At 65.9% G+C, this 55,959-nt stretch carries 53 protein-coding genes (1 of these 53 only partly in view); 25 read left to right on the top strand and 28 right to left on the bottom strand.

The window, feature by feature from the left end; translation table 11 throughout:
* Positions 1 to 221 carry the beginning of an AraC family transcriptional regulator gene (locus tag VHB27_RS08455; protein ID WP_325599208.1) on the bottom strand. 679 nt of this gene lie to the left of the window's left edge, so the window shows 221 of its 900 coding nt (coding positions 1-221); it begins with the start codon at positions 219 to 221; its stop codon lies off the left edge, out of view.
* Positions 222 to 1,086: 865 nt separating this feature from the next.
* Complete coding sequence (locus VHB27_RS24780; protein ID WP_408903984.1) at positions 1,087 to 1,218, bottom strand: hypothetical protein; 132 nt, start codon at positions 1,216 to 1,218, stop codon at positions 1,087 to 1,089.
* A gap of 280 nt (positions 1,219 to 1,498) precedes the next feature.
* Here VHB27_RS24780 and VHB27_RS08450 point away from each other — a divergent pair, with 280 nt between their 5' ends.
* Positions 1,499 to 1,945 (top strand): hypothetical protein, encoded by a 447-nt coding sequence (locus VHB27_RS08450; RefSeq protein WP_325599206.1) that lies wholly within the window; start codon positions 1,499 to 1,501, stop codon positions 1,943 to 1,945.
* 12 nt (positions 1,946 to 1,957) lie between these two features.
* Positions 1,958 to 2,149 (top strand): helix-turn-helix transcriptional regulator, encoded by a 192-nt coding sequence (locus tag VHB27_RS08445; protein WP_325599204.1) that lies wholly within the window; start codon positions 1,958 to 1,960, stop codon positions 2,147 to 2,149.
* 343 nt (positions 2,150 to 2,492) lie between these two features.
* Here VHB27_RS08445 and VHB27_RS08440 read toward each other — a convergent pair whose 3' ends face one another.
* Positions 2,493 to 3,362, bottom strand: coding sequence for a LysR family transcriptional regulator (locus VHB27_RS08440; protein WP_325599201.1), 870 nt, complete (start codon positions 3,360 to 3,362; stop codon positions 2,493 to 2,495).
* A gap of 102 nt (positions 3,363 to 3,464) precedes the next feature.
* Between VHB27_RS08440 and VHB27_RS08435 the strand changes: the two genes are divergently transcribed.
* Positions 3,465 to 4,583, top strand: coding sequence for a Gfo/Idh/MocA family protein (locus VHB27_RS08435; RefSeq protein ID WP_325599199.1), 1,119 nt, complete (start codon positions 3,465 to 3,467; stop codon positions 4,581 to 4,583).
* Positions 4,584 to 4,739: 156 nt separating this feature from the next.
* Here the strand turns inward: VHB27_RS08435 and VHB27_RS08430 are convergent, their stop codons facing one another.
* Together VHB27_RS08430 and VHB27_RS08425 are read right to left on the bottom strand one after the other, a co-directional pair.
* On the bottom strand, positions 4,740 to 5,258 hold the full coding sequence (locus tag VHB27_RS08430; RefSeq protein WP_325599197.1) for an SRPBCC family protein: 519 nt from the start codon (positions 5,256 to 5,258) through the stop codon (positions 4,740 to 4,742).
* Between the two features lie 18 nt (positions 5,259 to 5,276).
* Entirely contained in the window at positions 5,277 to 5,762 is a 486-nt protein-coding gene (locus VHB27_RS08425) for a hypothetical protein (protein ID WP_325599195.1), read from the bottom strand.
* A 298-nt stretch (positions 5,763 to 6,060) separates the two neighbouring features.
* On the opposite strand from VHB27_RS08425, the gene VHB27_RS08420 reads away from it, so the two are divergent.
* Positions 6,061 to 6,708, top strand: coding sequence for a lysophospholipid acyltransferase family protein (locus tag VHB27_RS08420; protein WP_325599193.1), 648 nt, complete (start codon positions 6,061 to 6,063; stop codon positions 6,706 to 6,708).
* A 121-nt stretch (positions 6,709 to 6,829) separates the two neighbouring features.
* Positions 6,830 to 7,993 carry a 3-deoxy-D-manno-octulosonic acid transferase gene (locus tag VHB27_RS08415; RefSeq protein WP_325599191.1) on the top strand — a complete coding sequence of 388 codons (1,164 nt, stop codon included), beginning with the start codon at positions 6,830 to 6,832 and terminating at the stop codon, positions 7,991 to 7,993.
* Here VHB27_RS08415 and VHB27_RS08410 read toward each other — a convergent pair.
* Together VHB27_RS08410 and VHB27_RS08405 are read right to left on the bottom strand one after the other, a co-directional pair.
* Positions 7,990 to 8,634 (bottom strand): FMN-dependent NADH-azoreductase, encoded by a 645-nt coding sequence (locus VHB27_RS08410; protein WP_325599188.1) that lies wholly within the window; start codon positions 8,632 to 8,634, stop codon positions 7,990 to 7,992. The genes VHB27_RS08415 and VHB27_RS08410 overlap by 4 nt on opposite strands.
* Positions 8,631 to 9,086, bottom strand: a complete 456-nt coding sequence (locus tag VHB27_RS08405; RefSeq protein WP_325599186.1) for a GNAT family N-acetyltransferase — start codon at positions 9,084 to 9,086, stop codon at positions 8,631 to 8,633. Before VHB27_RS08405 ends, VHB27_RS08410 begins: the two co-directional genes overlap by 4 nt.
* Positions 9,087 to 9,181: 95 nt before the next feature.
* Here VHB27_RS08405 and VHB27_RS08400 point away from each other — a divergent pair, with 95 nt between their 5' ends.
* The 4 genes from VHB27_RS08400 to scpB all read left to right on the top strand — a co-directional run bounded on the left by VHB27_RS08400 (position 9,182) and on the right by scpB (position 12,614).
* A complete protein-coding gene (locus VHB27_RS08400; RefSeq protein WP_325599184.1) occupies positions 9,182 to 10,600 on the top strand; it encodes a PLP-dependent aminotransferase family protein in 1,419 nt (472 codons plus the stop codon).
* An 87-nt stretch (positions 10,601 to 10,687) separates the two neighbouring features.
* A complete protein-coding gene (locus VHB27_RS08395; protein ID WP_325599182.1) occupies positions 10,688 to 11,134 on the top strand; it encodes a carboxymuconolactone decarboxylase family protein in 447 nt (148 codons plus the stop codon).
* A gap of 170 nt (positions 11,135 to 11,304) precedes the next feature.
* On the top strand, positions 11,305 to 12,084 hold the full coding sequence (locus VHB27_RS08390) for a segregation and condensation protein A (protein WP_325599181.1): 780 nt from the start codon (positions 11,305 to 11,307) through the stop codon (positions 12,082 to 12,084).
* Complete coding sequence (gene scpB, locus VHB27_RS08385; RefSeq protein ID WP_325599179.1) at positions 12,081 to 12,614, top strand: SMC-Scp complex subunit ScpB; 534 nt, start codon at positions 12,081 to 12,083, stop codon at positions 12,612 to 12,614. The genes VHB27_RS08390 and scpB overlap by 4 nt, the downstream gene beginning before the upstream one ends.
* Here scpB and VHB27_RS08380 read toward each other — a convergent pair.
* Together VHB27_RS08380 and VHB27_RS08375 are read right to left on the bottom strand one after the other, a co-directional pair.
* A complete protein-coding gene (locus VHB27_RS08380) occupies positions 12,559 to 13,995 on the bottom strand; it encodes a cytochrome-c peroxidase (RefSeq protein ID WP_325599176.1) in 1,437 nt (478 codons plus the stop codon). The two genes, scpB and VHB27_RS08380, sit on opposite strands and share 56 nt — an antisense overlap.
* Positions 13,996 to 14,002: 7 nt before the next feature.
* The gene (locus VHB27_RS08375) at positions 14,003 to 15,670 is read right to left on the bottom strand and encodes a phospholipase C (RefSeq protein ID WP_408903983.1); all 1,668 of its coding nucleotides are present in this window, start codon (positions 15,668 to 15,670) and stop codon (positions 14,003 to 14,005) included.
* A gap of 201 nt (positions 15,671 to 15,871) precedes the next feature.
* Here VHB27_RS08375 and panB point away from each other — a divergent pair, with 201 nt between their 5' ends.
* The 4 genes from panB (at position 15,872) to VHB27_RS08355 (ending at position 20,677) form a co-directional block, all read left to right on the top strand.
* Positions 15,872 to 16,684 (top strand): 3-methyl-2-oxobutanoate hydroxymethyltransferase, encoded by an 813-nt coding sequence (gene panB, locus VHB27_RS08370; RefSeq protein ID WP_325599174.1) that lies wholly within the window; start codon positions 15,872 to 15,874, stop codon positions 16,682 to 16,684.
* Positions 16,685 to 16,874: 190 nt separating this feature from the next.
* A complete protein-coding gene (locus tag VHB27_RS08365; protein ID WP_325599172.1) occupies positions 16,875 to 18,848 on the top strand; it encodes a protein kinase domain-containing protein in 1,974 nt (657 codons plus the stop codon).
* The gene (locus VHB27_RS08360; protein ID WP_325599170.1) at positions 18,848 to 19,294 is read left to right on the top strand and encodes a hypothetical protein; all 447 of its coding nucleotides are present in this window, start codon (positions 18,848 to 18,850) and stop codon (positions 19,292 to 19,294) included. Before VHB27_RS08365 ends, VHB27_RS08360 begins: the two co-directional genes overlap by 1 nt.
* 141 nt (positions 19,295 to 19,435) lie before the next feature.
* The gene (locus VHB27_RS08355; RefSeq protein WP_325599168.1) at positions 19,436 to 20,677 is read left to right on the top strand and encodes an ABC transporter substrate-binding protein; all 1,242 of its coding nucleotides are present in this window, start codon (positions 19,436 to 19,438) and stop codon (positions 20,675 to 20,677) included.
* A gap of 14 nt (positions 20,678 to 20,691) precedes the next feature.
* Here the strand turns inward: VHB27_RS08355 and VHB27_RS08350 are convergent, their stop codons facing one another.
* A complete protein-coding gene (locus tag VHB27_RS08350; RefSeq protein WP_325599166.1) occupies positions 20,692 to 21,171 on the bottom strand; it encodes a MaoC family dehydratase in 480 nt (159 codons plus the stop codon).
* 74 nt (positions 21,172 to 21,245) lie between these two features.
* Positions 21,246 to 22,109: a glycosyltransferase family 9 protein gene (locus VHB27_RS08345; RefSeq protein ID WP_325599164.1), complete on the bottom strand. Its 864-nt coding sequence runs from the start codon at positions 22,107 to 22,109 to the stop codon at positions 21,246 to 21,248.
* An 84-nt stretch (positions 22,110 to 22,193) separates the two neighbouring features.
* Here VHB27_RS08345 and VHB27_RS08340 point away from each other — a divergent pair, with 84 nt between their 5' ends.
* From VHB27_RS08340 to VHB27_RS08330, 3 genes are all read left to right on the top strand, one after another.
* Positions 22,194 to 23,372: an acyl-CoA dehydrogenase family protein gene (locus VHB27_RS08340; protein ID WP_325599162.1), complete on the top strand. Its 1,179-nt coding sequence runs from the start codon at positions 22,194 to 22,196 to the stop codon at positions 23,370 to 23,372.
* 196 nt (positions 23,373 to 23,568) lie between these two features.
* A complete protein-coding gene (locus tag VHB27_RS08335; RefSeq protein ID WP_325599160.1) occupies positions 23,569 to 24,855 on the top strand; it encodes an MFS transporter in 1,287 nt (428 codons plus the stop codon).
* Positions 24,856 to 25,003: 148 nt separating this feature from the next.
* Positions 25,004 to 25,387 (top strand): hypothetical protein, encoded by a 384-nt coding sequence (locus VHB27_RS08330; protein WP_325599159.1) that lies wholly within the window; start codon positions 25,004 to 25,006, stop codon positions 25,385 to 25,387.
* A 26-nt stretch (positions 25,388 to 25,413) separates the two neighbouring features.
* On the opposite strand, the gene VHB27_RS08325 is transcribed toward VHB27_RS08330, so the two are convergent.
* Both VHB27_RS08325 and VHB27_RS08320 read right to left on the bottom strand, forming a co-directional pair.
* Positions 25,414 to 25,947 carry a UGSC family (seleno)protein gene (locus tag VHB27_RS08325; RefSeq protein ID WP_325599157.1) on the bottom strand — a complete coding sequence of 178 codons (534 nt, stop codon included), beginning with the start codon at positions 25,945 to 25,947 and terminating at the stop codon, positions 25,414 to 25,416.
* Positions 25,948 to 25,957: 10 nt separating this feature from the next.
* A complete protein-coding gene (locus tag VHB27_RS08320; protein ID WP_325599155.1) occupies positions 25,958 to 27,028 on the bottom strand; it encodes a hypothetical protein in 1,071 nt (356 codons plus the stop codon).
* 159 nt (positions 27,029 to 27,187) lie between these two features.
* Between VHB27_RS08320 and VHB27_RS08315 the strand changes: the two genes are divergently transcribed.
* The 4 genes from VHB27_RS08315 (at position 27,188) to pgmG (ending at position 32,423) form a co-directional block, all read left to right on the top strand.
* Positions 27,188 to 29,458, top strand: a complete 2,271-nt coding sequence (locus VHB27_RS08315; protein ID WP_325599153.1) for an NADP-dependent malic enzyme — start codon at positions 27,188 to 27,190, stop codon at positions 29,456 to 29,458.
* 60 nt (positions 29,459 to 29,518) lie between these two features.
* Positions 29,519 to 29,971: a DnaJ domain-containing protein gene (locus tag VHB27_RS08310; protein WP_325599151.1), complete on the top strand. Its 453-nt coding sequence runs from the start codon at positions 29,519 to 29,521 to the stop codon at positions 29,969 to 29,971.
* A gap of 154 nt (positions 29,972 to 30,125) precedes the next feature.
* Positions 30,126 to 30,995, top strand: a complete 870-nt coding sequence (gene galU, locus VHB27_RS08305) for a UTP--glucose-1-phosphate uridylyltransferase GalU (protein WP_325599149.1) — start codon at positions 30,126 to 30,128, stop codon at positions 30,993 to 30,995.
* Positions 30,996 to 31,013: 18 nt separating this feature from the next.
* Positions 31,014 to 32,423 (top strand): phosphoglucomutase/phosphomannomutase PgmG, encoded by a 1,410-nt coding sequence (gene pgmG, locus VHB27_RS08300; RefSeq protein ID WP_325599147.1) that lies wholly within the window; start codon positions 31,014 to 31,016, stop codon positions 32,421 to 32,423.
* Between the two features lie 10 nt (positions 32,424 to 32,433).
* On the opposite strand, the gene VHB27_RS08295 is transcribed toward pgmG, so the two are convergent.
* Both VHB27_RS08295 and VHB27_RS08290 read right to left on the bottom strand, forming a co-directional pair.
* Entirely contained in the window at positions 32,434 to 33,564 is a 1,131-nt protein-coding gene (locus VHB27_RS08295) for a CaiB/BaiF CoA transferase family protein (protein ID WP_325599145.1), read from the bottom strand.
* The gene (locus VHB27_RS08290; RefSeq protein ID WP_325599143.1) at positions 33,561 to 34,313 is read right to left on the bottom strand and encodes an SDR family NAD(P)-dependent oxidoreductase; all 753 of its coding nucleotides are present in this window, start codon (positions 34,311 to 34,313) and stop codon (positions 33,561 to 33,563) included. The genes VHB27_RS08295 and VHB27_RS08290 overlap by 4 nt, the downstream gene beginning before the upstream one ends.
* 85 nt (positions 34,314 to 34,398) lie before the next feature.
* Between VHB27_RS08290 and VHB27_RS08285 the strand changes: the two genes are divergently transcribed.
* Complete coding sequence (locus tag VHB27_RS08285; RefSeq protein ID WP_325599141.1) at positions 34,399 to 35,439, top strand: TIGR03617 family F420-dependent LLM class oxidoreductase; 1,041 nt, start codon at positions 34,399 to 34,401, stop codon at positions 35,437 to 35,439.
* Positions 35,440 to 35,586: 147 nt separating this feature from the next.
* Positions 35,587 to 37,533 carry an elongation factor G gene (locus VHB27_RS08280; RefSeq protein WP_325599139.1) on the top strand — a complete coding sequence of 649 codons (1,947 nt, stop codon included), beginning with the start codon at positions 35,587 to 35,589 and terminating at the stop codon, positions 37,531 to 37,533.
* A 216-nt stretch (positions 37,534 to 37,749) separates the two neighbouring features.
* On the opposite strand, the gene alaS is transcribed toward VHB27_RS08280, so the two are convergent.
* From alaS to VHB27_RS08250, 6 genes are all read right to left on the bottom strand, one after another.
* A complete protein-coding gene (alaS, locus tag VHB27_RS08275) occupies positions 37,750 to 40,386 on the bottom strand; it encodes an alanine--tRNA ligase (protein ID WP_325599137.1) in 2,637 nt (878 codons plus the stop codon).
* A gap of 99 nt (positions 40,387 to 40,485) precedes the next feature.
* Positions 40,486 to 41,646: an amidase gene (locus tag VHB27_RS08270; RefSeq protein ID WP_325599135.1), complete on the bottom strand. Its 1,161-nt coding sequence runs from the start codon at positions 41,644 to 41,646 to the stop codon at positions 40,486 to 40,488.
* Entirely contained in the window at positions 41,643 to 43,259 is a 1,617-nt protein-coding gene (locus VHB27_RS08265) for an ABC transporter ATP-binding protein (RefSeq protein ID WP_325599133.1), read from the bottom strand. Before VHB27_RS08265 ends, VHB27_RS08270 begins: the two co-directional genes overlap by 4 nt.
* Positions 43,256 to 44,083 (bottom strand): ABC transporter permease, encoded by an 828-nt coding sequence (locus VHB27_RS08260; RefSeq protein ID WP_325599131.1) that lies wholly within the window; start codon positions 44,081 to 44,083, stop codon positions 43,256 to 43,258. The genes VHB27_RS08265 and VHB27_RS08260 overlap by 4 nt, the downstream gene beginning before the upstream one ends.
* A 1-nt stretch (position 44,084) precedes the next feature.
* A complete protein-coding gene (locus tag VHB27_RS08255) occupies positions 44,085 to 45,056 on the bottom strand; it encodes an ABC transporter permease (RefSeq protein WP_325599125.1) in 972 nt (323 codons plus the stop codon).
* Entirely contained in the window at positions 45,053 to 46,660 is a 1,608-nt protein-coding gene (locus VHB27_RS08250) for an ABC transporter substrate-binding protein (RefSeq protein ID WP_325599123.1), read from the bottom strand. The genes VHB27_RS08255 and VHB27_RS08250 overlap by 4 nt, the downstream gene beginning before the upstream one ends.
* A 337-nt stretch (positions 46,661 to 46,997) precedes the next feature.
* On the opposite strand from VHB27_RS08250, the gene VHB27_RS08245 reads away from it, so the two are divergent.
* Complete coding sequence (locus VHB27_RS08245) at positions 46,998 to 47,258, top strand: hypothetical protein (protein ID WP_325599121.1); 261 nt, start codon at positions 46,998 to 47,000, stop codon at positions 47,256 to 47,258.
* Positions 47,259 to 47,267: 9 nt separating this feature from the next.
* On the opposite strand, the gene VHB27_RS08240 is transcribed toward VHB27_RS08245, so the two are convergent.
* The 4 genes from VHB27_RS08240 to VHB27_RS08225 form a co-directional block, all read right to left on the bottom strand.
* Entirely contained in the window at positions 47,268 to 48,152 is an 885-nt protein-coding gene (locus tag VHB27_RS08240; protein ID WP_325599119.1) for an SDR family NAD(P)-dependent oxidoreductase, read from the bottom strand.
* Between the two features lie 115 nt (positions 48,153 to 48,267).
* On the bottom strand, positions 48,268 to 49,155 hold the full coding sequence (dapA, locus tag VHB27_RS08235; protein ID WP_325599117.1) for a 4-hydroxy-tetrahydrodipicolinate synthase: 888 nt from the start codon (positions 49,153 to 49,155) through the stop codon (positions 48,268 to 48,270).
* Between the two features lie 22 nt (positions 49,156 to 49,177).
* The gene (locus VHB27_RS08230) at positions 49,178 to 49,882 is read right to left on the bottom strand and encodes an amino acid ABC transporter permease (protein WP_325599115.1); all 705 of its coding nucleotides are present in this window, start codon (positions 49,880 to 49,882) and stop codon (positions 49,178 to 49,180) included.
* A 90-nt stretch (positions 49,883 to 49,972) separates the two neighbouring features.
* Entirely contained in the window at positions 49,973 to 50,815 is an 843-nt protein-coding gene (locus VHB27_RS08225; protein WP_325599113.1) for an ABC transporter substrate-binding protein, read from the bottom strand.
* Between the two features lie 154 nt (positions 50,816 to 50,969).
* Here VHB27_RS08225 and VHB27_RS08220 point away from each other — a divergent pair, with 154 nt between their 5' ends.
* Both VHB27_RS08220 and VHB27_RS08215 read left to right on the top strand, forming a co-directional pair.
* Positions 50,970 to 52,616 carry a flavin-containing monooxygenase gene (locus tag VHB27_RS08220; protein ID WP_325599111.1) on the top strand — a complete coding sequence of 549 codons (1,647 nt, stop codon included), beginning with the start codon at positions 50,970 to 50,972 and terminating at the stop codon, positions 52,614 to 52,616.
* Positions 52,617 to 52,629: 13 nt separating this feature from the next.
* Positions 52,630 to 52,878 carry a DUF1272 domain-containing protein gene (locus VHB27_RS08215; protein WP_325599108.1) on the top strand — a complete coding sequence of 83 codons (249 nt, stop codon included), beginning with the start codon at positions 52,630 to 52,632 and terminating at the stop codon, positions 52,876 to 52,878.
* Between the two features lie 171 nt (positions 52,879 to 53,049).
* Here VHB27_RS08215 and VHB27_RS08210 read toward each other — a convergent pair whose 3' ends face one another.
* The 3 genes from VHB27_RS08210 to VHB27_RS08200 form a co-directional block, all read right to left on the bottom strand.
* Positions 53,050 to 53,466 carry a (R)-mandelonitrile lyase gene (locus VHB27_RS08210; RefSeq protein WP_325599106.1) on the bottom strand — a complete coding sequence of 139 codons (417 nt, stop codon included), beginning with the start codon at positions 53,464 to 53,466 and terminating at the stop codon, positions 53,050 to 53,052.
* A 27-nt stretch (positions 53,467 to 53,493) separates the two neighbouring features.
* Entirely contained in the window at positions 53,494 to 54,480 is a 987-nt protein-coding gene (gene gshB / locus VHB27_RS08205; RefSeq protein ID WP_325599104.1) for a glutathione synthase, read from the bottom strand.
* 79 nt (positions 54,481 to 54,559) lie between these two features.
* The gene (locus tag VHB27_RS08200; RefSeq protein WP_325599102.1) at positions 54,560 to 55,774 is read right to left on the bottom strand and encodes a glycosyltransferase family 4 protein; all 1,215 of its coding nucleotides are present in this window, start codon (positions 55,772 to 55,774) and stop codon (positions 54,560 to 54,562) included.
* Between the last annotated feature and the right edge of the window lie 185 nt (positions 55,775 to 55,959).

Below are 55,959 nucleotides of genomic sequence, written 5' to 3'. Positions count from 1 at the left end.
AGCGCGTCGCCACCCAACGTCAGCCCCAGCCGACCGCCCCCACCTTCGAGGAGGGTGAGCGCGAACGCCGGGGCGCTGTCATGCGCGTAGAAGCCGGCGGCCTGCTGCGGCGACCGGATCAGGCTGACGCCGTTGCCGCCGGCCGGCCGGACCTCCCAGGGGCCCGTGGCGTGGGCTCGGTCGCGCTCGAACCAGTCGCGGTGTGATCTTGGTCGACTCATGACCGCCGCTCCTATGGATAGTGGCCGGGGTTGGAACTCAGCGCCTGTCGGTACGCATCTGACCCGATGCGGACCGCGACCGCGATAACGGGCGCCGCCTCCGAGTTGGCGCCACGACGAGGGCATCACGCTCGCTACGGCGAACGCGGCAAGAGCCTACGGTTCTCTCCTCTCCGAGCCGGCCTGCGGGCACGGGACCCCGGACGTTTCACGCGCATGCTCCACGCCCTGGACATGGGACGATCGAGGGCCGTCGTCAATCGGCATGGTAAGGCCCGCCGGTTCGGCGCAATCCGGGCTGGTTCGCGCGAATCAGGCCGCGAGGCAACCGCGCCACTCCAGCAACCTCAACATCGCCGGGTTTCTCAACTCTGCCAAGCATGTCCCGCTCCGCCATCGCTGACGGTCTTTTTCGGGCCAAGCTGATGGCGCCGTCTTCGCGGAAAATCCCGAGAATCGACCAATCGACACCGATAGTCGCTGAAACCGAACAAATTCCGAATCGTCGAAATTCCCCTTTGAATTCAAGAGCGCGATTTTCTGACGGATCGGGGATACGGTTCTTTGGAATGCGCGGAAAAAGGAATGCGCGGAAAAAATTTGCGCCGAAAAATCAGCGTGTTATCATCGCTTAAAACCATCGAGTGGGAGTGAGGGGGAGTATCGACTAGCCGCGTGGCATGCGGGCGCGCCTGATCCCATCCGGTGGATCATCATAAGCAGTCATGGAATCCCGGATTGGGCCCGCGAGGTTCGCACCACGGGGGTTCCGTTCAGGACCACGGACGGCGAGGCGCAGATCGTTGCCGTACGGCAAGGGCTCGGGATGACGACGTTGCAGTGCTTTGTCGGAGATGCCGATCCCCTACTGGTGAGAGTGTCGGGTACCAACCTGCACATGTACGGAACGGTTTGGCTGCAACGATGTGGGCGCAAAGCAGCGGACGACATCAGGGGTGCGGTTGATATCGTCCACGTCGGCCGGCGCCACCAGCATCGCGCCCTTCACGGCTGAGTGCCGATGACTCCGTGCGACCCGGGCCCAGCGCGTGCTATCGCGCAGAACTGTCCATATCCGGTCATATCGCCATTGTAGCCCAAGTCGCCTGGGTGGTCCGGTATGGAAACTGGACCGCTTTGCGCTCGTGTGCTGCTCACTGCGCTCGCAATTGGCTCCGACCCCCAAAGCGAAACGACTAGCGCCGATTTATGACAAGCAAACTTGACACTCATCTGCGGCTGTGTCAAGCTTGCTTGACACATGGGAGTGCCCAACCATGCTTTCCCGCCGACACGTCGCGTTCATCGGATCCGTCGCGGTCGCCGTCGTCGGCGCGGTCCTCATCTGGTTCGGCGCGGCCGCCATCATACTGGCCGTGTTCGGCCACGACATGCAGGCCGCGGCGCCTTGGCTAGCGGTGGCCAAGTTCGCCAGCCTGGCGTGGGCGGCGGCGGTGGGATGGTTGGTCACCTGGCCCCGGCTCGACGAGATGGAGAAGGAAGCGCGCAAGCTCTGTTGGTTCATTGGGTCCACGGCAGCCATCTTGCTGACCGCGCCGATCATGCTGCTGTGGCTGGAGAACGGCGGCGCGTTCCTCGCCCGTTATACGGGTCGCCGCGGCACGCCCGGTGTCTATTTTGCTCTGGGGTGGGTCGGTCTGGTTCTTGCTCAGTTGCTGGCATCCCTGGTCGCCCGGGCCGGGTGGTGGGTGGCGAAGCGCTAAAGGCGTTGGGCCATGAAGAACCGACTCAAGACGCTGCGCGCCGAACGCGGATGGAGCCAGGCGGAACTGGCCGAGCGTCTCGACGTCTCGCGTCAGAGCGTCAATGCCATCGAGACCGACAAATACGACCCCAGCCTGCCGCTTGCCTTCAAGATCGCGCGCCTCTTCGGCCAGCCGATCGAGGCGATCTTCGACGACCGATGATGCCGGTAACGGCGGATCCGTTCTGAAGGAGAAACCTGTATGAAGGATACGGTGGGTGTTGACGGGATTTGCCGGTCGCTGTTTGTCATCGATGTGGAAAATCGACCAATCGATGCCGATGGTCGCTGAAACCGAACAAATCGCGGACCGTCGAAACTCCTCTTCAAAATCAAGAGCGCAAATTCATGACGGATCGGCCGCGTGGTACTTCATGGCCTGCGGAAAAATTGCATCGAAAGATCAAGCGAGTGAGTGGGGGGGCGTAACGCCGGGATGCTCGAGGAGAGCTTGGCATATGGTCGGCGAGCTACACATGCCGATATTTTCTATGTTTTATATTTGTCTATCGCATACTCAAATCTGGATTTTCAGAAATCACGGCTGCAACGAAATCCATCACGGCGTGTACTGCAGGGGTCTTCCTCAGGTCGCGGTGAACAACGAGCCAGATGTCGCGCGAAAAAGGAGGCACGTCTTCATGGAGGCGGACAAGATCACTGTCTCTGTCCCCGAGGAAGCAGGGCAGGCCGGCTACGCCCACCCCGGCCCGCGCGGCGATCAGGTGCTCGCTGATGTGGTTCAGTTCGCAAGCCACCGGCCGGTCGCCGGCAATGCCGACCAGCCACCGTTGCTGCGGCATGTCGGCGAAGCTCTGATCGAAGGCAATGAACTGCCACCGCTGCGGCGCAGCCAGGTGAGCATATGATCGGTGGGCATAGAGACCGAAGGCCATCACTCCCACCTTCCGCGTCATGCTTCGTGCTTCCTGCGGCCGGACGAGCCGCACGGCAACGTCAGCCTCGCGGCGGCTCAGAGAAACTTGCCGGCCTTGTGCCGGAAGTGAAAGCCGGATGTTCGGATAGTCCGCCCGGAAGCGTGCCAGGTGTTCGGCAAGAAGATGGGTGACCAGAACTGGCGGAGCGCTCAGCGTCACCCGGCCGACGAGCGGGGCATGCGCGGCCTTTGCCAAGCGACCGATGCCGTCGGCCCCGGCCTCCATCTGGACTGCCTCATCGAACACCTGCTTTCCGATCGTGGTGAGGCGGCATGATCGCGGCAGGCGATCGACCAGCCGAACGTCAAGCGCCGCCTCAAGCGCGACAAGCCGCCGGCTGACCGTCGCGTGGTCCACTTTCAGGTTGCGGGCCGCGCCGGAGAGCGTGCCGCTCTGCGCTACGGCCAGAAAATGCCGGATATCTTCCCAATCGATCATTGGTGCGAAATCTCAAGGATCACTCGTATATATACCGAATTTTCGCGCAGAGCACGCGGCATATATTTCAGGTCAAGATGGAGCAAAGGGGAACACAGCGCCATGCCAGGACAGCGCTTCGGGGTTGGTATCGTCGGCGTGGAGCCGGGCAGGAGTTGGGCCGCGCAAGGCCACATTCCTGCGCTGCGTGCGTTATCCGAAACCTTCGAAATCGTCGGCGTCGCCAACACGAGCAAAGCCAGCGCCGAGGCTGCGGCCGCCGCGACCGGGCTTCCGCGCGCCTTCGCCAATGTCGCTGAGTTGGTTGCGGCACCAGAAGTCCATATCGTCACGGTCGCGGTGAAGGTGCCTCCTCATCTGGAAATCGTGAAGGCGGCGATCGGCGCGGGCAAGCATGTCTATTGCGAATGGCCGCTGGGTAATGGCCTGGCCGAAGCCGAGGAAATGGCCGCGCTCGCCCAGGCAAAGGGAGTGCTGGGTGTGGTCGGAACCCAAGCGCGCGTCGCGCCGGAGATCGAATATTTGAGGCACCTGATCGCGGACGGCTTCGTCGGCGATGTGCTGTCGACCACGCTGGTCGCACGGGGCGGTGCCTTGCAGGGCGGCGGCAGCATCCCTGACAAGAAAACCTGGGCCTATTTGCTGGACCGCGCCAATGGCGCCACGCTCCTGACGATCCCGGTCGGCCACACGATGGCGGCTCTACGGGACGTGTTCGGCGAAGTCGCGGAAGTCTCTTCGGTGTTGGCCGTCCGGCGACCGACGGCGCTCGCGATCGATACGGGCGAGATACTGCCCGTAACGGCCCCGGACCAAGTGCTGGTCAGCGGTGTATTCGCCTCCGGCGCACCTGTCTCCATCCACTATCGCGGTGGCCCGGCGAGGGACGGCGATGGCCTATTTTGGGACATCCATGGGACGGACGGCGACATCCGGGTGTTGGGGCCATCCGGGCACACACAGATGGTTCAACTCTCCCTCAAGGGCGCGCGCAGCGACGAGAAAACGTTCAGGCCGCTCGAGGTCCCGTCGTCATATCGCGCGGGCTGGCCGGAGGATGCAGGACCGGGGAATGTCGCCCGCCTCTATGCGAGGATGGCTCGGGACTTGCAGAACGGCACCCGTACCGCGCCGAGCTTTGAAGACGGAGTCGTGGTGCATCGGATTATCGCCGCGATCGAAAAAGCTGCAGAGAGCGGAAACCGCGTCGTGCTGACCTGACTTAGGCAGGATCGACCGTCTGACGCTCTCCATTTCCAATCCCCAAGCCCGGATCCGAGCCACTTTCGAAATGATGTAAGATCGCTTCAACGAGCCGGAGCGCTCTGGCGTGGCATGCAGAGAAGAGCCAGGCGGCCGACCGCGAGATCACAGACTTCATGACCATCCGACGCGCGCGCCCAGGGTGACGAGAAGGTCGTCCAGTTGCTCGAACTGCTCGGGCATCCCATCCTCCATCCCGGCAATGGCAAAGTCGAGAGCTTCCTTCGAAGGATAGAGTTCGTGCAGGACCAGCAGCGTCTTGTCACCGTTTTCCTCGAAGGTCACAGTGGTCACGGCACCGTCATCACTTTCGTCATTAGTCCAGACGAGGCGCGAGTGCGGCATCACCTCGATGTACCTGCCGAAGAACGCCATGCGCTTCGAGGCATCGTGGCCAAACTCGAAACGGTATCTGCCCCCGACGCGAACATCCGCCTCGCAGGACAGCAAGGGTACGCCTGTCGATTTCGGTGCCCACCATCGCTTGAGCAGATCGGGCTTGGTCCAAGCCTCGAACACGATGCGCGCCGGGCCGTTGAAGGTTCGCGTAATGACCAGCTCCCGGTCGGACTTCCGTTCCACCGTCGTGCGGTTCTTCTTGGAGGTGGGCTCATTCTTTCCTGTTGTGTCCACCGACCTTCTCCTTTCGTTTCAGTTCCTCGACGACTTTGTCCAGCTCATCGAAGCGTACGTCCCAGAGCTGGTGGTACCTCTCGATCCACGCCGCCTCTTGCTCCAATCGGCGTAGGCCGAGATGGCCGCCCCGGTTTCCCACTGCCATCGGAACTCGCCCCAATTCCTCGGCAAGGTCGCGCTGGCCCATGTGCTCAGGGCGGCATTGACCGGGGAATTGAAAACGAAGAACACCGCGATCATGGCCACATACAAGCATGCAGCTACGCCCCACATCCTGCGGGCCGCCATGTCGTGAGACCGATTTAGGCATAGGAAGGCGTTCACGGCGACGCCGGCGATCTCGGTGGGTGCGCCTATGAAGGGGCCCCATCCCCGATAAAGCTGCTGTTGCACTTGGAGCCAGAGCGCGCCCTCCATCCGGAGCTTGTTGGCCATCTCCAGCACGTGAGCGGCCGGGGCCAGAAGGGCTGCGATCGCGATGGCTATGCTGATGATCCGCATTGTGCACGTCCGTTTTCGGTCGGTCTGGTAGCCCCTGACAAAGGCTCGAGACGTCCGGTTCCCCGGTCGAACGGCATCCATGCCGCATTTCTGATCTAAGAGTGGTCATGCCGCATGTGGCAATGCTATCCGCGGACAGGCCGCCAGGGTGGCTGGATGTCGAACGCTTTATCGGCGGGTTGTTTCCAAATGGCTTGCCGTAGCCGAAAAATAACGTACCCCATATCCAAATACCGGGTGGAAGGGCGCTCTCTTTCTCCCGGTATCCAACGCAAACCGATTGACATGAGGGCTGGCCATGAGCGGTGGTTCCATCAGGCAGCATGCCGAGAGTTTCGCCGTCAGCCTGGTGCATGCCTTTCTTGGGCGCGCTGTTTCGACCTCGACCTGGCTGTCCGTCGGGTTTGAGCATCTGGATGCATACCTCGAAGACGGGCGGCTGATCATCGTCATCTGGCACGAATTCCTGGCCCTGGCGCCGGCCCTTCTCGGAAGGGTCGGTCGCGCCGGGAAACGGCGGACACCGGCCATCTGCGCCCTGGCAAGTACCCACCGGGACGGTGCCTTGGCCGGCAACATCGCGGAGAGGTTCGGCGTCACCCCCATCCAAGGCTCCAGCACGCGCGGCGGCGGAAGCGCGCTGCGGAGCTTCCGGAAGTTCTTCGAACGCCGGTTCCTGATGATCATCGCTCCCGACGGCCCCCGAGGACCCCGTCGCAGCTCGGCGCGCGGGCTGAACTTCGCCGGACTGGACGATGTCGCGATCCTACCGGTCGGCCTGGCCATGAACGATCCCATCCGGCTGTCGTCATGGGATCGAATGATCCTGCCTTGTCCGCAGGGCGTGGGCACGATGCGGTGCGGGCCCGTGACCGTCCTGGACCCGTCGGCTGGTGCGTTGTCGAAATACGCCGTAGTATGGGCACTGAACAAAGTGTCCCATTGATCGGCAGGAGGGTATGTCGTTAGGCCTGAGGATAGTCTCTACCGTCGTACTGCTGCTAAGGCCTGCGATTTATTTTTTCCTGCGCTTCAAGTTTCACGGACGATGGGATGCGCGGGAACGGTTGCGCCAACGCCTGGGCGTGTTCGCCACGGCGCGCGAGGCAGGGTCGCTCGTTTGGGTGCATGGCGCCAGTATCGGCGAAGCCAAGGCCGGCCTGCCACTGGTGCAGCGTCTGGCATCCGCCACGAATATTCTGTTCACAACTGCAACACTTTCATCCCAGGACATCCTGCGAAGCTCGGTTCGCACCAACAGGCGCCTTGAACATACGTCCCTGACGCTGTTTGGGCTCGATCTTCCCAACAGCGTCATGCGGTGCCTGGATTGGTGGTCACCAGATGCCGTCGTGATGCTGGAAAGCGAGATCTGGCCGCATTTCCTGATGCAGTGCCGCCGTCGGAACATTCCGATCGCTTTGCTGAACGCACGGATTTCCGATCGCAGCTTCCGTCGCTGGCGCCGTTTTTCATCCGCGTTCAAGACGCTGATGGGCACGTTCAACAGCATCCATGCCAGGACCTTGCTGGATTGCGCCAGGCTGCAGCTTCTCAGCGCACCCAAGGCGCTGACGGTGTTGGGCGACCTGAAATTCCTGGCGGAGCCACTGCCCTACAATGCCGCCGAAATGGTGCATCTCGCCCCATATTTCATCGGCCGTCCGGTCTGGCTGGCGGCCAGCACCCATCCCGGCGAGGAAGAGATCGTCTTACAAACGCATCATAAGCTGGCGGCGAAGTTCCCGGACCTGCTGACCGTCGTCGTTCCGCGCCATCCTGAACGGGGCCCGCGTCTTGAAAAGGAATTGAACGCGGACCGCAGAGCGGCCGGCAAGATGCCGCCGGTCCGGGGACTATGGATCGCCGACACGTACGGTGAGCTTGGCCTTTGGTTCCGATTGATACCAATCGTCTTCGTCGGAAAAAGCCTCGTCCCGCACGGCGGCGGCCAAAACGCCCTGGAACCGGCCCGCCTGGCCTGTGCGGTCGCGGTGGGTCCCGAAACCGCGAATTTCCTGGAGCATGTCAGCTTCCTGAAAAAGGCCGGTGCGCTCACCGAGGTCGCCGACGGGGACCAGTTGGCGGACTTCGTCGAACGGATGCTTTCCACCCCGCATCATCGCCGCCGGGTGGGCGAGTTGGCGGCTGATGCCGTATGCAGCCTTGACGCGAAGGTCTCGGATTACTGGCACGATGCGATCGAGCCGCTGTTGCCGGCGAACCGCTAATCGGAACCAACGGCGGCGACGCGATCCATGCCGGCCGACATCGCCGCCAATTTTCGCCGGACATTGTGTTCCGCATGGTCCCACGCCGCCGCCACCATATCGGCGCCGCGCGTCACGCCCTGCAATGGAAAGAACGTGACGTCGTGCAAGCCGATCGTTCCCAGGATCGCAACCAGGTAAGGCGTCAGGAAATCCGGCTGGCGTGCCGTGTCTCCGGCATAGAACCCGCCGGCGGCGACCGCGATCAGCACCGGACGATCCGGCAGCAGGCCGACCTTTCCCTCCGGTAACGACCGGAAGGTGCGCCGGATACGGACGACATGGTCGATCCACGCTTTCAAGGGCGACGGCACGGTGAAATTATGCATCGGGGTCCCGATGACGAGGCAATCGGCTTGCTCAAGCTCCGCGATCAGCGTCTCCGACAGTGCCATCGATGCCGCATCCGCGTCGGCCGGCTGCCCGATCAAGGCTTGGGCATAGGCCATGTCGACATGGGGCGGAGGGGCCAGGCCGAGATCGCGGCGCATGACAACCGAATCCGGCGCTTTGTCCACGAGGCCACGGACGATCAGTTCCGACAGCCTCGTGCTGGCCGAGGCGGCGCCGCGCGGGCTGCAGGTCAAATGCAGGACGTTCATGCCGCGACCCTCTCCAACGATTTGCCGAAGCGGATCGCTCCTGTCAGCAGTCCCTGGCGGCAGTAGAAACGATGCGCCAGCGAATTGGCCAGGCCGGTGTCGAGGACCAGGCGGGTGCACGCGTTCTGGCAGGCGATATCAGTCAACGTTTCCAGCAGCCGCGCGCCCCAGCGCCGGCCACGGGCGCGCTCGGTCGTGACCAGGTCGTCGACATAGAGAAACCGGCCGTAGATCAGGTTCTCCTGCAACCGGTATCCCGCCAAGGCGACGGCTTCGTTGCCCTGCCACACGCCCAGAAGCCGGTACTGTTCTGTTCGTAACCGAGCGAACCGGCGGATGAAATCGTCCTCGTTCACCAGATGGGGGCGGAGTTCCCGCATCACCCCGAAACAGGCCCGCAATTCCTGCTCGGTTTCCACTGGCCGGATCATGGCCTCGATCGTGTCGGTCATCGTTCGCTGAATTCCACATTGATCCCGATAGCCCAGGGGAATAATCGGTTGATGCCCCAGGTATAAGTGCCAAGATCGACAAATCGAGGTGGGCCATGCGACCAGGTGATGCACCAGGCTTCCTGACGCTGAGCCCGGCGGCGGGATCACCGCTCTATCGGCAGATCTATGCGCGGTTTCGCGCGGCGATCGCGGACGGCGTGCTCGCACCCGGCGAACGCGTCCCCGCGGCGCGTGGCCTCGCGGCGGAACTCGGCCTTGCGCGTGGGACGGTCGAAGCCGCCTATGCGCTGTTGAATGCCGAGGGGTATTTCTCCACCAGGGGGCAGGCCGGCACTTTCGTGACGACACGCCTCGATCCACGGGTCCTCTCCGCCGGGACGGCGCAAGGCGGTCCGCCGCGCGCGGGAAAGCCAGGCGAGGGAAGGGCCGAGATCCGTCCGTTTCAGATGGGACTGCCGGCCCTTGACGCTTTCCCGCGGAAAATCTGGGCGCGTCTCGCGGCCCGCTGCGTGCGGGGGATGCAAGCCGATGAAATGCTGCAGCGGACGGAGCCATCCGATGCGTTGCGAAGGGCGATCGCCGGGTATCTGGGCATCTCGCGTGGGATCGAATGCTCCGCGGAGCAGATTTTCGTCACCGCCGGCTATCGCGATATGCTGGCGTTGGTCATCAGGACCTTGATCCAACCAGGCGAAACGATCTGGGTCGAGGATCCGGGCTACCCGCCCACGCGCGAACTGCTGGTCCATGCCGGGATCGAAAGCGTGCCGGTTCCCGTCGATCCGGAAGGACTGGTGGTCGCGGACGGCATCCGTCAGGCAGCGTCGTCCCGCGCCGCAATCGTCACGCCTGCGCATCAAAGCCCGACCTGCGTGACGATGTCATTGCCCCGACGCATCGAGCTGCTGCACTGGGCGGAACAGGCCGACGCCTGGATTGTCGAGGACGATTACGACGGCGAATACCGCTATGTCAGCCAACCCCTCCCGGCGCTCAAAAGCCTGGATCGCGCCGGGCGGGTGCTCTACGCCGGCAGTTTCAGCAAGGTGCTGTTCCCAGGGCTTCGCCTCGGCTACCTGGTGGTGCCCGAGGGGCTGATCGACCAGTTCCGGCAGGTCAGCAGCATTTTCGGCAACGGCGGCGCGAACCTGGTCCAGGACATCGTCGCCCGCTTCATGACCGAGGGTCACTTCGCCCGACACATCCAACGGATGCGGCGGCTCTATGCAGAGCGACGGCGGGCAGTCGTGGCCGGGCTGAGCGCGGCGTTCGACGGCCGCCTGCGGATCGAGCCACAACCAGGCGGGATGCATCTGGTGATCCGCACCGGCGGGGCAGTATCGGACCAAGCCCTGGCGCGGCGGATGCGCGACGACGGCTTGTACGCCCATGCGCTGACCGACTGGGTGGTCCAGGCAAAGGTGGCGCCGGCCGTGCTGATCAGCTTCACCAATGTGGAGAGCGAGCAGGCGGCCCGACGGCTGGGGGAGCGGATCATGGCGCTCCTCTGATCATGGCATAGGACAAATGACCCTTCATGGTCCTGGTCCGTGGTCCATGAGCCGCCTACCTCCCGGCCAACGCAACAGGAGGTCACCATGCATATCGAACGCGTTTCTCCTCAGCAGGTCGCCCCGGACGCCTACAAGGCGGTGCTGGGCGTCGAGGCCCAGATACAGCGGTCGGGCCTGCCCAAGTCCCTGATCGAACTCGTCAAGATGCGGGCATCGCAGATCAACGGCTGCGCCTTCTGCCTGGACATGCACAGCAAGGACGCCCTGGCAGCCGGCGAGACGGCGCAACGCCTGTTCCTGCTGAACGCCTGGGCCGAGGCGCCTGTGTTCACGCCGGCCGAGCGGGCGGCCCTTGCCTGGACCGATGCGTTGACGAAGGTCAGCGAGACCCATGCGCCCGACGCGGCCTATGAGGCCTTGAAGCCGCATTTCAGCGACAAGGCGATCGTCGACCTGACGATGCTGATCGGGATGATCAATCTGTGGAACCGGCTCGCCATCGGCATGCGTTACGTCCCGGATGCGGCCTGACATCGGACCGTTCCGTCATGGTGGGGCAGGCCCGCCATGACGGGACGGATCCACACCGCCGGGTGCCAAGCTTCCAGCCGAAGTGCATCCGGCTAGATACCCGGACGCCTTTCCGGTAGGGTCCATGTCTTCCGTTGACCCAAGGACCCTGGCCGCGCCCCGTTTGACGCATGGAACCCGCCCTCGACACCGCGCATAGCGCCGCGGACACGCTGATCCTGCACCTCGACGGGTTCGAGGGCCCGATGGACCTGCTGCTCAATCTCGCGCGGGCGCAGAAGGTCGATCTGGCGAAGATCTCGATCCTGTCGCTGGTGGACCAATACCTGGCGGTGATTGCGGATGCGCGGAAATACAGCCTGGAACTGACCGCCGATTGGCTGCTGATGGCGGCCTGGCTGACCTGGCTGAAATCACGCCTGCTGCTGCCCGCCCCGTCCGATGAGCTAGAGGACGCCGAGGCGGTCGCCGCCGCGTTGACAGAGCGGCTGGCCGAACTCAGCGCGATGCGCAAACTGTCGGCATGGCTGGGGCGCCGGCCGATCCTGGGCGACGATGTTTTCGCCCGCGGCATGCCCGAAAGCCACGAGGAAATCGACAGTTCGGGCGTGGTCATCGAGCCCGGGGTGTTCATCCGGGCTTATCTGCGCGCGATGCGGCGGGGGGCGAAGTCGACCGGCTATACGCCCAAGCCGCTGAATTTCTGGACCTTGCAGGCTGCGCTGCACAGCATGTCGCAGCGGGCGGAGCGGCAATTCTCCTGGACGGACCTGCAGGATTTCCTCCCCGAGTCGCCATTCAACGAAACCGAGCGGCGGGCGGCGGTGGCGAGCACGTTCCTGGCAGGCCTTGAACTGGCAAAAAGCGGCGCCGTCCAGGTGCGGCAGCAAGAGGCCTTCGGCCCCATCCTATTGCGCACGACGCCGGACGGCTCCGACCCCGCGCCGTGACCGACGTAACGATCCTGCCGACCGACGATACGCTGCGCCTGATCGAGGCGCTGGTGTTCGCCAGTGCGGAGGTCGTGCCCATGAAGGACATCTCCGCCCTGCTGCCGGAAGGCATCCATGCGGACGTCGTCGTCAAGGTGCTGAAGGCCCGCTACGCCGGGCGTGGGGTGGAGGTGGTGGAGGTCGCAGGCGGCGTCGCGTTCCGCACCGCGCTGGACCTTGCGCCGCGGCTGCGGAAACTGATCGCCAAGCCCCGGCGGCTGACGCCGGTGGCGATGGAGACGCTGTCGATCATCGCTTACCACCAGCCGGTGACACGGGCGGAGATCGAGCATATCCGCGGGGCCTCCCTGTCGCAGCAGACGCTGGACCAGTTGCTGGAGCTGGAACTGATCACGCCGAAAGGCCGGCGCGACACGCCGGGGCGGCCGACGATCTGGGGCACCACCGCGGGGTTCCTGTCCTATTTCGGGATCAAGGCGCTGGATGAACTGCCGCGGCGGGACGATCTCCTGATCGATCGCGGCTAGGGGTAACGGACGGCCGATCCGGTCTGTAGCCATCGGTCAGCGTTCCCAGAAAGGCGATGATGTCCTGCTCCTCCTGCGGCGTCATCGCGGGCTGCTCGCCCGGATGGCGGTCGAAGGGCGGGTCGGTTACATCGACATTGGCACGATAGGCGGCAGGGATGTCGTTGTATTTTTCAACCTTGCCATCCGGGCCGCGCGGATAGATGCGGCCTGGGTCGACGTCGCGGTAGTCGTAGAAGTCCAGCACCTGCTGCAGCGTCGTATAGCGACCGTTGTGGAAGAACACGTGGCGCCGCGCGACGTTGCGCAGCGTCGGCGTGATGAACATGCCGCAGTAGGCGGTCTGGTTCCGCATGTCAGTCCGCCAGGGGCCGCACAGGCCGAGATCGTGATAGGCCGGATCGGCATTGGCCTTCAGTGCCGGGTTGCGGGGCACGCCCAGGGCCTCGAACTGATGGTCGGTGAACAGCGGCGGCTCACCGTTCGGTCCGACCGTGTCGACATGGCAACCGCCGCAGTTGGCTTTGTCGGGGTCGTTGTACAGGACGTAGCCGCGCATCTCCGCCGGCGTCATCCGGGCGCGGCCCTCCAGCCAGTCATCGAATTTGCTGGTGAAGGGATGGAAGTCCACGTTCTCGATCTGGTAGCGCGCCAGCGCGAACGTGGCCTCATCCACCAGCAGGCTGTCGTTTCGCAGGATGGTCGAACCGAACAACTGTACGAACCGCTTGGCGTATGATGCGTGGCGCAGCTTCTCGGCGACGGCGTGGATCGACGTGTTGGCCATCTCCAGCGGGTTCAGCAGCGGACCCGTTGCCTGCTGTTCCAGCGAATCGGCCCTGCCGTCCCAGAACAAGCCGCCCTGGGGCACCAGCGCGGCGGCGCTCTGGGCCGTGCTGTCGGCGGTCTTGGTGGGGCGGGCGATGTCCTGGCTTTGGGCGACCATCTGCGCCAGGGTGACGTTCTCGTTTTCCTCGTCGTCCGGACCGACGCTGAAGGCCGGTTCCTCCTCCAGGTATTCCAGGCTGGGCGGCGGTCGTACGCCTTGCAGGGTCATGTGCGGCCCGCCCAGGACGGCGGGCGCGTCGCCGCCGGGACCATAGGCATGATCCGGCATATGACAGGTCGCGCAGGACTGACGGCCGGAAACCGAGAGGCTGGTGTCCATGAACTCCAGCTTCCCCAATTCCGCCATGGCGGACAGCGAGGCCTGGACCGGTCGGCGCAGCTTGACCGGCCAGGGGTTCTCGCCCCGCGCCAAGGCGGCTTGCGCCCGATCGTCATGCGGCGGCGACGGAACGCCGGCCGCCAGGCAGGTCAGCGCCAGGCCGATCCCGCCCGTGACCGCCGCAACGGCCAGACCGAGGCGCACGGGGCGCATCGGGTCGTCAGTTCGTCGTGGGCGCGGATTTCAGGACCTCGCCCGTCGCGGGATCCAGATAGAACGGCGTCAGATGCGGCTTGGCCTTGAAGTCGAACATCCCCATTACGCTGCCGGACGTGGCGTCGAAGGATCCGCCGCCCAGCCGCCGACCGTGCAGCCAGTTGTCCTCGATGAAGCGGACCACCGAGGCCTGGCTGATCAATCGGTGGTCCACGCTGTTGGTCCGAGCCCAGGGCGAGACGATCAGGAACGGGATGCGCGTGCCCGGCCCGCAGCGGCCATTCACCGGCTTGCCGTCCACACCATCCTTCGCCGGGCCGGTCCCGCACTTGGCGGGTCCATTGAGCTGGTCCACCTGATCGGAGGAACTGCTGGTGGTCTTGGTGAAGACGTGATCATACCAGCCGTCGGAGTCGTCCCAGGTGATGATGACCGCGGTGTTCTTCCAGTCGGGCAATTGCTGCAGGAAGTTGATGAGCTGCACCGATCCGGCCTGCTCATCCAGCGGGTCGGAATAGCCGGCATGGCCGTCCTGGTAAGCGGGCAGCTTGATGAAGGACACCGAGGGGAAATCGCCTGCCTTCACGGCGGCGTAGAAGTCCGCCAGGTCGTATTCGTGGTTCGCCGGATCGCGGGTCTTGCCGTCCGCCTCCAGGCTATGGCCCACGGCCGCGAGCGTGCTGGGTCGTGCATGGGTCGGGTTGGCGGTGGAGCTGTAATACTGGAACCAGTTGTGGTGCGGGATGTAGTCGACCACGTTCTGGCCCACGACCTCGGAATGCGTGCTGCGCTGGCAGGCGGTGGTGCCGTTCGCGTTCTTGATGCCCAGGTCGAAGCCGCCCATGAAGCCGCCCCACGTGACGCTGCCGTCGTTCAGCAGGTCGCCGATGTTCTTCCCGGTCATCATCACCTGGTCCTTGGGCGCGGAACAGGCGTCATAGGCAGGGTCGACGTCGTTGATCATCGTCAGGCCGCCCTGGCCATCGTTGATGTAGTAGCTGACGGCGGCCATCGTGGAGGGCTGTTTGGTGGTGGCGACGATCTTCATCCCGTTCGTCTGGCCCGCGACCACTTCCAGCGCCCCCGGCGTGCTGGGGCCATAGGTGTCTGTGAAGGCGTTGTCGTCCATCGCGAAGCGCTGGGCGTAGTGCCACATGGCGGTGACGGTGTTGCCGTCGAAATAACCCATCACCTGGCCCTTGGTGCCGAACGTGCCGGCCCCGCCTGCCGTGCCCTTGCCGGTGTATTTGGGGAACAGGTCCGCTTTGCCGCCATTATAGGCCTGCTGTTCGGCCGTATAGGCATGGTTCTGGTCGGCCGTATTGGCCTGGGTGCGGTCCAGGCGGAAAGGCGCGGCGGCATCAGGGCCGTTGGCCGGGTTCAGGTTCGGGTTCTTGATCAGCAGCCCGGCGTTTTCCACGCTCGCCACCCGCGGTGTGTGCGGCGTGGCGGCAAAAGCAGGTTCGCCCGGCGGATTGGCCGCCTTCGGGTAGGTAGCGAAGTAATGGTCGAACGACACGTTCTCATTGAACAGCACCACAAGGTGCTTGATCGGCGTCGCGGTGCGCGCGGCATCCTCGGGGCTGACCGCGGCGCCGGCCGGCCCTGACGTCAGCATTGTGGTCGTGAGAAGGCCGGTGACGGCGGAAGCCAACAATTTGCGTCGGATCATGAGGCGAATCCTGCGAGAACGTGATCAACGTTGGTTCTCTACGGTGCGCTCCGCTATCCGACATGTGAAGAACTGATGACACGGGATGTCCCCGCTTCCCGCGACCGGCGGGCGGGACGGATCGGCGCCGGCGGTTGACATCCACTCCCGCCGGCGATGTCCTGCGCGGCCCTCGGCTGGCTCAGCAAGGTCAAGAACACCATGACAGGAAACGTCCCCGCGGCACGTGTCGCGTTCGACCAGTTAAAGAAGGGCGGCGCGCCAATCGCCTGCCTGACCGCCTATACCGCGCCGATCGCCCGCCTGGTCGATCCGCATGTCGACCTGATCCTTGTCGGCGATTCCCTGGGCATGGTCGTCTATGGCTTCGCCAATACACTGTCGGTGACGCTGGACATGATGATCGCGCACGGCGCCGCTGTCGTGCGGAACACCGTGCATGCGCTGGTCGTCGTCGATCTCCCGTTCGGCACCTATGAGGACTCGCCGCGTCGGGCCCTGGAAAGTGCCTTGCGGGTGATGCGCGAAACCGGCTGCCAGGCGGTGAAGCTGGAGGGCGGGCAGGAGATGGCGGAGACCGTCGCCCACCTGGTGCGCCACGGGATCCCCGTCCAGGGACATATCGGCCTGATGCCCCAATCCGTCGAGAAGATGGGCGGCTTCAAGATCCAGGGCCGGGGCCCTGATTCAAGCGCCAAGGTCAGGGCAGATGCCGAGGCCATCGCGGCCGCCGGCGCGTTCTCCATCGTCATCGAGGGCACCGTGGAGCCGGTGGCGCGCGCGATCACCGACAGCGTCGCGGTCCCCACCATCGGCATCGGCGCCTCGCCCGCCTGCGACGGGCAGATCCTGGTGGTCGACGACATACTCGGCCTGGTCCCGAAGCCGCCGCGCTTCGCCAAGCGTTATGCCGACGTGCCGGCCCTGGTGACCCACGCCGTCACGGCGTATGCGGACGACGTTCGGGCAAGGCGCTTTCCCGGTCCGGAGCATTGTTTCGGCGACAAGGCCTGACGGTCAGCCGCCGCCATCCGTCCACGGGTTGCGGAAAAAGCGCAGCCTGCCGAACTGGGCTGTGCCCTATGGGTGAGAAACGGAAATCAGGGGACCCTTGCCCGTGCTCGCGTCTATCCCCGCCCGTTAACCGATCGTAAACTTCTCCCCCGCTAGGCTGCGGCGGCTCGACCAAAATGGCCCGCACCGCATGCCGCCTCCTGCTTCCTCATCCCTGCCGCTGATCGCCGGCCGCTTTACCGTTCATCCCGACAAGCCGATGCCGGAGGCTGGAGGCGGGCTGCCTGCCTTCCTCGCCACCAGCCAGGACGCCGCCGATGGCGCGCATATCGGTATCATGGTGGCCCGCGACGCCTCGCCGCGGGTCGAGGCGTTGCGCATGATCACCGATCATATCGACTGCCTGATGACCCCTGGCGGCCACGGCGTCGGCCCCGCACCGAACGGCGGCGAAACCTGTTACATTATTTATTCCGCCCCGCCGGGACCGCCCCTGTCCGCCGGCACGACGCGGTGGACCGATCGCGCGCTGATCGACCAGGTGCTGAAGCCGACGGCGCGCATCCTGCTGACGCTGCAGGGGATGGGGCTGACGCACCGCGCCATCCGGCCGGACAACGTCTTCCTGGAGGGGCCTGGCCAACTCGTCACCTTGGGCGCAGCCTGGGCCACCCCGCCGGCCATGCACCAGCCGACGCTGTTCGAGACGCCCTATACAGCCATGTGCGAACCCGTTGCGCGCGGTCCGGGGACGATCGCCGACGACGTCTATGCCCTTGGCGTCCTGATGATGTGCCTCGCGGCCGGCAAGACGCCCTGCGAGGGCATGACCGACGAGGAGATCATCCGCGCCAAGCTCGGCCTGGGCAGCTTCGCCGCCCTGTCGCGCGACCTGCGGCTGTCGGGCTTCATGACCGACCTGCTGTCCGGCCTGCTGGCCGAGGACCCGGACCATCGCCCCTCGCCGAAGCTGCTGCTCGATCCCAACGCCGCTCGCGCCCGCCGCGTCGCGTCCAGTCCCGCCCGGCGCAGCCACGATCCGCTGCAACTGGGCGACCTTGTGCTGCACGACGCCCGCACCGTCGCCTATGCGATGTTCAAGGATGAGCGGCGGGCCATTCAGGCACTCCGCAATCCGACGATCTCGACGTGGCTGCGCCGGAGCCTGGGCGATGCCGGGGTCGCCCAGAAGATCGAAGACCTCGTGCGCAAGCGGATGGCCGAGACGCGGCCCGACCCGCGCAGCGACGCCAGGCTGCTGATGCGGGCGATCGCGGTACTCGATCCGCGGATGCCGGTGTGCTGGCGCGGCGTGGCGATGCGGCCCGACGGGGCGGCCGGCCTGCTGTCGGCCGCGATCGGCGACGATCCGAAGATGCTGTCGATCATCCAGGAGATCTTCATACACGACATCATCGAGATCTGGGCCACCAGCCATCGGTTCGACAAGCCGTATCGTTCGAAACGATCTGCCCGCGTCGTCGCCGCCTGCCAGCGCCTGGCCGCGGACGGCGTGCCGGATGCGCTGTTGCGCATGTTCTATCGGGTCAATCCGATGCTGCCATGTGCCGCGCCGGCGATGGCCAGGGACTGGATCGTTGACGTTCCAAGCCTGCTGACCGCCCTCGACAAGGCGGCGCCAGCGGCAAAGGGGTCACTGCTCGACCCGCCTCTGATCGCCTTCATCAGCGCGCGCGCGGAAGAGGATGTCGAACCGCAGCTTCGTGCGCTCGCAACGGCGCAGACCGAGGATGATCGGCGCCGGACCGAGATCAGCCTGCTGCGTGCCCTGCAAGCCGGTCACGGCGCAGGTCCGTTGCAGGCGCTCACGGCCTGGGCGGCGAAGCGGCTGACGCCCGCGGTTGAGAGCTGGCGCAACCGCCCACACCGCCAGCAGATCGCCGCGCGCCTTGGGGAACTGGCGAAGGCCGGCGACCTGGCGCCCATCCTCGACCTGCTGTTCAACCGGATCCGCCGTGAGCAGGATGCGGCCGGGGAACGGCTGGCAATCGAGCGGCTTGCGTCCATCGATGCGGAAATCCGCGCGATCGATGAGGACGACACTGCCAGGGCCCTGGTCGCACGCCATTTCGGGGCGGTGATCGTCGCGGGCGGCGGACTGGTGGTCCTGATCCTGCGCGCTCTTGCGCTGATGACGCCGTGATGCGGATCCTGTTGCTGCTGATCCTGGTGCTGGGCGTCGGCGCGTTGATCGCTCTGTCGCCCGACCTGGCCATCCCGGTGGCGCTGCTGCTGTTGCCAGGTCTGGTGACGCTGCTGCTCGACCGCTCGCCTGGGCTGACCTTGGCGCGGGCCATGTTGGTGTTCCAGGCCGTGGCGTCCATCGGGCCGGTGCACCGGGCGTTCTATGCCTGCACCGGCCTGCATGAATGCCTGGCGCGGATCGACCGGCCACGGAGCGTGCTGATCGCCTGGCTGGCCGCTGCCGTCGCCTGGGCGCTGTGCGAGTTGGCGCCGATCGGGCTGCGGCTGCTGGACGATGCACGGCTGCGCATTCGCCGCGCCGAATTGCAGAAGCAGCGTGCCGAGCTGATGGCGGAATGGGGATTGAACGATCCTGGCGGCGGCCCGGGCGCCCGGAGGCGGTAGCCTCCTCCAACGGTATCGATGGAAACATCCTGGGGCAGGTTGCGGCCAGTCCGAAGCGGTCCGGGCGCGTATCAAACCTCTTGTGCGAAGCGGCCAGTTGGCGGACGCTGTCGTCAGAACAAAAACATGGGAGGTTGCGTAATGGGACAGATGTTCCGTCGGCGGCATGTGCTTGCCGCTGGCTTCGCGGGCGGCTTTGCCGCCGGGTCTTCCCGCTCCGCTCGGGCTCAAGCGGCGCCGATCAAGATCGGGGTGCTGACGGACATGGTGGGCGCCTATGCCGCCAATACCGGACCGGGATCCGTGGTCGGCGCCCGGCTGGCGATCGAGGATTTCGCCAAGGCCCATCCGCGGATCAAGGTCGAGCTCGTCTCGGCTGACCTGCAGCTCAAGCCGGACGTGGCGGTGGCGATCGCCGGTGACTGGTTCAACAACCAGGGCGTCGACCTGATCACGGACGTGCCGTTGTCTTCAGCGGCCTTCGCCATCGGCGACATGGTGAAGGCCAAGGACAAGGTGGCGATCTTTACCGGCGGCGCGTCGGCCGACATCACCGGCAAGCATTGCGGCCCGAACCACCTGCACTGGGCCTATGACACCTGGTGCATGCCCCATGCAGTGGTGGACGCGACCGTGAAGGATGGCGGCGACACCTGGTATTTCATCACCGCCGACTATGCCTTCGGCCACTCGCTGGAAAACGACGCAGCGAGCTTCGTCGTCGCCGCGCACGGCAAGGTGCTGGGCCAGGCGCTGGCGCCGTTTCCGGGGACCACGGATTTCTCGTCGTATCTGGTGCAGGCGCAATCGTCGGGTGCGAAGGTGATCGGCTTCGCCAACGGCGGCAATGACACGGTGAACTGCATCAAGCAGGCGGCTGAGTTCGGCTTGCAGAAGACGGGCGCCAAGATCGCCGGGCTGCTGTTCCTGATCCATGACGTGCATGGCGTCGGCCTGCAGGCGGCGCAGGGCGTGCTGCTGACGGAGCCGTTCTATTGGAACTTGAACGAGCATACCCGAGCATTCACGAAGCGGTATGCGGGGCGGATGCCGAATAATGTGCCGGGATCGGTGCATGCCGCGCAATATTCCGCCGTCACCCACTACCTCAAAGCTGTCGCCGCGCTCGGTGTCGACAAGGCGAAAGCCAGCGGACGCACGGTGGTCGAGTGGATGAAAGCCAATCCGACCGACGACCCCCTGTTCGGCAAGGGGCTGGTGCGCACGGACGGGCGGAAGATCCACGACATGTACCTCTTCGAGGTCAAGTCGCCAGCACAGTCGAAAATGCCGTTCGACTATTACATCACCAAGCGCGTCGTGCCGGCGGCGCAGGCGTTCCGGCCGCTCGACCAGGGGGGCTGTCCGCTGGTGCGGAGCTGATCACGCCGGGCCGTTCATCCTGCTTGGGGATCGCGGACGCGGACGAAGTTCATGGGCTTGAAGCTCATGACCACGTCGCCGTTCTGGTTCAGGGTCTCGACCAGGCTGTGGACCAGTCCGCGATCGGGACGGGAGCTGGAGCGGCGGGCCTCGGTCACGGTGACCCGCACGGACAACGTGTCGCCGGGCCGGACGGGGCGGGTCCAGCGGACCTCATCGACGCCGGGGGCGACCAGGCCATTGAACGGCAGGTAGTTGTCGACGACCTGGCGCATGGTCACGCCCATGGTCTGCCAGCCGCTGGCGATGATCTCGCCGAACGGGCCGGCGGCCGCCAGCGCTGGGTTCACATGCATGGCCTGCGGGTCGTATTGGCTGGCGAAGGCGATGATCTCGGCTTCCGTCAGGTGGACGGAGCCGCATTCGTAGGTGGCGCCGACGACGTAATCCTCGAAGAAGCGGTCGGTGGGCGGGGTGGCGAAGGTGTGGGTCATCGCGGTCCTGTCTCCGGGTCGCTGGCCGGTAGCATGGGGGGCGGCGATGGGCAAACAAGCGGCGGTGATGGTGGCTATTCCAGCAGGCGCCGGGCGGCGTCGACGACCGCGTCGACAGTGATCGCGTCCATGTCGCGTCCGCGCACGGCGATGGCGCGCCGTCCGACGGGGCCGTAGACATCCGCGTCGGTCGGCCCGAACAGGCCGACAGTGGGCGCGCCCGCCGCGGCGGCCATGTGCATCAGGCCGGAATCGTTCCCGATGAAAAGACTGGCTCGGGCCAGGCAGGCCGACACCTCCGGCAGCGAGAGTTTCGCCACCAGATCGATCGCGCCGGGCAACTGGGCCAATACGGCATCGGCCATCGCCCGCTCGCGCGCACCGGGGGCACCGAGCACGACGGGGCGGGTGTCGGGACCGGCGAGGCGGCGGAAGGCGGCGGCAAAACGATCCCCTGGCCAGACCTTCCCCGGCCAGTTGGCGGTGGGGGCCAGGGCGATGAACGGCCGGTCCGGTCCCAGCAGCGCCCGGACCCGTTGGGTGTCGGCGTCGTCGAACCAGGCGACCGGGGCAGGGGGCGGATCCAGTCCCAGGATCGCCGCCAACTCCGCCGTTTTTGGCCCGCCTCGGCGACGGAACACCGCGCGCCGCCGCGTGGGCACCAGCCAGGACAGCGCGGAGCCCCTTATGTCCACCACGAGGTCCCACAGATGCGGCGCGACGGTTGCCCACAGGCGGACCCAATGTGCGCCCCAATCCCGCTTTTCCATCACCAGCGTCGCCGCCCGGTTCGGCATGCGGTCGAACAGGCCCTCGGCCACCGGGCCGCAGACGACGGTGATGCGTGCCGCCGGGTAGGTGCGGATCAGGTGGTCCAGCAGCCCGGTGGACAGGACAGCATCGCCCAGGCGAGTAGAGGTGACGAAAAGGATACGCATGACCGTCGCGCTGTAGCAGGGGTTTGACCCGCCGCCCATGGTTGGGCATGGCTTGGCGCCAATCATTGCCGCTGGAGGAAGTCCATGTCCGAAGAAACCGTCGTCGCCCTGGGTGAGGACTATCCGGAACTGCGGGAGTCCGTCCGCCGCATCTGCGCGCGGTATCCCGGTACCTACTGGTCCGGGCTGGAGGAGAAGGAGGCCTATCCTACTGAATTCGTGGGCGAACTGACCGAGGCCGGGTTCCTCGGCGCGCTGATCCCCGAGGAGTACGGCGGCTCCGGCCTACCGCTGCGCGCGGCGGCGGTGATCCTGGAGGAGATCAACGCCAATGGCTGCGTCGCCAGCCAGGGCCATGCGCAGATGTACATCATGGGTACGCTGCTGCGGCATGGCAGCGAGGCGCAGAAGCGGAAATACCTCCCTGAGATCGCCGCCGGCCGCATCCGCCTGCAGGCGTTCGGCGTCACGGAGCCGACGACAGGGTCGGACACCACGCAACTGAAGACCCGCGCGGTGCGGGATGGCGATTCCTATGTCATCAACGGGCAGAAAGTATGGACGTCGCGCGCGCTGCATTCGGACATGATGCTGCTGCTGGCGCGCACGACCTCGGCCGACCAGGTGAAGAAGCGCAGCGACGGGCTGTCGGTGTTCCTGATCGACATGACCGCGAAGAACACCGGCAAGGGCCTGACGGTGCGGCCGATCAAGGCGATGATCAACCACAACACGACCGAGGTGTTCTTCGATAATTTCCGCATTCCCGCCGACAGCCTGATCGGCGAGGAAGGAAAGGGGTTCCGCTATATCCTGGATGGCATGAACGCCGAACGAATCCTGGTGGCCAGCGAGGCGGTGGGCGACGGCAAGTGGTTCGTGAAGAAGGCGACGCAATATGCCAAGGACCGGGTGGTGTTCGGCGCGCCGATCGGCAAGAACCAGGCGGTGCAGTTCCCGATCGCCCGCGCCTGGGCGGAACTGGAGGCCGCCGACATGATCTGCCGCCGCGCGGCGGCGCTGTTCGACGACGGCAAGGAATGCGGCGCGGACGCCAACATCGCCAAGCTGTTGGCGTCGGAAGCGGCCTGGAAGGCCGCCGACACGACCATGCAGACCTATGGCGGGTTCGCCTATGCGCGGGAATACGAGATCGAGCGGAAATGGCGCGAGGTGCGGCTGTACCAGATCGCCCCGATCTCGACCAACCTGATCCTGGGCTATGTCGGCCAGCACGTGCTGGGGATGCCGCGGTCGTATTGAATTCGGTTACATATGATATGAACTGGCCCTTCAAGGGGCCGGTTGCAGCCGGACGGGGCGGCGATTGACATCCGTCAGGCCTGTTCGCAACATCGAGGCATAACGGCCGCGAGCGGATGACTGATGTCACCACGTTCAGACGTCATCGTGCTCAGCGGCCGACGGAACCTTGGGAAACGGACTGGAAACGTCAGCCATGATGGGTATGCGGTTACGCTGGGTCATCGGTTCGCTCATGTTCCTGGCGGGCATGATCAACTATCTCGACCGGTCGGCGCTTGGCGTTGCGGCGCCCTTGATCCGCCAGGACCTGCACTTGGATGCGTCTCAGCTTGGCATCGTCTTCAGCAGCTTTTCGTTCGGCTATGCGCTGTTCTGTTTCGTCGGCGGTTACGCCTCCGACCGATTTGGGCCGCGCAACGTCATGGGCGTGTCCATGATCGCCTGGTCGATCTTCTGCGGCCTGACCGCCGCGGCCTGGAGCGTCGCGTCGCTGCTGGTCGTCCGAATCCTGTTCGGCATGGGGGAGGGGCCGATCGGCTCGACCTTCAACAAGACCGTCCGAAACTGGTTTCCGCACGGCCAGCAGGCCAGCGCGGTCAGCGTCGCCAACGCCGGCACTCCGCTGGGCGCGGCCGTTTCAGGACCGGTCGTCGGATTGCTCGCCCTCAGCGTCGGCTGGCGGCCGGCCTTCATCATCATCGCCCTGATCGGCATCGCCTGGGTCGTGTTCTGGTATGCGATCGCGACCGATCATCCCCGCGAGAACGGCCGCATCACGTCGCAGGAACTGGCCGAATTCGAGGACGGCCAGAAGACCCAGCCGCCGCCCTCGGCCTCGCCCCAGCCGCTGGGCAGCCTGATCGCGCGGCCGGCGATCCTGGCCACGGCCTTCGCCTTCTTCGGCTATTCCTGCATCCTGTTCTTCTTCCTGACCTGGTTCCCGACCTACCTGGTGTCGGCGCGGCACTTGAGCATCGCCAGCATGAGCTTCGCCACCACCATCCCCTGGCTGGTCGGGTTCATCGGGCTGACGGCGGGCGGCCCGCTCTGCGACCTGATCTTCAAGATGACCGGCAACCCGATTCTGGCGCGCAAGCTGGTCCTGGTGGTGTGTTTGCTGGTGGCGGCGCTGTGCATCGGGCTGGCAGGCGAGGCGGACACGGTGTTTTCGGCCGTCGCGCTGATGACCGTGTCGGTGTTCTTCATGTATCTGACGGGGAACACTTATTGGGCGATCATCCTCGATACGATCGAGCAGGACCGCGTCGGCGGCGTCTCGGGCTTCGTCCATTTCATCGCCAATTGCGGCGGCATCGTCGCGCCGCTGATGACGGGGTTCATCGTGCAGGCGACCGGTTCCTTCTTCGCCGCGTTCCTGGCGACAGGGGCGATCGCGGTACTGGGCGCGCTGGGGGTGGCGGTGTTCGTCCGCGCCCCGGCGGCTGCCGCGATCGGCGGGCGGCTGCGGGCGGTCGGTTAGACCGTCATGGCGTCGATCCGCACGGCCATACCTTGCGGCGATTGCCTCCGACTGTGCGGGACGACCAAAAAATGTCGATGAGGGAATAATCGCCTCGCCGCGGTGTCCTATAAGGCGTGGCACCACGCAAAACGGGAGGAAACACGGCATGACGCGAAAGACGATCCTGACGACCCTGGCAGGCCTCATTTTGACGAGCGGCGTTGCGCTGGCGGCCGCTCCGGTCCAAGTCTCGACGACGGCGAAGGGAAGGACCTTGGTCGATGCCAAGGGCATGACGCTCTATACCTTCGCCAAGGACAGCGACGGCAAATCCGCCTGCAACGGCGCCTGCGCTACCAACTGGCCGCCGTTGAAGGCCGAACCCGGGGCAAGCAGCGGCGCGGGCTACTCGGTGATCATGCGCGACGACGGCAGCCGTCAATGGGCCTATAGGGGCAGGCCGCTCTATACCTGGAGCAAGGACAGCAAGCCGGGCGACGTCACCGGCGACGGATTCCTGAACGGCGCCTGGCACGTCGCCCGGCCCTGATCGAACGGACCGGCGACGGCTCCGGCTCAGGCGGCCGGTCTACCCGCCAGCAGCGTCTCGGCCTGTCGTGCGGCTGCCTTCGCCATGGCGAGCAGGGCGGCGTCCGACGCGCTGCTGATCGGGTGATCGATCACCGCGAACCGGTAGCCGGGAAAGCCCAGCACACGCGCCATCAACTCCGCCGCACTGACGAAGCGCGTCGTCATCACGCCCATGCCGGGAATGCCCAATCGTTCGGCTGTGATGGAGTCATGCAGACTGCACGACGAGCAGCTTCCTCAGTCGCCGACGCCGGCGACGACCGCCTGCCAGCGGCGCAACTCATCGACGATGTGCGGATCGGCCGGGGCGCTGTAGTTGGACTTGGTGCGCCGGACCACCGACGCGACGCCGTAATTCTGCCGCAGCACCTGCTCCAGATGGTTGAAGAACCCCTGGGTCCCTTCCTTTCCGTTGGAGACGAAACCGATCGTCGCGCCTGCCAGCGACGCCAGCCTGGGCGCCGGCCTGCCGACCAGGGGCACGGTTTCGTTGGTGGGATCGAGGACCCGGATCGTCATGCCGCCGATCTCACTCCGCCACCGGGCCACAGTCAATCGGCTCGCAGTCAATGCAGACGCCGATCGGCGCGGTGACCGCCTGGCTCTTGAGGCCGAGCCACGGGGGAATGATGGCACCGAAACCGCCGGCGGGGCCGCCGGCCGCGACGATCAGCAGATGCTCGGGCGAGGGCAGTGCGGCGTATTCGCGGTCGCCCTCCTCCCGCACCACGGCGGCCTTGCCGACCTCGGCCCATTCGCTGCGGCGGATGCGGGCGCGTTTCCAGATGAACTCGGCGATGTCGGACTTGCGCCAGCCGGCGCCTTGCAGATGGTCGCGCAACTGCTTGGGCACGACCATGATGTAGTTGCCGCCCCAGATCGAATAATGCCGCATGTTGGCTCGGATTTCAGCCGCGAAGGTCTCCAGGATCTCCTCGGGCTTCGTCGTCCATTCGTTCATGATCTGGCGCGGCGCGCCGGCGGCCATGACGGTGACGGCCGAGGCCTCGGGCGGCACGCCGCGCTGGGCATGCAGCGGCACCCAGGTCGAGTCCTCCTCGTCCTCGGCGATGCAGTAGCTGAACTTGCCGGGATGACCGAGGGTGGAGCGATCGATGCCGCCGGGCCGGACTTCCAGGACGTTGATCAGCGACAGGCGGATCGTGCGCCCGATCACCGCCGTCGCCCGGTCGCTGTTGCCCAGCGCGTTGAACCCGCCGACAGCCCCGATCTCCCGCCGCAGGGGACCATTCAAGATGACGGCAACGGCGCAGCCGCCGGTGGAGGAGGTCGCGCCGTGCAACAGGAACTCCGGCTGCAACATGGCGGCGAAGGCGGCCAGAACGGCAGGGAAATGCATCGGCAGGCAGCCGGCCATGACCGCGTTGACCGCCAGCTTCTCGGCGGTGATCGGCACGCCGCGCACCGGTTCCACCCCCAGAAGCTGATCGGGCGGGGTCATGGCCCATTCCAGGCAGGCTTCTACCGCTTCGGGCGTCGGCGGGACGATGGGCAGGCCATCGGTCCAGCCGTTGCTGTGATAGAATTCCTGGGCAACCCAGGGGTCTGCGAGTTCGTGGACGGTGGAAGCCAGTTGCATGTCGTTCCGCCTTCTTGGACCGTCGGGATGATACGACGCTTCGCTGGGAATGCCATGTATTGTCCCAAGGGCATCATTCCATGGATCCCCTCGCGTCTAGCCCCGATTGGCCCCCATCTTGTATGAACCCACCCACCTTCGAATGGATCAGGGAACGTCATGGACGAGGATTTCCGCAAGGCAGCGCTCGACTACCACCGGCTGCCGCGGCCCGGTAAGCTTACCATCGAGCCGACCAAGCGCATGGCGACGCAGCGCGACCTGGCGCTGGCCTACTCGCCCGGCGTCGCCGCGGCGTGCGAGGCGATCAAAGCCGACCCGGACACCGCCCATGACTACACCGCCCGCGGCAACCTGGTCGCGGTGATCTCCAACGGCACCGCCGTTCTGGGCCTGGGCAATATCGGCCCCCTGGCCGGCAAGCCGGTCATGGAAGGCAAAGCCGTCCTGTTCAAGAAATTCGCCGGCATCGACGTCTTCGACATCGAGGTCGACGCCACCGATCCCGCTCGGTTCTGCGACGTCGTCGCCGCCCTGGAACCGACCTTCGGCGCGGTGAACCTGGAAGACATCAAGGCCCCCGAATGCTTCGCCATCGAGGCGGAGCTGCGGTCCAGGATGAACATCCCGGTCTTTCATGACGACCAGCACGGCACGGCCATCACCGTCGCCGCCGCCGTCCGGAACGGGCTGCTGTTGCAGGGCAAGGACATCGCGGAGGTGAAGCTGGTCACCTCGGGTGCCGGCGCGGCGGCCCTGGCCTGCGTCGACCTGCTGGTCTCGATGGGCCTGAAGCCGGAGAATGTCACGCTGACGGACATCAAGGGCGTGGTGCACAAGGATCGTCCAGGCATGCTGCCGAACATGGCGCGCTACGCCCGCGAGACCAATGCCACCACGCTGCAGGACGCGCTGCCCGGCTGCGACGTGTTCATGGGCCTGTCCGCCCCCCGCGTGCTGAAGCCGGAATGGCTCCCCAGCCTCGGCCCCAAGCCGATCATCCTGGCGCTGGCGAATCCGGAGCCCGAGATCGATCCGGACCTGGTCGCCAAGATCCGCCCCGACGCGATCGTTGCCACCGGCCGCAGCGACTATGCCAACCAGGTCAACAACGTCCTGTGCTTTCCCTTTATCTTCCGCGGCGCGCTGGATGTCGGCGCGACCACGATCAACGAGGCGATGAAGATCGCGGCGGTCGAAGCCATCGCCAAACTGGCCCGCGTCGAGGCCAGCGAGGTCGTCGCCGCCGCGTATGGCGGCGTGGCGCCGGTGTTCGGTCCCGACTATATCATCCCCAGGCCCTTCGATCCTCGGCTGATCCTCGAAATCGCCCCGGCGGTGGCCCGTGCGGCGATGGAGACGGGGGTCGCGCGCCGGCCGATCGCCGATTTGCACGCCTATATGGCCGACCTCGAACGCTTCGTGTTCCGCAGCGGCTACTTGATGCGTCCGGTGTTCGAGGCGGCGAGCCGCGAGCCCAAGCGCGTCGTGTTCGCCGAGGGTGAGGACGAACGGATCCTGCGCGCCGCGCAGACCCTGATCGACGACGAGATCGCCCATCCTATCCTGCTGGGCAGCCGCGACCTGATCGCCGCCAAAATCAAGGACATGGGCCTGCGGATGAAACTGGGCAAACAGGTGCAGGTGCTGGATCCGGTGGCCGACCGGGCGGTGTATGATGCGTTGGTCCCTGAATACCAGCGTCTCGCGGGCCGCCGTGGCACGCCGCCGGAGCCGGCGGCGCGGCGGATCACGACCCGAGCCTCGGTGGCCGCGGCGATGCTGCTGCATGCGGGGCAGGCGGACGCGGCGATCTGCGGCGGGACCGGCGGCTGGTGGCGGCAGATCCAGTACGTCCTGCCGATCATCCCGCGCCGGCCCGACGTCAATCGGGTCTACGCTCTGTCCTGCCTGATCCTGCCGACCGGCGTCCTGTTCATCTGCGACACCTTCATGGTCGTCGACCCGACGGCGGAGCAGATCACCGAAATGACCCTGCTGGCCGCCGAGGCGGTACGCGGTTTCGGCCTGGTTCCCAAGGCGGCGCTGTTGTCGCATTCCAACTTCGGTGCCAGCGAGACCGCCTCTGCCCGCAAGATGCGCCAGGCCCTGGGGATGATCCGTGCTCGGGCGCCGGGGCTGGAGATCGACGGTGAGATGCACGCCGACGCGGCGCTTGTGCAGGCGATCCGCGACCGCGCGGTGCCGGACAGCAAGCTGACCGGCACCGCCAACCTGCTGATCATGCCCAACCTCGATTCCGCCAACATCGCCTTCAACCTGCTGAAGGCCGCCGCTGACGGGCTGCCGGTCGGGCCGATCCTGCTGGGCATGTCCAAGCCCATCCATGTCGTGGTGCCCAGCGTGACGGCACGCGGCATCGTCAACCTGAGCGCGCTTGCCGTCGTTGAGGCGCAAGACTTGGACTGAGGAAAGGGGCGCCATCATGCACCGCCGTCGCGACCCTGAGGCGGCTGTGGGGGACGTTCGATGATCGGCCTGCTGTTCGGCGCGGTGGTCCTGTTCGTCCTGATCGCCGGGGCACGGGCGTTCGAGCGGGCGTCGGTCCGCTCGATCAAGGCGTTGCTGGCCTGGATCGCCGCGCTGGGCGGCCTGACCTTGGCGCTGTTGCTGATCCTGTCGGGGCGCGGGTCGGTCGCGTTCGGGGCACTGGCGTTGTTCGGCCCGCTGATTTACCAGCAGTGGCAGGAGGCGCGCGGGCGGACGGCCCGGCGACCGGGCGCCGGGCCCCGGCCGCCAGGGGCGAGGGGCAGCATGACCCGCGCCGAGGCCTACGAAGTCCTGGGCCTGCGGCCCGGTGCGTCCGAGGCCGAGATCCGGGAGGCGCATCATCGCCTGATGCGGGCCGCGCATCCGGATGCAGGCGGTTCCGACTGGCTGGCCAGCCGGATCAACCAGGCGCGTGATGTTTTATTGGGCTGAACGGTCGATACGGTTGGGCCATATTCGCCGGAACGTGTTATACCTCGCGCGGCTTTGTCCCGGCGTATTTTCTGTCCGCTGCCATAATTCCGGCCATACGTTCTGACATCTGCATGCAATCAGAACATCCAAACCTAGAAATTGGAGCCGTCGCGTGAAAAAGAAACTCACCAAGGCCGTCCTGCCCGTCGCGGGACTGGGGACCCGCTTCCTGCCCGCCACCAAGGCGACAGCCAAGGAAATGCTGCCGGTCGTCGACAAGCCGTTGATTCAATATGCCGTCGAGGAAGCGCGCGCCGCCGGAATCGAACAGTTCTGCATGGTCACCGGCCGCGGCAAGACCGCGCTGGTGGAGCATTTCGACATCGCATACGAGCTCGATGCCACGTTGCGGGAGCGGGAAAAGCACGACGCGCTACTGCACCTGAAAGGGACGCAGAGCGAGCCCGGATCGATCGTGACGGTCCGCCAGCAGGTGCCGCTGGGGCTTGGGCACGCGATCTGGTGCGCCCGCGCCTTCATCGGCGACGACCCGTTCGCGATCCTGCTGCCTGACGACCTTGTGCTGGCGGATGTCCCCTGCCTGGCCCAGCTTGCCCAGGCCTATGAGGAGACCGGCGGCAATGTCGTCGCGGTGACCGAGGTGCCGTGGGAACAGACCAACCGCTACGGCATCCTGAGGATCGGCAAGGATGACGGCCGTCTGGTCGAGGTGACCGGCCTGGTCGAAAAGCCTGCGCCCAAGGATGCGCCGTCCAATCTGTCGATCATCGGCCGCTATGTGCTGATGCCCGAGGTCATCACGCATCTGGCGCGGATGGAGCGCGGGGCAGGCAACGAGGTGCAGTTGACCGACGGAATGGCCAAGCTGATCGGAACGCAGCCGTTCCATGGGCTGCGTTATGAAGGCCGCCGGTTCGACTGCGGCGACAAGGTAGGGTATCTGGAAGCGCAGATCGCGTTCGCTTTGAAACGGCCGGACTTGGCCGACGCCGTGCGTGCGTTTTTGAAAACCTACGTCTGAGCAGGAGATATCCGACCGATGGCCTTCACCCACCAGTTCGAACAGACTGTCCTGCGCGAATACGACATCCGTGGTATTGTTGGAAAAACCCTGCATCCGACGGACGCTTTCGCGATCGGGCGGACGTTCGGAACGATCGTGGCGCGCAATGGCGGCACCCGCGTCGCGGTGGGGTACGACGGACGGCTGACCAGCCCGGAGCTGGAACAGTCCCTGGTGGACGGACTGAAGGCCAGCGGCATGCATGTGTTGCGCATCGGCCGTGGACCGACGCCGATGCTGTATTACACGGCGACGGTGAAGGAGACCGACGGCGCGGTGATGGTCACCGGATCACACAATCCGCCTGACTATAACGGCTTCAAGATGATGCTGGGCCGCAAGCCGTTTTTCGGCGAGCAGATCCAGCAGATCGGCAAAATGGCCGCGAGCGGCGACGTCACCGCCGAGGTCGGCGGGACAGAAGAATCGATCGATATCGTTGCCGATTATATCGGTCGCCTGCTGTCCGATTGGGACGGCGGCGACCGCATGCTGAAGGTGGTGTGGGACAATGGCAACGGTGCGGCGGGCGAAGTCCTGCAGAAGCTCGTCGCGTCCCTGCCGGGCGAACATTTCGTCCTGAACGGAACGATCGACGGGCATTTCCCGGCGCATCACCCGGACCCGACCGTTCCGGCGAACCTGCAGCAGTTGATTGCAGAGGTAACCAAGCGGAAACCCGATATCGGCATTGCCTTCGACGGCGACGCGGATCGGATCGGCGTGATCGACGATACCGGCGCCATCTTCTTCGGCGACCAGCTGCTGGTGCTGCTGGCGCGCGACGTGCTGAAGGAGCATCCGAAAGCCACGATCATCGCCGACGTGAAAGCCAGCCAGGTCTTGTTCGACGAAGTCGCCGCTGCCGGTGGCACGCCTTTGATGTGGAAGACCGGACATTCGCTGATCAAGGCTAAGATGGCCGAAACCGGAAGTCCCCTGGCCGGTGAGATGTCGGGCCATATCTTCTTCGCCGATCGCTGGTACGGCTTCGACGATGCGCTCTATGCCGCGGTGCGGACGCTGGGGATCGTTGCGCGGCTGGACGGTAAGCTGTCGGCCATGCGCGAGGCGCTGCCGCACGTTATCAACACGCCGGAAGTCCGTTTCGATTGTGACGATCGCCGCAAGTTCGCGGTCATTGAGGAGGTCGCGTCACGCCTCGCCGCCGAGGGCGCCAGGGTCTCGGCGACGGACGGCGTACGGGTCGCCACCGATGACGGCTGGTGGCTGCTGCGCGCCTCCAACACCCAGGCGGTCCTTGTCGCTCGGGCCGAGGCAAAATCCGAAGCGGGGCTGGAACGGCTGAAGGCAGCGCTGGTCGCGCAATTGAAGGCGTCGGGGTTGGCGGCGCCGGATTTCTCCGGCAGCCATGCGGGGCATTGAGGAACCGCGGTCAGCTCCCCAAGACCTCCGGATTATGCGCGCCCAACTTCGGCGCCCCGGTGGCGGGAGCTGGTCGCACCCCGTCGAAGTTCAGCGGCAGGCCAACCACGCGCAGGTCGCTACCTGGTAGCGTCTGCAACTGTCCCATCGCCGCCAACTGCTCCGACGCCGACAATTCGGCGATGTCGTTGACCGGCGCGCACGGCACGCCCGCCTCGCCGATGAGGCCCAGCCAGTCCTGCCGGCTTCGGGTCCGCAGTACGGGTTGCATCGTCTCGACCAGGAACTGGCGGTTCGCCGCGCGCTTCCGGCCATCCGACATCAGCTCGTGCTCGCACCATTCGGGGTGGCCCATTGCCTTCGCCAGCTTGACGAACAGCCGGTCGTTGCCGGCAGCGATGCAGATCGGGCGGTCGGCCGTGTCAAAAATCTGGTAGGGCGCCAGTGTGGCGCTCGCCGCGCCGTGGCGTTGCGGCACGCGGCCGGTGACTTGGTAGGTGTTCAGTGATGTCTGCACCAGGGCGACGGCGCTTTCGAACAGGGACGCGTCGACGGTGCAGCCTTTGCCCGTCTGCTCGCGCTGCTTCAGCGCCGCCAGCGCGCCGATGACGCACCACATTCCCGTCGTGATATCGTTGATCGCCGTGCCCGCGAAGGTCGGCGGGTCGTCCGGGCGCCCGGTCAACGTCACCATCGACGCAAAGGCCTGCAGCAGCGGGTCAAAGGCAGGCGCCGACTTCAACGGGCCGGTATGTCCGAACGACCAGATCGAGCAGTAGATCAGCCGCGGGTTCACCGCCTGCATCGCCTCCGGTCCGATCCCCAGTGCGTCAACGATTCCCGGCCGCAGGTTCTGGATCAGGATATCGGCGTCACGCACGAGGTCCTTCAGCCGCTGCACATCCCCTGCGCTCTTGAGGTCCAGCGTCACCGACTTCTTTCCGCGATTGTTCGCATGGAAACTGACCGAGTCGCCGTCGACGAACGGAGGCCCCCACAGCCGCGCGTCATCGCCGCCATCAGGCTTCTCGACCTTGATCACCTCGGCGCCCAGGTCCGCCAGGACCACGCCCGCCAGGGGCCCGGCCAGGTTCTGGCCAAGCTCCACCACCGTGACGCCGGCGAGCGGACCGGACTTCATGACAGGCCCAGCCGCTTGCGGAACGGTTCGTCCCGCAGGCTGAATTCCTGGCCCGCGAGGTCATCGGCCGCCGGGGTCAGCAGATAGGCGATCGCCATCGCCGGATGCGCCGTCGGATACAGGGTCTCACGCGGCGTTTTCGACAGCGGGTTGATGCCCGACGCGCGCACTTGCACGTGCATATACGTATCCGTCATTCCGGGCTGGAAGCCGAAGACGCGGATGTTCTTGCCTTCGGTTTCCAATGCAACCGACCGCGTCAGCATGTGCAGCCCGGCCTTGGCAGCGCAATAGGCGCTCCAGCCCTCCAGCGGCCGGATCGCCGCGCCCGAGGACAGGTTCACGATCGACCCGCCCCCGGCCGCGATCATGCCGGGCAGCACTGCCCGGATGGCGTGATAGGCACCGACCAGGTTGGTCTGGACGTTGCGCGCCCAGGCGGCAGGGTCGCTGTCGACGATCGTCGCGATCGGATCGAGGATGCCGGCGTTGTTGACCAGCGCGTCCAGCCGCCCGTGGCGCTTGCGAGTGGCCTCCGCCAGCGCGGCGACGGCGGCGTAGTCGGCCATGTCGCAGGCATGCGCCTCGGCCAAGGGACCGACTGCCTCGGCGACCTTTCCCACGGTTGCCTTGTCGCGTCCGGTCAGGACCACCCGAGCGCCGTCTTTCGCGAGGGCGTGGGCGGCGGCCTCGCCGATACCGCGGCTGGCGCCGGTGATGATGATGACCTGGCCGTCGAGCGCGCCCATGCTGTTTCCTCCTGCCGTTTCGGTCACAGCTTTACGTGACCGTCAGCCTGGCCGCAAATTGCGACGACGGATGGGAGGATAATAGATGCGCGTCTCCATGAGCTTGCCGAGCCACGACTGGCATGCCTGCGGCACTGCCGCGCGGCAGGCGGAAGAGGATGGTTTCGACAGTGTGCAGAGCAACGAGATCAAGCACGACCCGTTCGCACCGCTGGCCTTCGCCGCGCTGGCGACGGAGCGGGTGCAACTGGTGACCTCGGTGGCGATTGCGTTTCCGCGCAGCCCGATGATCGTGGCCAACCAGGCCTGGGACCTGCACACACATGCGAAAGGGCGTTTCGTCGTTGGCCTGGGCAGCCAGGTGAAGGCGCATAACGAGCGCCGCTTCTCGGTCCCTTGGGTCGCGCCGGCCGCCCGGCTGGGCGAATACGTCGAATCCCTGCGTGCGATCTTCCGCTGCTGGGAGCACAAGGAGCGACTGAACTACCAGGGCAAATACTACACCTTTTCGCTGATGACCCCGGAATTCGCGCCGCCGCCGCAGGGGTTGCCATTGCCGCCGGTGGCCGTGGCGGCGGTTGGGCCGTTGATGCTGAAGACCGCCGCCCGCGTCGCCGACAGTGTGCGGCTGCACAGCTTCGCCACGCGCGAATACCTGGAAAAGGTGGTCCGGCCGCTGCTGGCCGAGGAACTCGCCGCCCATGGCAAGTCGTTCGAGCATTTCGAGATCACCGGCGGTGGTTTTGTCGCCACTGGCCCCGACGCGGCGGCGGTGAAGGAGGCGCTGGAGAAAGTCCGCTACCGCGTTGCCTTCTATGGCTCGACGCCCGCGTATCGCGGGGTCTTCGACCTGCATGGGGTGTCCGACCTCGGTGTGAAGCTGACCGAGATGTCGAAGACCGGCCAATGGGATCGCATGGCCGCCGAAATCCCCGACGACGTGCTGGACCTGTTCGTCGCGCGGGCGACCTATGACGACCTGCCGACGGCGATCGAGAAGCGGTACGGCGGCGTCGTCGACACGGTCACGATCGATTTCACGCCGGGCACCAGCACCGCCACGCGACGGGACGTGGTGGCGGCGATCCAGAAGATCCCCGGCCGTTTCCAAGGGTTTCGGACGTAGCGCACCCCGGGGGCGTTCCTCCTCAACTCGGGACTCCCTTTCTCCCGCCACTCCGCTACCATCCCCTTCCAGAGGGCGCCCCGCGTGCCCGCTTCGCTCGGGCCCGCGTCCACAGGAGCGCCTTCGGATACAGAAGGAGGTGCGGTCATGTCCGAAGCCCGAAACGTCGGGAGCCCCCGCTCCGTAGCCCTGGTCGGGCCCTATGGCAGCGGCAAGTCCACCCTGTTCGAGGCCATGCTCGATGTTGGCGGTGCGCCGGTGAAACGCCCGGCCGATCCGCGCAACCGGCCGATGACGACGGATATCCGCCTGGGTCATTGCAGCTATCTGGGCGATCCGTGGTGCATCCTGGACTGCCCCGGCTCGATCGAATTTTCCTATCAGACCATGGCCGCGCTGGCGATCGCCGACATCGCGGTCGTGGTGTGCGAGCCGACGCCGGCCAAGGCGCTGATGGTCGCCCCGTTGCTGAAGACGCTGAAGGACGAGAACGTCCCTCACATTCTGTTCATCAACAAGATCGATACACTGGATGACGGGATCGGCGACACACTGGCCGCGCTGCAGGCCTATGCCGGTTCGCCTCTGGTGCTGCGGCAGATGCCGATCTTCGAGGAGTCGGCTGTCATCGGCTATGTCGATCTGATGTCGGAACGGGCATACCGGTACCGCAAGGGGAAATCCTCCGAACTCATGCGGATTCCGGACTCCGTCCAGGCCGAAGGCGAGGCTGCGCTGGGCCGCTTGGTGGAGACGCTTGCCGACCACGACGACGCCCTACTGGAAAAAGTGCTGGAGGATATCAGGCCGACGCCCGAGGAACTGTATCGCGACATGCGCAAGGACCTGCATGACGGGACGGTGATCGAAGTGATGCTGGGCGCGGCCGACCACGCCAGCGGCGTGCGGCGATTGTGGAAAGCGCTGCGGCACGACACGCCACATGCGGCCACGACAGCCGAACGGCACGCGATCAGGGCGGAGGGGGCGCCGCTGGCGCAGGTGTTCAAGACCGCGTATGCCGGGCACACCGGCAAGCTCTCCTACGCCCGTGTCTGGCGTGGAACGATCGCCGACGGCAGCCAGCTTGGCGGCACGCGCCTGGGCGGCATCTATCGTTTCGCCAGCGGCGACCTGACGAAAGTCCCACAGGCGGTGGAGGGCGATATCGTTGCCCTGGGGCGCCTGGACGGCGTGCCCACGGGGGCGACGGTTTCAACCGGAACGGTCGAGGAGGAGTTGCCGTTCCCCCAGGTCGCGCCCCCCGTCTACGCGCTGGCGGTCGCCACGACGGACCGCAAGGACGACGTGAAACTATCGGGCGCGCTGCACAAGCTGGCGGAGGAAGATCCCACCCTGCTGATCACCCAGGACGCCGAAACGGTCCTGCACGGGCAGGGGGAGATCCATTTGCAGACCGCGGCCGAACACCTGTCCCGCGATTACGGGTTGAAGCTGGCGACGCGAAAACCCGTGGTGGCGTATAAGGAAACGCTCCGAAAGCCGATCCATGAGCATGGGCGGCTGAAGCGTCAGACCGGCGGGCACGGGCAGTTCGCCGACGTCAAGATCGACATCGCCCCCAGGCCGCGCGGGACGGGGTTCGCGTTCGTCGACAAGATCGTCGGTGGCGCGGTGCCGCGCAACTATATCCCCTCGGTCGAGGCTGCCGCCGAGGAAGCCACCGGCAAGGGGCCGTTCGGCTATCCGGTGGTGGATGTCTCGGTGACGCTGGTCGATGGCGGGTTCCATTCGGTCGACAGCTCCGACATGGCGTTCAAGACCGCGACGCAGTTGGCCATGAAGGAGGGGCTGGCGAAGGCCGACCCGGTGTTGTTGGAGCCGGTGGACCGCGTGACCGTGGCCGTGCCCAACGAGTTCACCGCCAAGGCGCAGCGCCTGCTGACCGGCCGGCGCGGTCAGATCCTCGGTTTCGCGGAACGGACCGGCTGGGCCGGTTGGGATGAGATCGAAGCGCTGGTGCCCGAGGCGGAACTGCACGACCTGATCATCGAGTTGCGGTCGCAGACCTTGGGACTGGGCACGTATTGCAAGCGCTTCGACCATTTGGCGGAGACGAGCCTGACGCCATAAGCCGTGCCCATGCCATGACGGGTTTGTGCGTTTTGCCGTGATGGTCTCGACGTGTGTGTCATGACCGGCTTTATGCCGGTCATGCACCGCCTGGGGGCACCGTTAGGCGTGGATGGCCGGTCAAGCCCGGCCACGATGACGCGGGGGCCGGCCACGACGCGAAGAGAAGACGCAACGGGAAGTGGTCGGCGCCTCGGTGATCCCTCGAACCGCCTTCTACCCCAGTGCCGCCCGCACCGCCGCCAGAGCCTCGTCCGCCTTGGCACCATCCGGGCCGCCGGCCTGGGCCAGGTCGGGGCGGCCACCGCCGCCCTTGCCGCCGACGGCCGCAGCGGCGGAGCGGACGAGGTCGACCGCGCTAACCCGGTCCTTGAGGTCACCCGACACGGCGACCACGATCGACGCTTTCCCCTCGGCCGTCGAAACCAGCGCCACAACCCCGCTCTCCTGCTGCTTCAGGATCGCATCGGCCAGGCTTTTCAGGTCCTTCGCCGGCACCTCGCCGAGGTTGCGCGCCGCCAGCTTGACCCCGTTGACGTCCTCGACGGACGCGGCACTGCCGCCGGTGGCGAGCTTCTTCTGCAGCTCCGCGACCTGGCGTTCCAGCTTACGGCGATCCTCCTGCAAGGCGGTGATCCGGTCCGCGACCTCGGCGGGGGCCGCCCGCAGCGCGCCGGCGGCCTCGTTCAGCCTGGATTGGATCTCGGCCACGACCGCCTCGGCCGCGGTGCCGGTGACCGCCTCGATCCGCCGCACGCCGGATGCGACCGCGGCCTCGCTGACGATGCGGAAATAGCCGATGTCGCCGGTCCGGCGGACATGCGTGCCGCCGCACAGCTCGATCGACCAGGCGGACTTGTTGCCGTCCGGTGTGCCCATCGACACCACGCGGACCTCATCGCCGTATTTCTCGCCGAACAGCGCCATCGCGCCGAGCTCAACGGCAGCTTCGGGCGTCATCAGGCGCGTGGTGACCTCGGTGTTCTCGCGGATTTTCGCGTTGACCTCGGCCTCCACCCAGCGCAGCTCGTCGGCGGTAATCGGCCGGGGTTGGCTGACGTCGAAGCGCAGCCGGTCGGGGGCGTTCAGGCTGCCTTTCTGGGTGACATGGGTGCCCAACTTGCGCCGCAACGCCTCATGCAGCAGGTGTGTGGCGGAGTGGTGGGCGCGGATGGCGGTGCGGCGGGCATGGTCCACCTCGGCGACGACCGGTATCCCCGGCCGGGCGGTCCCGGCCTTCACCAGTCCGTAGTGGACGAACAGCTCGCCGAGCTTCTTTTGCGTGTCGGTGATGGCGATGGCCAGCCCGTCAGGGCCGGTGATCGTCCCGGTATCGCCGACCTGGCCACCGCTCTCGCCATAGAACGGCGTCTGGTTGAGCACCACCGCGACCTCGGTCCCGGCCGACGCGCTGTCGACGACGGCGCCGTTCACCACCAGTGCGGTGATCTCGCCCTCGGCGCTTTCCGTGGCATAGCCCAGGAACTCGGTCGCCCCGGTCCGTTCCTTGATCTCGAACCAGACCTGTTCGGTCGCCGCGTCGCCCGATCCCGCCCAGGCGGCGCGGGCGCGGGCGCGCTGTTCGGCCATCGCGACCTCGAACCCCGCGAGGTCGACGGTCCGGCCCTGTTCCCGCAGCGCGTCCTGCGTCAGATCGAGGGGGAAGCCATACGTGTCGTACAGCCGGAACGCCACCGGGCCCGGCAGCGGCTGACCGTCGCCCAGGCGGCCGGTTTCCTCGGCCAGCAGCCCCAGGCCGCGTTCCAGCAGCGACTTGAAGCGGGTCTCCTCCAGCAGCAGCGTCTCGGTGATCAGTACCTCGGCGCGGACCAGTTCGGGGTAGGCGGCGCCCATCTGGCGGATCAGGGCGGGCACCAGCCGGTGCATCATCGGCTCCCTCGCCCCCATCATCGCCGCGTGCCGCATCGCGCGGCGCATGATCCGGCGCAGGACATAGCCGCGGCCTTCGTTGGACGGCAGGACCCCGTCGGCCATCAGGAAGCTGGAACTGCGCAGATGGTCGGCGATGACGCGATGGCTGGCGCGGAACGGGCCGTCCGGATCCTGCCCGGTGATCTCGGCGCTGGCGAGGATCAGGGCGCGGAAGATGTCGATGTCGTAGTTGTCGTGCTTGCCCTGCAGGATGGCGGCGATGCGCTCCAGCCCCATGCCGGTGTCGATCGAGGGCCGGGGCAGCGGGACGCGGGTGCCGGGCGGCCCTTCCTCGAACTGCATGAACACCAGGTTCCAGATCTCGATGAACCGGTCGCCGTCCTCGTCCGGGCTGCCGGGCGGGCCGCCGGGGATGTGGTCGCCGTGGTCATAGAAGATCTCGGAGCAGGGGCCGCACGGACCGGTATCCCCCATGCGCCAGAAATTGTCCGAGGTGCCGATGCGGATGATCCGCTCCTCCGGCAGGCCGGCGACTTTCTTCCAGATCGCGGCGGCGTCCTCGTCCTCGGCATAGACGGTGACCAACAGCCGGTCCTTGGGCAGGCCGAAGTCCTTGGTCACCAGTTCCCACGCGAAGGGGATCGCCTTGTCCTTGAAGTAGTCGCCGAAGCTGAAATTGCCCAGCATCTCGAAGAAGGTGTGATGGCGGGCGGTGTAGCCGACATTGTCCAGGTCGTAGTGCTTGCCGCCGGCGCGCACGCATTTCTGAGCGGTCGTCGCACGGTTGTAGGGACGCTTCTCCTGGCCGGTGAAGACGTTCTTGAACTGCACCATCCCGGCATTGGTGAACATCAGCGTCGGGTCGTTGCGCGGCACCAAGGGTGAGCTTTCCACCGGCTGATGGCCGTTGCGGGCGAAATAGTCCAGGAAGGCGGCGCGGATGTCGTTGCTGCTGGCCATGGCGTCGGTCTGAGTTCCAGGAAGGCGCGAAAGTCCGTGACCTAGCGCAGCCAAGCGCGCGAGTCACGGTGGCTATGCACAGCGGCTGTCGAAGAAGCGTCAGCCGCCCATCGCCAGCGCAATCCGCAGCAGCGCCAGGTCGGTCCCACGTCCCCCGACGATCGACAGCCCCACCGGAGCGCCGGCGACCGTTGCGCCCGGCAGGTTCACCTGCGGCACGCCGGTCAGCCCGCCGTGGCTGGTCAGGCAACTGATCCGCTCCCGCAGCGGATTCAGCGTCCGCAGCGACAGCCCCTTCAGCGGCGCCGGGAACGGGGTCGTCGGCAGGCACAGGACCGTCCCGGGCGGCAACAGGGATTTCATCCGTGCCCGGGCTTCGATCCGCATCAGGGTGGCAGCGTTGCGCTCGGCGTCGGTGAGCATCGAGCCGATGATCAGTCCGCGCGCCACGTTGAAGGCCATCCGTGGGTTGCACGTGTCCAGCCAGGGTTCGAAGGTCTTCCAGGACTCGCTGCTTTGCAGGACGCGTTGCGCCCGTTGCCAGACCGACAGGCCTTGCGGCGCCATCGTCACGTCCGTACGCGTCCCGATCAACGCGGCCAGCCGGTCCAGCATCGGCATCAGGGCCTGCTGGACGTCGTCGTCCGCAAAGCCGAACGCGTCGGTCGCCACCAGCAGCGTGGTCGGCAGGGCATCAGGCATTTTCATACCGAACAGCGTCTCGCCGACCTTGGCGAAGGTCGCCGCATCCCGCGCGAACCAGCCGCAGGTGTCGGCACTGGGGGATTGCACGGTGATGCCGGAGAAGTCGATGCGGCCATGCGTCGGCCGGATGCCGTACAGGCCGCAGAAGCTCGACGGCACGCGCACGGACCCGCCGCTGTCGGTGCCCAGCGCGAAGTCGCACAGCCCGGACGCAACGGCCGAGGCGGACCCGCTGGACGATCCGCCCGGCACCCGGTCCGGCACGGCCGGGTTCAGCGGCGTGCCGTCGAAGGCGTTCTCGCCCAGGATGCCCAGCGACACCTCATCGGTGACGGTCTTGCCGACGATCGAGGCGCCCGCGTCCAGCAGCGTTTGCACCACCCAGGCATGGCGGGCCGGCGTGGGATAGACGCGTGGCCAGTCCGGGTTGCCGCCGCCGGTCGGCACGCCGGCGACGTCGATCAGGTCCTTCACGGCGAAGGTCATGCCGGCCAAGGGGCCGGAAGCGATGCCGGCGACCTGGGTGCGCGGGCCGGGAACGAAAGGATCGGTCATGCGGCGGTCCTGTCCTGCCAGTTCGCGCCGGGGACGGCGGCGAACAAGGCCTTGGTATAGGGGTGTTGAGGAGCGGCATAGATGTCCGCGGTCGGCGCCACCTCGATCACCTGGCCCTGCTTCATGACCGCGATGCGGTCGCAGATCCGCAGCGCCACGCGCAGGTCATGGGTGACGAACAACATGCTGAGTTCCAGCCGCGTCTTGATGTCGGCGAGCAGCGCCAGCACCTGCGCCTGCACCGACACGTCCAATGCCGACACCGGCTCGTCTGCCACCAGCACCTCGGGCCGCAGCGCCAGGGCACGTGCGATGCCGATCCGTTGGCGCTGACCGCCGCTGAACTCGTGCGGGAAGCGGTTCGCGGCGGAGGCGTCCAGCCCGACCAGGCCCAGAAGCTCCCGCGCCTCGGCACGCGCCCGTTCGGCGGGGGCGCCATGGATGATCGGGCCCTCGGCGATGATGTCGACCACGCGCTGGCGAGGGTCGAGCGAGCCGTAGGGGTCCTGGAACACCATCTGGATGCGCTTGCGGATGGGCCGGAGCTGCCAGCGGTTCAGGTGCGCGATGTCGCGGCCGGACAGCAGGATCTCGCCGTCGTCGACCGGCAGCAGGCGGCTGACGGCGCGGGCGAGGGTGCTCTTGCCCGATCCGCTCTCACCCACCAGGCCCAGCGTTTCGCCGCGCCGCAGTTCCATCTCCACGCCGGCCAGGGCCTTGGTGACACGGCCGCCGAACGGGCCGCGCGCGCCATAGGTCTTGGCCACGTCGCGGGCCTGGATGACGAATGGCGCCTTGCTGGGCAGGCGTACCGGCGGTGGCGTCAGCTTCGGCACGGCGGCGATCAAGGCCTGCGTATAAGGATGCTTCGGCCGGCCCAGAACGGCCTGGGCGGACCCTTGCTCCACCAGGTCGCCCCGGCGCAGCACCGCGACCGTGTCGGCGATATCGGCCACCACGCCGAAATCGTGGGTGATGAACAGGACCGACGTCCCGTGCTCGCGCTGCAATTCGCGGATCAGGTGCAGGATCTGCGCCTGTGTCGTCACGTCCAGCGCCGTGGTCGGCTCATCGGCGATCAGCAGGCGCGGCTGGCAGGACAGTGCCATGGCGATCAGGGCGCGCTGGCGCTGGCCGCCGCTGAGCTGGTGCGGATAGGACCGCAGCAGCCGCGCCGGCTCCGGCAGGTGGACGCTCTCCAGCAACCCGACCACCTTCGCACGCCGAGCGGGCCTGGACAGGTTGGTGTGGATGCGGAACACCTCCTCCAACTGGCGGCCGATCGTGTGCAGCGGGTTCAGCGCCGTCATCGGCTCCTGGAAGATCATCGCGATACCGGCCCCGCGGATGGCGCGCATCTCGGCGGGGCCGGCGCGGAGCAGGTCCTGGCCCTGGAACAGGATGCGCCCGCCGCTGGCGCGCACATGCGGACCGGGCAGCAGGCCCAGGATCGACCGGGCGACCAGCGACTTGCCCGACCCGCTCTCGCCGATCAGGCAGGTCACTTCGCCGGCTCGCAGCACCAGGTCGACATCCGTCACGGCGTTCGGTCGGTCGGCGCCAGCGGGCAGGGCGATGGTCAGTTTCTCGATTTCGAGGACGATGTCGGTCATCGGTCGCGCAGCCTTGGGTTCAGCGCTTCGTTCAACCCGTCGCCCGCGAGGTTGATGGCCAGCACGGTCAGCAGGATCGCGATCCCGGGGAAGGTGCAGATCCACCACGCCGAGCGCAGCACCGCCCGGCCGGCGCTGATGACCAGTCCCCAGCTCATGACGTTGGGATCGCCCAGGCCCAGGAAGGACAGCCCGGCTTCGATCAGGATCGAGGTGCCGATCAGCAGCGAACCGACGGCGATGATCTGCGACAGGCAGTTGGGTAGCAGGTGGCGGAAGATGATCCGGGCGTCGCCTGCGCCGAGGCCGGCACAGGCCAGCACGAACTCGCGCCCGCCCAGCGCCACGAACTCGCCGCGCACCAGCCGGGCGATGGCAGGCCACGACACCAGGGCGATGGCGATGACTTCGTTGGTGACCGAAGGCGAGAGGATCGCGACGATCAGGATCGCCAGGATGAAAGCGGGGATGGTCTGGAAGAACTCGGTCAGCCGCATCAGCACGACCTCCACCGTACCGCGATAGAAGCCGGCGAGGCCGCCGATGACGACGCCGAACAGGATCGCGCCCAAGGTCGCGCCGATGCCGATGACCAGGGAGGTGCGGGCACCGTAGGCGACCTCGGCGGCGACGTCGCGTCCCAGCGTGTCGGTGCCTAGCGGGAAGGAGGCGTCGGGGGGTTGAAGGGGGCGGCCGGCGAGGCGGAACGGATCGCCGGGAAAGGCGACCGGCGCCAGGATGACGGTCAGCAGAAGGCAGAGCAGCAGCGCTGCGCCCAGCAGGGCCAGGCGGTTGCGCGCGAAACGGGACAGGCCGGCGCGCATGTCAGATCTCGATCCGCGGGTCGAGCGTCACGTAGACCAGGTCCACGACCAGGTTGATGACCACGACCAGGCAGGCGGAGATGAAGAAAATCCCCAGCAGCAGGTTCAGGTCGCGCGACTGTAGCGCGTCGAAGGCCAGCGTGCCGATGCCGGGCCAGCCGAATACGGTCTCGACGACGATGGACCCGCCGATCAGGTTGCCGGCCTGGATGCCGGCCATCGTGACAATCGGCAGCAGCGCGTTCTTCATCACGTGTCCCGTCATCACCTTCCGCTCGGTCTGTCCTTTCGCGCGGGCGGTGGTGACGTAGTCCATGCCGGCCTGTTCCAGAACGGTGGCGCGCATCAGGCGGGCGTAGAGCGCGAGGTAGAACAGGGCCAGCGCTACCGCCGGCATGACCAGGTGGCGAGCGACGTCGGCGACCTCGGCCCAGCCTTCGTTATAGGCGCCAACGGTGTCGAAGCCGCTGGTCGGCAGCCATTCGAGCCGGATGGCGAAGACGACGATCATCATCAATCCCAACCAGAAGCCGGGCGTCGCGTAGGCCACGAGGCTGACCAGGGAGATGACGCCGTCGCGCCAGGTGTTGCGTCCGGTCGCCGCGATCAGGCCCAGCAGTATGCCCAACGCCAGCGCGATGACGAACGCCGTGACCATCAGCAGCGCCGTCGGCCAAAGCCGGTCGAAGATCAGGGCTGCGACCGGGCTGTCGTTGCGGAAGGAATAACCCAGGTCGAGATGCGCCATGTTGAGCAGGTAATGCAGGAATTGCGCGCTGAGCGGCTGGTCGAGCCCGAACTTGTGCCGGAGCTGCGCCATGTACTCCGGCGTCGCGGCACCCGTTTCCCCCGCCAGCACCGAGGCCGCATCGCCCGGCGCCAGATGGATCAGGAAGAAATTGAGCACGACGATGCCGAGGATGACCGGGACCGCCAGCAGCAAGCGGTATCCGATGTAACGAATAAGCCTCACGCTTCCATCCAGGTCCGCTCGAAAGCTTGCTGCGTGCCCAGCGGGCCGGTGGTGTGGTCGTGCAGCTTCTTGTTGTAGATGCTGACGTATTCCACGTCGACAAGCCAGACGAGGGGGCAGTCCTCGGTGAGGATTTGCTGTACCTTGACATACATCGCGGCCCGCTTGTCGTGGTCCGGCTCCCGCATCGCGGACAGCAGCAGGTTGTCGACTTCGGGGTTGGAATAGAAGCTGTCGTTGACGAAGGTGACGCCCTTGCGGATCTGCGAGCTGAGATATTGACGGTTCAGGCCGATCACCGGATCGACGCCCTGGCTGAGGAACGGTTCGTTGATGTCGTAGTCGTAGTTCGTATAGACGCGGCGCAGCCAGGTCGCGGTGTCTTCCGATCGCAAGGTCACGTCGATGCCGATCTGGGCCAGCGCCTGCTTCAAATATTCCGCCTGGCGCAGCCATTGTTCTCCGAACGAATTGACCTCCAGGTGCAGGCCGAAGCGGACGCCCCCTTCGCCACGCGGCGCGCCGGCGGAATCCAGCAGCTTGTTGGCGATGTCCAACCGGTCCGGCACGTCGAACTTGCGCACATCCGTCGTGTAGAATCCCGCCTTGGCGAATTTGCGGCTGAGCGGCCCTGTCGCCGGCACGCCGTAACCGTACATCACGTTGTCGACGATGAACTTGCGGTCGATCGCATAGGCGATGGCCTGACGCACCTCTTTCTTGTCCAGGTGCGGGTGCTTGCTGTTCAACTCCAGCACGCTGATGGCCGGGGTCATTTCGTACCCCTTGGAGGTCTCGCCGAGGATCGGGTTTTTCTTCATCCGCGCGAGATCGGCGTAGTTCACGGCGCTGTAGGCGGCGAAATGCGCCTCCCCCGTCTCCATGGCGGCGGACCGGGTCGCGGCGTCGGGGATGAAGCGGGCGACGATGCGGTCAAGATAGGGCAGGCCGGGCTTCCAGTAATTTGGATTGCGGTCCAGGCGAATGGCTTGTCCGCGATCCCACTGGCCGAACTTGAACGGGCCGGTGCCGATCGGCTTGTTGGCGGTGGGGTTGTTCAGGATGTCCGTGCCCTCGAACACCGCCTTGCACACGATCGGCAGGTCGCGGCCGGCCAGCGCTTTCATGATGTAGGGCGCTGGGTTGTTCAGCCGCAGCACCGCCGTCAGCGGGTCAGGGGTTTCGACCGCATAGACCTCGGAGAGGATCACCGGAGCGGTCGGATGGTACTTCTTCAGCACTTCCATGAACGAGAACTGCACGTCCGCGCTGGTGAACGGCTTGCCGTTATGGAAGGTGACGTTTTCCTGCAGCTTGAAGGTGATGGTCTTGCCGTCGGGCGCGATCTGCCACGACTTGGCCAGGTTCGGCTGGGGGTTCAGGTCCCAGTCGTAGGTCACGAGACCTTCGTAGATCTGCGTCGCGATCGGCGGGATGTTGCCTGCGGAAACGGCATAGTGTGCCAGCGTCGATGGTTCGGGGTGCACGATCATGACCATCGTGCCGCCCCGCCGGGGCGTATCGGCGGCCCGGGCGCCATGCATGGCCGCGAGACCGAACGGCAAGGAGAGCGCCGTCCGGCGGGACATCTTGATCGAGTTCAAACGAGCACACTCCGAAATGGTCGTGTGCGGGGATAGCAAGTGTCATACCAGCGGGCGGGATCGAGCGGCGCGTTCGGGATATCCCTTTATTGACGGTAAATGCCAATAATATATCCTATGTCTCGATCTATAAGATAAATGATCAAAACAAATAACCGCTCTGACGTGCGGCCATCCCTCGGCTTCGAACCGTGGATTCGCCGATATCCCCCCAATCCGGGCCTTGTCAGCCAACTGGGTTTGATATTCGATAGCGTTCTGGCCTTCGATGAGATTTCTCCGATGGCGGGAATGGGATCAGGATTTCGATGACATCATAGGCTCGACGACACCCGAAGTGCGCGCGGAGGGATCCATGCGGCTTTTACGCGGCGTGATTTTGCTGATTTTCGGTGCCGGCATCATCATCGTCGGCGCGATGGGTGTCTGGTGCCGATTGAAAAGTCGGGCTGTCGTTGCGGGACCAGGGGGACGGCTCTTCCATTTGGAACCGCCTGCTTCGCCCGCCAGGCTGTGGGCGGCCGTCGGCCTGCGCGCCTTGCCGATGCCGTTCGGCGTTTGGATGTGTTGGATCGCGATCCAGGTACTGGCCGGCTGACGCGCGGCGTCAGGACGGGGCCGATGACGGGTCGTCTGCTGTCTCGGCGTTCAGGAAGCGTTCGAATGCGGCGCTGTAGTCCGGGTGCCAGCGGGAGAGGGGCGGGCGGTTCTCGGTGATGTCCTGCGCGGCCCAGAGGATGCGTCGATTGTCGATCTCCCGCGTCACCTCGTTGTCAGGGCAGATGATGTAGAAATCGCCGCCATTCATCCCCTCGATCAGCATGTCGGCGACCTGTTCGGGCCACCACGCGCCGGGCGGCTTTTCGGTGTGCCGCCGCCGCGTCATGCCGGTGAAGGTCGAGCCGGGAACGAGCAGATGCGCGGTGATCCGTGATCCGTCGGTGTTGCGCAAGCTGTGCGCCAATGCTTCGGTCAGCACCTTCACCCCGGCCTTGCTGACGTTATAGGCCGTGTCGCCCGGCGGGCAGGTGATGCCCTGTTTTGACCCTGTGTTGACGATCGCGGCCGGCGTGCCTTGCTCCAGCATGTGTGGGGTGAAGACCTGGACCCCGTTGATCACACCCCAGAGGTTCACGTCCAGGACGCGCCGCCAGGCGTCGATGTTCTCCCACGGGCCGCCGCCGGGGGCGGTCCCGGCATTGTTCATCAGCACGTCCACCTGGCCGAAGCGTTGATAGGCCGCGTCCTTGAGCCGCGTGACATCCTCGATCCGGCTGACATCGGTCGGCACCGTCAGCACGGTCTGCCGGCCTTGGGACGATTGCGCGGCGACCTCCTCGGCGGCTTTGTCGAGGGCTTGCTGGGACAGGTCGGCCAGGCAGATCCGCATGCCAAGTGCGGCGAAACGCTTGGCGACGGCGAGGCCGATACCGCCGGCGGCGCCGGTGATCACGGCGACATGGTTTGCGGCGAGGGCGGGGTGCGTGCTCACGGCGATCTCTCTCCGGCAGTGGTACGGTCGCAGCAGATGTGGCGTCGGGTTGTCGGGGGGCAACCCCGCCAATGCCAGGCGTGGGGACCGCAGTGCCGGCGCCGCGCCGTTACCTCTATCCGCCCGGAAACCGCAGGCCGAACCGCTCCACGAGCATCCGCATCTCCCTGTCCTGGGCCGGCGGCAGAGGCAGCCGAGGCGGGCGCGGCAGGCCGGCGGGGAAGCCCATGTGGTTCAGCAGGGACTTCGTGCCGCTCACGAACAACGGACCGAACACCGCCTGAATGATCGGCAGCCAGTGGTGATACAGGTCCCGCGCCGCCGGGATGTCGCTTTCGTCGGCGACCAGTTCGAATAGCCGCGCCATCGGACCGGGTGCGACGTTGGACGCCACCGCCACCCACCCTTGGGCGCCGGAGACGAAGGATTCGAAGCCCAGCACGCCGCCGAACACCGTCAGCCGATCGCCGCACAGCCGGATGATGTCGCGCACCCGGGTGATCTCCAGCGTCGACTCCTTGATGTATCGACATCCGTCGATCGTCGCGAGGCGGGCGACGATCTCCGGTGTCAGGTCGACATTGGTCACCGCCGGATTGTTGTAGACCATGATCGGGATGCCGATCGCATCCGAAACGGTCTTGTAATGATGGTACAGCTCGTCCTCGGTCGGGGTGCAGTAGAACGGGGGAATGATCATCACCCCGTCGGCGCCAAGCGCTTCCGCTTCGCGGGAGCGGCGGACGACTTCCCGCGTGTCCTCGGCGCCGGTGCCGACGATGACCGGGACGCGGCCGGCGGCGGTGCGCACGGTGGTCTCGACCACGGCGGTGATCTCATCGTTGGACAGCGACAGGAACTCTCCCGTGGAACCCAGCGGGATCAGGCCATGGATGCCTTCCGCGATCTGCCATTCCGTGAAGCGGGTCAGTGCGGACAGGTCCAAGGCGCCCGATGCGTCAAACGGGGTGACGGTGACGGTGTAGGTGCCGCGGAATGCCATGGTCTCCTCCCGGAAAGTTCTGTTATCCGTCCACGACCACCGGCGCCGGCCCGAGGCCGGTCACGGCCGCGTGCCCCCGATTGGCGCGCCGTTCCAAGGCCCTTTGCACGGCGTCCCACAGGCTGGTCAAGACCAGGTAATAGATCGCGATCGCGCAGTACACCTCAAGCACATCGAAATTGACCTGCATCAGCATCTGGCCGCGACGCATCATCTCCTCCATCGAGATGACCGAGGTGATTGCCGTTGCCTTGAGCAATCCGTTTACCGAATTGCCCAACGGCGGCAGGATGATCCGGAACGCCTGGGGCAGGGTGACCAGCCGCAGGGTCTGCGCCGGCCGCAGACCCAATGCCTTGGCCGCGTCGCGCTGACCGGAGGGGATGGCGGCGAAGCCGGCGCGGATGATCTCGGACAGATATGCCGCCTCGTTCATCGTCAGTCCCAGGAACGCCGATGTCACCACGCCGAATTTCAGGCCGATCTGCGGCAGGCCTGTGTAAATGATCACCAGTTGCACGATCAGCGGCGTGCCGCGGAACAGCCAGATGTAAAAGGCCGCGGCGGCGGAGAACGGCCGGACATCCGATCCGCGGGCCAGGGCGAGGACCATGCCCAGCAGGAGGCCGGCCAGCATCGGAAAGATCGTCAGCAGCACCGTCCAGATGAGGCCGCCAAGGAGGAATTCGTTGTCGAAATACGACAGGAAGGCATGGACGTTGAACATCGACCTGGAATGATTCCGGAGACACGAGGGACAGACCCGGCGTCATGGACCTCAACCGGACCATGACGCCGTCGACCGCCAGCTTCTATCCTAGCTTGGGCCGGGACCACGAATGGCGAAGGTGGGACCGGACAGGCGGCTCATGCCGAACTTGTCGAACAGCTTGTCGTAAAGCCCGTCCTTGCGGATCTCGGTCAAGGCCGTGGCAACGGCCTCGGCCAATGGCTTGTCGCGGAAGTCGAAGGTGATGTCGGTCCCGCCGAACCCGGTCAGCAGCACCTTCATGCCATGCTCGTTTCCCAGTTTCTTGACGGTCTCGGCGATGGTGATCACGACTTCCACCTGGCCGGCACGCAGGGCCGCGGTCGCGTCGGTCGCCGTCGTGAAGGTCCGCAACTCGATCGGCTTCTTCCCCTCGGCCTTCAATTGGGCGTTGAGATCGTTGATCTTCCGTTCCTGATACGTGTTGATCTCGATGCCGGCGGTGTGGCCCGAGAGTTCCTCCATCGTCTTCGGGGCGAGCGGCGAATCCGCGGGCGCGAATGCCCCGATCGTCTGCTGCGCATAGGGCACCATGTACATGAGCTTCGACCGTTCCTCGGTCCAGAACATGCCGGTGTCGATGCCGTCGAACCGACCAGCCTTCAGCGCCGGCACCATGGCGGGGAAGTCCATACGGACGAATTCCGTCTTCAGGCACAGCTTCTCACCGATGGCGCGTCCGAGCTCCACGTTCAGGCCTTGGAGCTCGCCTTTCTCGTCGACGTATTGCTGCGGCGGCAGGGTCGGGTTGATGGAAAGCTGCAACTTGCCGGCTTCTACAAGGTCGGCCGCACCGACCTTGGGACTGCAAGCGCGCGCAGCAGGCGGATAGATGAGCAGGACAGTGGCAGCGAGGGCGAGAAACAGCCTCGGGACGGCGGGGAGACGCATGAAACCTCCGGACGTGGAACGGACAGTTCCGGGAAGCAAGTTCCACGCCGCCGCCGGATCGGCTGGCGCGTCTCGGTGGTATCGTAGGCTACTGGCCAGTTGACAAACCCGCTCGCCTTCGGTCCGTTACGGCCAACCAGATAGAGGAACCCGCATGCAAACCGTCCAGCGTAGCCCGATCCACGCCCATTTCGATCTAGTCATTGTCGGCGCCGGTTTCGGCGGGATGTACATGCTGCATCGCGCCCGCGGGCTCGGCCTGTCGGCGATCGTGTTCGACACCGCGTCGGGCGTGGGCGGGACGTGGTACTGGAACCGCTATCCAGGCGCGCGCTGCGACGTCGAGAGCATGCAGTATTCCTATGCGTTCGACGACGCGCTGCAGCAGGAATGGCGCTGGAGCGAGGTATTCTCCGGCCAGCCGGAAATCCTGCGCTATGCCAACTGGGTCGCGGACCGGCTCGACCTGCGGCGGGACATGCATTTCGACACCAAGGTCACCGACGCCGTGTTCGATCCGGCAGGGCAACGCTGGAGCGTGCGGACCGATCGCGGCGATGTCGTCTCCGCCCGGTATTGCGTCATGGCGACGGGCTGCCTGTCGACCGCGCGGCGGCCGGACTTCCCGGGTGTCGACAGCTTCGAGGGCCAGACCTACCACACCGGCCATTGGCCGCACGAAGGCGTGGACTTTACCGGCAAGACCGTCGCGGTGATCGGCACCGGGTCCTCGGCGATCCAGGCGATCCCGGTGATCGCACGGCAAGCGAAGCATGTGACCGTGTTCCAGCGCACGCCGAATTACTCGATCCCCTCGCGCAACCGGCCGATGCCGGCGGACTACGAAAAGTCCTGGAAGGACGCCTATCCCGCCAAGCGCGCCGAGGCTCGGTTGGCCCGCACCGGCGTGCTCACCAATCCGAACAATGTGGGGGCGATGGAGGTGTCGGACGCCGAGCGGCTCGCTGTTTATGAGAAGCGGTGGGAAAGCGGCGGCACGACCTTCATGGCGGCGTTCAACGACCTGATCTTCAACCAGGACTCGAACGACACCGCATCGGATTTCGTCCGGGCGAAGATCCGGGCGATCGTGAAGGACCCGGCGAAGGCTGACCTGCTGGCGCCCAAGGGCTATCCGATCGGCACCAAGCGCATCTGCGTGGATACCGAGTATTTCCAGACCTATAACCGGCCGAATGTCGACCTGGTCGATGTCCGCTCGACCCCGATCGAGGCGATCACGCCCCATGGCGTCATGGTCGGCGGTCGCGAATACCAGGCGGATGCGATCGTCTTCGCCACCGGCTTCGACGCGATGACCGGCACCCTGACCCGCATCAACATCGTCGGCCGCGACGGCGAGACCCTGTCTCGGAAATGGGAGGCGGGGCCGCGCACCTATCTGGGCCTGATGACCGCCGGGTTCCCGAACCTGTTCATGGTCACCGGCCCCGGCAGCCCGTCCGTGCTGAGCAACATGATGGTATCGATCGAGCAACACGTGGACTGGATCGCCGATTGCCTGGCGGCGTTGGGCCAGCGGCAGGCGCGCTGCATCGAACCCACGCAGGCGGCCGAGGACGATTGGGTCGCGCATGTGAACGAGGTCGCTTACACCACGTTGTACCCGCAGGCGGCATCCTGGTACATGGGCGCGAACATCCCCGGAAAGCCGCGTGTGTTCATGCCCTATATCGGCGGGGTAGGGACGTATCGGGAAATCTGCGACAAGGTCGTCGCGAGCGGCTACGAGGGCTTCGCGATCGACGCGCCGCCTGCCGTGGCCGCCGCGGCGGAATGACGGAGGATCCGGCATGCTCGATCTGAGGCCGAACTGCGAATGCTGCGACCGGGATTTGCCGCCCGAGAGCCTGGATGCGCGCATCTGCACCTTCGAGTGCACGTTCTGCGCCGACTGCGCCGAAACGAGGCTGGCCGGCACCTGCCCGAACTGTGCCGGCGAACTGGTCCGAAGGCCGGTTCGTCCGGCGAAGATGCTGGCGAAGTATCCAGCGTCGACGAAGCGGGTGCTGAAGCCGCAGGGGTGCCAGGCGGCGGCGTAGGCCGAGCGCATCGTGGTGTTTCTGCCTGAGCCAGACAACCCGATGCGCTGACCCTCTTGCGTCATGGCGGGCGTAGGCCCGCCATTCACGCCCTACGGCACCGAAGGAGAGGATCAGGCCTGGATCGCACGGTTCCAGGCGACGACGTCGTCCATCGTCCGACCGCTTACCCTACGACACCGCAGCCGGCGCCGCGTTGTAATCCGCGTCCGAGACATGCTCGAACCACGCGGTCCCTTCGCCCTTGTCGTTCAACTCAGACATCGCGAGGTGGCTGAACAGCTTGTCCGGCGCCGCGCCGTGCCAGTGGCGCACGTTCGGCGGAATGATCACCGTGTCGCCGGCTCGGATTTCCTGCACCTGCTCGCCTTCCTTCTGGATACGCCCGGCACCCGATAGGCAGAACAGCGTCTGCCCCACCGGATGGCTGTGCCAGGCGGTCCGAGCGCCGGGGGTGAAGGAGACGACGGAGGCGCGCATGCGCGACGGGCTGGTGCCGGCGACGACCTCATCGGAAAACACCGTCCCGGTGAAATTGGACGCCGGCGCGCGGTTGGTCTTCCGCGCCGAGGAACGAATGACTTTCATGCTGTTTTCTCCCTTTTTACGGAACGCTCAGCCGAGGCCGCGTTTCGCCTCGATCTTGTCCCAGATCGCTTTTTCGATATGCACGCCATCGAAGCGGGCGATCTCCTGCAGGCCGGTCGGCGAGGTCACGTTGATCTCGGTCAGGTAATCGCCGATCACGTCGATCCCGACGAACAGCAGGCCTTGGTCGCGCAGCGTCGGGCCGATCGCCGCGCAGATTTCCCGATCGCGCTCGGTCAGCGGCGACTGCTCCGGCCGGCCGCCGACATGCATGTTCGACCGCGCTTCCCCGGCCGCGGGGACGCGGTTGATCGCGCCGACCGGGTCGCCGTCGACCAGGATGATCCGCTTGTCGCCCTTGCGCACCGCCGGTTCATACCGCTGGATCATCAGCGGCTCGCGGGAGCGGGCGAAGTGCATCTCCAGCAGCGACCCCAAGTTTTCGTCGTCCCGGCGGATGCGGAAGACGCCGGCGCCGCCGTTGCCGAACAGCGGCTTGACGATGATGTCCTGGTATTCCGCCCGGAATTCCCGGATCGCCACCGGGTCCCAGGTGACCAGGGTCGGCGGCATCAGGTCGGGGAAATGCGTCACCAGGATCTTCTCGGGCGCGTTGCGCACTGACGCGGGGTCGTTCACCACGAGCGTGCCGGGCTGGATATGCTCCAGCATATGCGTCGCGGTGATATAGGCCATGTCGAAGGGTGGGTCCTGGCGCATCAGCACGACGTCCATGCTGCCCAGGTCCAGCGTCTCCATGGCCGAGAACTCGTAATGCGCGCCATGACGGCGCTGCACCTTCACCGCGTGGCCGCGCGCGAACAGACGCTCCATCCGCGCCCCTCCGCTCGGCCGGGGGCGGCCTTCCTTCAATGCCATGTGCCGGACTTCGTAGTGCCACAGTTCATGCCCGCGCGTCTGTGCCTCCAGCATCAGGGCGAAGGTGGAATCGGCGTCGATGTTGATGCTGTCCATCGGGTCCATCTGGACCGCGACCCGGAGCTTGCGCGCCATGCGATATCCTCGATCGGATCAGGTTGGCGCAATGCTTACGGCGTGGCAGCCGCCCTGGGAAGAGGACCGCCCGGGTCCGCTACCGGGCGAGATGCCCGATCTCGGCCTGCAACCGCGCGCCGACCGCGTCCCAGGAGAAGCGGCCGAAGCGGTCGTAGCCGGCCTGCCCCATGGCCTGGGCGCGGGCAGGGGCGTCCAGCAGGCTCGCCAGCGCCGCCGCCAGGGCGTCGGGGTCGTTGGGCGGCACCAGAAGGCCCGTTTCGCCGTCGGCGACCATCTCGGGGAAGCCGCCGACCTGGGTGGCGACGACGGGCAGGCGGAACGCCATCGCCTCGACGCTGGCGACCGCCGACGGCTCCACCAGGCTGGGCAGGCAGAAGATCGCTGCCCGGGACAGGTGCTCGGCTACCTCCGTGCGGGGCCGCTTGCCGAGCGCTCGTATGCGCGGATGGGTCGTGGTCGGGGAGCACCCCAGGATCGTCAGCTCCGCGTGAGGAAATCGGTCGGCGATCTTCTCGAAGGCCGAGAGCAGGACGGGACCGCCCTTGCGCTGCCAGTCGATGCCGACAAAGACGACACGACCAGTGGCATATCGTTCCACACTCGGATCTGTTTCGGCTGGTTCGACATTGGCGCCGATCAGGATGGTCTTCACCTTGTCCGGATCGCAGCGATACCGGTTGACCAATGTGCGCTCGACATGTCCCGCGCTCACCAGGATCCGATCCGCTCGCCGGAACATGTCCGTCTCCAGCGCAAGGAATTCCTCGCAGCGGAGCACGCGACGGTCGTGGATTTCGTATTCTTCCGAACTGGCGACGGTGTGGTCCGTGTAGATCACGAACGGCCGGCCGGGCAGGGCGGCGTTGAACAGGCCCTGGGTCTGTATGACGAAATCGAAACGATCAGCCTCGCCGGCGAATTTTTCGCGGATGACGCGCGAGAGGTGCCTGAACATGAATGGGGTGAAAAAGAAAAATGCATGACGGTCGCTGGGATTCATCATCACCGACGGTCCGTAGGTCAGCACCTCCAGCAGCGCGTTCCAACCCGTGGCGCCGAATTCGCGTTTCACATGCGTCTTGACGTCGAAGGTGACGATGTCGTGTGCGGGGAAACGAGAGGATAATTGTTCCAGCAGCCGCTCGTTGGTATGGGAGAACGATCCAAGCTTGGCGAAGAGGATGCGGCGCTGGCCCCCATTGGGGCTGCCATTGGAACCCCCGCTGGGCCCCTGGGTCTGGGAGGAAATGGACGGAGTGTCCGGCAGGCTCACCTGGGTGACAGACATCATGACTCCCGCCCGCGCGCCGTCCGCCGGGCCTTGTGCGATTCGCCGTCTCGTTTGAGTGGCACTTCAACGAGACGGATGACGGCAAAGTTGCGCCGCACCATCACCTCCCCGGGCCGCGCCGGCCAAATCACATGCGCCCGATCACGCCGGAGTTGCCGGAAAGCTACCGGGAAAGCCGCGCAAGG

Origin of the sequence: Rhodopila sp. (assembly GCF_035548235.1) — a bacterium.
Classification (GTDB): Bacteria; Pseudomonadota; Alphaproteobacteria; order Acetobacterales; family Acetobacteraceae; genus Rhodopila.
This window is presented reverse-complemented; position numbering and strand designations above follow the sequence as displayed.

What these genes read in the sequence shown, in the direction of transcription:
- panB (WP_325599174.1), top strand. Translation starts at nt 15,872, where the DNA reads ATGACAGGAAACGTCCCCGCGGCACGTGTCGCGTTCGACCAGTTAAAG.
- VHB27_RS08355 (WP_325599168.1), top strand. Translation starts at nt 19,436, where the DNA reads ATGGGACAGATGTTCCGTCGGCGGCATGTGCTTGCCGCTGGCTTCGCG.
- VHB27_RS08215 (WP_325599108.1), top strand. Translation starts at nt 52,630, where the DNA reads ATGCTCGATCTGAGGCCGAACTGCGAATGCTGCGACCGGGATTTGCCG.
- VHB27_RS08270 (WP_325599135.1), bottom strand. Translation starts at nt 41,646, where the DNA reads ATGACCGATCCTTTCGTTCCCGGCCCGCGCACCCAGGTCGCCGGCATC.
- VHB27_RS08435 (WP_325599199.1), top strand. Translation starts at nt 3,465, where the DNA reads ATGCCAGGACAGCGCTTCGGGGTTGGTATCGTCGGCGTGGAGCCGGGC.
- VHB27_RS08225 (WP_325599113.1), bottom strand. Translation starts at nt 50,815, where the DNA reads ATGCGTCTCCCCGCCGTCCCGAGGCTGTTTCTCGCCCTCGCTGCCACT.
- VHB27_RS08350 (WP_325599166.1), bottom strand. Translation starts at nt 21,171, where the DNA reads ATGACCCACACCTTCGCCACCCCGCCCACCGACCGCTTCTTCGAGGAT.
- VHB27_RS08420 (WP_325599193.1), top strand. Translation starts at nt 6,061, where the DNA reads ATGAGCGGTGGTTCCATCAGGCAGCATGCCGAGAGTTTCGCCGTCAGC.
- VHB27_RS08295 (WP_325599145.1), bottom strand. Translation starts at nt 33,564, where the DNA reads ATGAAGTCCGGTCCGCTCGCCGGCGTCACGGTGGTGGAGCTTGGCCAG.
- VHB27_RS08365 (WP_325599172.1), top strand. Translation starts at nt 16,875, where the DNA reads ATGCCGCCTCCTGCTTCCTCATCCCTGCCGCTGATCGCCGGCCGCTTT.
- dapA (WP_325599117.1), bottom strand. Translation starts at nt 49,155, where the DNA reads ATGGCATTCCGCGGCACCTACACCGTCACCGTCACCCCGTTTGACGCA.
- VHB27_RS08410 (WP_325599188.1), bottom strand. Translation starts at nt 8,634, where the DNA reads ATGAACGTCCTGCATTTGACCTGCAGCCCGCGCGGCGCCGCCTCGGCC.
- VHB27_RS08285 (WP_325599141.1), top strand. Translation starts at nt 34,399, where the DNA reads ATGCGCGTCTCCATGAGCTTGCCGAGCCACGACTGGCATGCCTGCGGC.
- VHB27_RS08395 (WP_325599182.1), top strand. Translation starts at nt 10,688, where the DNA reads ATGCATATCGAACGCGTTTCTCCTCAGCAGGTCGCCCCGGACGCCTAC.
- VHB27_RS08375 (WP_408903983.1), bottom strand. Translation starts at nt 15,670, where the DNA reads ATGATCCGACGCAAATTGTTGGCTTCCGCCGTCACCGGCCTTCTCACG.
- VHB27_RS08340 (WP_325599162.1), top strand. Translation starts at nt 22,194, where the DNA reads ATGTCCGAAGAAACCGTCGTCGCCCTGGGTGAGGACTATCCGGAACTG.
- VHB27_RS08265 (WP_325599133.1), bottom strand. Translation starts at nt 43,259, where the DNA reads ATGACCGACATCGTCCTCGAAATCGAGAAACTGACCATCGCCCTGCCC.
- VHB27_RS08315 (WP_325599153.1), top strand. Translation starts at nt 27,188, where the DNA reads ATGGACGAGGATTTCCGCAAGGCAGCGCTCGACTACCACCGGCTGCCG.
- alaS (WP_325599137.1), bottom strand. Translation starts at nt 40,386, where the DNA reads ATGGCCAGCAGCAACGACATCCGCGCCGCCTTCCTGGACTATTTCGCC.
- VHB27_RS08425 (WP_325599195.1), bottom strand. Translation starts at nt 5,762, where the DNA reads ATGCGGATCATCAGCATAGCCATCGCGATCGCAGCCCTTCTGGCCCCG.
- VHB27_RS08260 (WP_325599131.1), bottom strand. Translation starts at nt 44,083, where the DNA reads ATGCGCGCCGGCCTGTCCCGTTTCGCGCGCAACCGCCTGGCCCTGCTG.
- VHB27_RS08320 (WP_325599155.1), bottom strand. Translation starts at nt 27,028, where the DNA reads ATGCAACTGGCTTCCACCGTCCACGAACTCGCAGACCCCTGGGTTGCC.
- VHB27_RS08335 (WP_325599160.1), top strand. Translation starts at nt 23,569, where the DNA reads ATGATGGGTATGCGGTTACGCTGGGTCATCGGTTCGCTCATGTTCCTG.
- VHB27_RS08310 (WP_325599151.1), top strand. Translation starts at nt 29,519, where the DNA reads ATGATCGGCCTGCTGTTCGGCGCGGTGGTCCTGTTCGTCCTGATCGCC.
- VHB27_RS08210 (WP_325599106.1), bottom strand. Translation starts at nt 53,466, where the DNA reads ATGAAAGTCATTCGTTCCTCGGCGCGGAAGACCAACCGCGCGCCGGCG.
- VHB27_RS08405 (WP_325599186.1), bottom strand. Translation starts at nt 9,086, where the DNA reads ATGACCGACACGATCGAGGCCATGATCCGGCCAGTGGAAACCGAGCAG.
- pgmG (WP_325599147.1), top strand. Translation starts at nt 31,014, where the DNA reads ATGGCCTTCACCCACCAGTTCGAACAGACTGTCCTGCGCGAATACGAC.
- VHB27_RS08230 (WP_325599115.1), bottom strand. Translation starts at nt 49,882, where the DNA reads ATGTTCAACGTCCATGCCTTCCTGTCGTATTTCGACAACGAATTCCTC.
- VHB27_RS08360 (WP_325599170.1), top strand. Translation starts at nt 18,848, where the DNA reads ATGCGGATCCTGTTGCTGCTGATCCTGGTGCTGGGCGTCGGCGCGTTG.
- VHB27_RS08220 (WP_325599111.1), top strand. Translation starts at nt 50,970, where the DNA reads ATGCAAACCGTCCAGCGTAGCCCGATCCACGCCCATTTCGATCTAGTC.
- VHB27_RS08400 (WP_325599184.1), top strand. Translation starts at nt 9,182, where the DNA reads ATGCGACCAGGTGATGCACCAGGCTTCCTGACGCTGAGCCCGGCGGCG.
- VHB27_RS08280 (WP_325599139.1), top strand. Translation starts at nt 35,587, where the DNA reads ATGTCCGAAGCCCGAAACGTCGGGAGCCCCCGCTCCGTAGCCCTGGTC.
- VHB27_RS08445 (WP_325599204.1), top strand. Translation starts at nt 1,958, where the DNA reads ATGAAGAACCGACTCAAGACGCTGCGCGCCGAACGCGGATGGAGCCAG.
- VHB27_RS08380 (WP_325599176.1), bottom strand. Translation starts at nt 13,995, where the DNA reads ATGCGCCCCGTGCGCCTCGGTCTGGCCGTTGCGGCGGTCACGGGCGGG.
- VHB27_RS08390 (WP_325599181.1), top strand. Translation starts at nt 11,305, where the DNA reads ATGGAACCCGCCCTCGACACCGCGCATAGCGCCGCGGACACGCTGATC.
- VHB27_RS24780 (WP_408903984.1), bottom strand. Translation starts at nt 1,218, where the DNA reads ATGCTGGTGGCGCCGGCCGACGTGGACGATATCAACCGCACCCCTGAT.
- VHB27_RS08440 (WP_325599201.1), bottom strand. Translation starts at nt 3,362, where the DNA reads ATGATCGATTGGGAAGATATCCGGCATTTTCTGGCCGTAGCGCAGAGC.
- VHB27_RS08330 (WP_325599159.1), top strand. Translation starts at nt 25,004, where the DNA reads ATGACGCGAAAGACGATCCTGACGACCCTGGCAGGCCTCATTTTGACG.
- VHB27_RS08345 (WP_325599164.1), bottom strand. Translation starts at nt 22,109, where the DNA reads ATGCGTATCCTTTTCGTCACCTCTACTCGCCTGGGCGATGCTGTCCTG.
- VHB27_RS08450 (WP_325599206.1), top strand. Translation starts at nt 1,499, where the DNA reads ATGCTTTCCCGCCGACACGTCGCGTTCATCGGATCCGTCGCGGTCGCC.
- VHB27_RS08290 (WP_325599143.1), bottom strand. Translation starts at nt 34,313, where the DNA reads ATGGGCGCGCTCGACGGCCAGGTCATCATCATCACCGGCGCCAGCCGC.
- VHB27_RS08200 (WP_325599102.1), bottom strand. Translation starts at nt 55,774, where the DNA reads ATGATGTCTGTCACCCAGGTGAGCCTGCCGGACACTCCGTCCATTTCC.
- gshB (WP_325599104.1), bottom strand. Translation starts at nt 54,480, where the DNA reads ATGGCGCGCAAGCTCCGGGTCGCGGTCCAGATGGACCCGATGGACAGC.